Here is a 56,875-nt window from a genome sequence, read left to right on the forward strand (position 1 = left end):
TGACCAGCGCCGCCAGGTACAGCACCAGCGAGATCAGCCCGGGAATCAAACCGAGCCCGAGCGCCCGCCGATGCGCGCCCACCCACCGCTGCCCGCGCAGCAGATACCCGAACCCGTTCGCCAGATCACGCACCGCCCCAGCGTAATCGGCCCCCGCACCGCCGTCCGGCACCTGGCCGGTCAGCTCCCGCCTTCGCGGTTCGGCGCTGTCGAAGCCGGTTCGCACTGCGAACGGCAGGTGGTGCGGAGGTGGATGCGTCGCCCGGGCGCCCTCGCGAACGGCCCTGCCACAGGTGCGTCGTGCTCAGTGGGCCGCGCCCGGGCGGAGTGGGTTGCGCCGGGCTCGGGCGGAGTGGGTTGCGCTGGGCTCGGGCGGAGTGGGTCGCGCTGGGCTCGGGCGGAGTGGGTTGCGCCGGGTTCGGCTGGGATGTGTGGCTGAGCGGGGTGTGTGACTCAGCGGGATGTGCGGCGGTGGGTCGGTGGTGCGTGGAGATGCGGCGGGTCGGTCGGTGGGGCGGGGTCGGGGCGGTTGGGTTGCGAAGGGTTGTGTGGGTGCGATTGTTCACAGGAGGGGGCTCGGGGGTGGGGTGAGGTGGCGGGCCTAGAGTTGGGGCCGTGTCCGAATCCCGAACCACTGTGGGTCCACATTCCGATGGCGCGTCGGCGCGTGACGGGGAGGCCGGATTTCCGTTCTCGGCTGTGGTGGGCCAGGAGCGGCTGCAGCTCGGGCTGATCTTGTGTGCGGTGCACCCGGGGATCGGCGGCGTGCTGGTGCGGGGGGAGAAGGGCACCGCGAAGTCGACGGTGGTGCGGGCGTTGGCGGAGTTGTTGCCGCCGGTGGTGGACGAGCGGGGCGAGCGGCCCGCGCGGCTGGTGGAGCTGCCGGTCGGCGCCACCGAGGACCGGGTGGTCGGCTCGCTGGACCTGCAGCGGGTGCTGCGGGACGGTGAGCAGGCGTTCCGTCCCGGCCTGCTGGCCGCCGCGCACCACGGCGTGCTCTACGTCGACGAGGTGAACCTGCTGCACGACCACCTGGTGGACGTGCTGCTCGACGCCGCGGCCATGGGCCGGGTGCACATCGAGCGGGACGGGGTCTCGCACTCGCATCCGGCGCGCTTCGTGCTGGTCGGGACCATGAATCCGGAGGAGGGCGAGCTGCGGCCGCAGCTGCTCGACCGTTTCGGCCTGACCGTCGACGTGGCCGCCTCCCGCGATGTCGATGTGCGGATGGCGGTCGTGCGCCGCCGGTTGGACTACGAGGCCGATCCGGTGGCCTTCGCGACCCGCTACGCCGAGGCCGATCGCGCGGTGGCCGAACGCATCGTGGCCGCGCGCCGCCGCCTCGGCGCGGTGGCGCTGGACGATGTGGAACTGCGCCGGATCGCCGCGCTGTGTGCCTGCTTCGACGTCGACGGCATGCGCGCCGACCTGGTGGTGGCCCGCACCGCGACCGCGCACGCCGCGTGGCGCGGCGGCGACCGGGTGACGGCCGAGGATGTGCGCGTGGCGGCGGAACTGGCGCTGCCGCACCGCCGTCGGCGCGACCCGTTCGACGAGCCGGGTATCAGCGAGGAGCAGCTGGACGAGGCCATGCGGCAGGCCGAGGCGGAGGTTGCCCGTGCCGAGGCCGAATCCGGCGGCGGGGCAGGGGAATCGGATGCGTCGCAGGATTCTGAGGGCCGCGGTTCCGATGACACCAGCGGGCCGAACGACAATTCCGGCGAGGCGAGTGACGGTCCGCGTGAGCTGAACCACCCCGACGACTCGCGCAGCGGGCCCGGTGATTTGGGCAGTGGTCCGAGCGATCCGAACAGCGCCCCCGGTGACTCGAACGGCGGCCCGGTCGATTCGAGCGATGGCCCGAACGATTCGGGCGGCCCGAACGATCCGAACGGCGGCCCGGGCGATCCGGACAGCCCCGATGATCCCGACGGCGGACCCGATGGTCCGGACAACGGGCCCGACGGCCCGGACGGTGGCCCGGGCTCCGGGCGCGGGCAGTCCCGCCCCGGCAATGCCGGGACGCCGGTGAATTCGGCTGCGCGCCCGCCCCGCTGGGAGATCCCCGGCATCGGCGAGGGCGCTCCCGGCCGTCGCTCGCGCGCCCACACCAGGCACGGCCGGGTGGTGCGCGCCACGGCCGACCCGTCGGCGGGGCTGCACCTGCTGGGCACCGTCTTCGCCGCCGCTCCGCACCAGAACGCGCGCGGTCGCGTCGCCGGACCGCTGGCGCTGGAACCGGCGGACCTCCGTGGCGCGTATCGGGAAGGGCGCGAAGGCAATCTGGTGGTGTTCGTCGTGGACGCCTCCGGTTCGATGGCCGCCCGCGACCGCCTCGCCGCGGTGACCGGCGCGGTGGTGGCATTGCTGCGCGACGCCTACCAGCGTCGCGACAAGGTCGCCGTCATCACCATGCGCGGTACCGAGGCCGAGCTGGTGCTCCCGCCGACATCCTCGGTCGACATCGCGGTCCGCCGGCTGTCCGGCCTCCGCACCGGCGGGAAAACCCCACTGGCGCAAGGACTTCTGAAGGCGCGTGAGATCGTGCAGCGCGAGCGGGTGCGCGATCCGCGCCGCCGCGCCCTGCTGGTGCTGCTCACCGACGGCCGCGCCACCGGCGGCGTCGACCCGGTACCCCGTGCCCGCGCCGCGGCCCGCCGCCTCGCCGGTGACGGTGTGGCGGGAGTGGTGGTCGACTGCGAACGCGGCATGGTCCGGCTGGGGCTCGCCGCGGACCTGGCGCGCGAACTCCGCGCGACCTACCTGCGCTTGGCCGAGCTGACCGGCGACTCGGTGGCCGGTGCGGTGCAGGCGGCCAGGTCACACCACGCGGCCTGAACCCGGCCTGCGCGAACACATTTCGTCCGCATATGGCCGTTTCCGCCTTCCCGCATCGATGGGTGTCCGCTGAGGCCGGGGCGATGCTGTGGTCGACGGGCGGGCTGTTTCAGTTGATCCGCGCCTGCCCTGCCTGTCGTGGTCGAACGCAGTGAACCTGACCGACGGGCTGGACGGGCTGGTGGTCGGAGGCGAACTGCCGCTCGGCCGGACAGCCGCCCGGGTGGGGTCCGGCGGCAGGACGGCCCGGTCAGGCGGCGACGGTCGCGCAGTGTTCGGCGAGGGCGGACAGGACCTCGGAGCAGCTCGCGTCGACGGTGAGGGTGGCGAGGTCGTCGCCGCGGGTGTGGCCGCGATTGACGATGGCCACCGCGCGGCCCGTCTTCGCGGCGTGCCGGACGAACCGCAGCCCCGACATCACCGTCAGCGACGACCCGGCGACCAGCAGCACCTCGGCCTGATCCACCACCTCGAAAGCCGCCGCGACGCGGTCCTTGGGCACGTTCTCGCCGAAGTAGACGATGTCGGGCTTCAGCATTCCGCCGCAGTGCGCGCAGTCGACCATCCGGAAGCTGCCGGTGTCGACGACCACCGCATCCGCGTCGGGTGCGACCTCCAGACCGTCGAGCGTGGCGGCCTCGGCGAAGTCCGGGTTCGCGGCCTCCAGCCGGTCGGCCAGCGCCATCCGGGAGATCAGGGCGTCGCAGCGCAGGCACCGCACCCGCGCGTAGGTGCCGTGCAGATCCAGCACGCGGCGGCTGCCGGCCTTGGTGTGCAGCAGGTCGACGTTCTGGGTGATCAGGCCCGTGACGACGCCCGCGCGTTCCAGGCGGGCCAGAGCGCGGTGCCCGGGATTGGGCCGCGCGGCATCCATGCGCCGCCAGCCGACGTGGTTGCGGGCCCAGTAGCGCTGCCGGAACACCGGATCGCCCACGAACTGCTGGTAGGTCATCGGGGTGCGCGGCGGTGAGCCGGGACCGCGGTAGTCGGGAATGCCACTGTCGGTGGAGATCCCGGCACCGGTCAGCACGGCCGTGCGGCGGCCCGCGACCAGCTCCAGCAGGGCGTCGACGGGTGAGGGCAGATCCGGCATGCCCTCCAGCGTACGGGCGGGTCAGCGCGAGCGCGGTCGTCTCGATGTGGCACCGTGGAGCGGCAGCGCAGGTGCGAGAAGGAGCGAATTGATGCCCAAGGGTGTTCCGGAGACGATTCCCGACGACGGACTGACCACCCGGCAGCGGCGCAATCAGCCGGTTCTCGCGGTGCACACCGGGCCGGGCAAGGGCAAATCGACCGCGGCGTTCGGCATGGCGCTGCGGGCCTGGAACCAGGGCTTCGACGTCGCGGTGTTCCAGTTCGTCAAGAGCGCCAAATGGAAGGTGGGGGAGGAGGCGGCGTTCCGCGCCCTCGGCCGCCTGCACGAGGAGACCGGGACCGGCGGGGCGGTCGAATGGCACAAGATGGGCGAGGGCTGGTCGTGGGTGCGCAAGGCGGGGACCGAGCAGGACCACGCCGCCGCGGCCCTGGCCGGTTGGCGGGAGATCTCGCGACGCCTCGCCGCCGAGCAGCACCGGTTCTACGTGCTCGACGAGTTCACCTATCCGTTGAAGTGGGGCTGGGTCGACGTGGACGAGGTGGTCGAGACCCTGCGTACCCGGCCCGGCAACCAGCACGTGGTGATCACCGGCCGCGACGCCCCGCCCGCGCTGCTCGAGGCCGCGGATCTGGTGACCGAGATGAGCAAGGTCAAGCACCCGATGGATGCGGGGCGCAAGGGGCAGCGGGGCATCGAGTGGTGAGGTCGGTCCCACGGTCTCCCGGGCGCGGGGGATGTCGGTGAGCACTCCCGCGGTGGTGATCGCCGCGCCCGCCTCCGGGAGCGGGAAGACCACGCTCGCAACGGGTTTGATCGGTGCGCTGCGGCGCGCGGGGCATCGGGTGGCGCCGTTCAAGGTGGGGCCGGACTACATCGACCCCGGCTATCACGGGCTCGCCGCGGGACGGCCGGGGCGCAATCTGGATCCGGTGCTGGTCGGTGTGGACCGGGTGGTACCGCTGTACGAGCACGGCGCTCGCGACTGCGATATCGCGGTGGTCGAGGGCGTGATGGGCTTGTTCGACGGCCGCATCGACGACAACCGGGCGGCAGCCGTCGCGGAAGGGTCGACCGCGCAGGTGGCGGCGCTGCTCGGGGCCCCGGTGGTGCTGGTGGTGGACGCCCGTGGCCACAGCCAGAGTCTCGCCGCGCTGCTGCACGGATTCGCCACCTTCGACAGCGGGATACGGCTCGGCGGCGTCATTCTCAACCGCGTCGGCAGCGAACGGCACGAGGAGGTATTGCGCGCGGCCTGCGACCGGGTCGGCCTCCCGGTGCTGGGAGCACTGCCCCGCATGGCCGAATTATCGGTGCCTTCCAGGCATTTGGGCCTCATTCCCGCCGTCGAACATGGTTCCGCCGCTCGAACCGCAGTCGATGCGATGACCGAACTCGTCGCGGCGCACGTGGACCTGCCCACCCTGGCACGGCTCGCCGCAGTACGCGCTTGCGCCCCGGAATGGAACCCGGCCGCCGAGTTGCGCTCCGGGGTGAGCGGTGCGATCCGCTTGCCCGACAGCGATATTTCGGCCGAGAGCGATACGGCGGCCGAGACCGTGGTGGCGGGCAGCGCGTTCGCATCGCCGGTCATCGCGATGGCTGGGGGCGTGGCGTTCACATTCGGGTATGCCGAGCATCGGGAGTTGCTGGAGGCCGCCGGGGCGACGGTCGTGGTATTCGATCCGCTGCGTGACGAACTGCCCACCGGCACAGCGGGTTTGGTGCTTCCGGGCGGGTTTCCCGAGGAACATGCCGCTGCGCTGGCTGCCAATGAACCGTTGCTGACCGCGGTTGCCGCGGCGGCGCGACGTGGGATGCCGATCCACGCCGAGTGCGCCGGACTGTTGTATCTGACGCGTTCGCTCGACGGTCACCGCATGGCGGGAGTCGTCGACGCCACGGCGGAATTCGGCTCCCGCCTCACCCTCGGCTACCGCGACGCCGTGGCACTCGGCGATTCGCCGCTGTGGACCGCCGGTACCCGCGTCCGCGGCCACGAGTTCCATCGCACCCGTCTGGTGACCGCCGACATCGCCGCCCCCGCCTGGGCCTGGCGCGCGCCCCACGGCGAGACCGTCCGCGAGGGCGTCCTGACCGAGCGAGTCCACGCCTCCTACCTCCACACCCACCCGGCCGGAAACCCCCGAGCCACCACCCGGTTCGTCATCACAGCCGCCGACCACGCCGCCCGCCGAGCCGACGCGTGAACCACCCTCGGCCTGCCCCCGATCGGCCGCCACCGAACCGCGGAACGGACGAGGGAGTTGTCGTCGGGGTGGGGTTTCGGCCCGGCGCCGAGGCCGCGGTGATCGTTGCGGCGGTGCGGGAAGTGGTGGGAGGCAGGTGGTTACGATGTCTGGCGACCGTTGAGCGGCGGGCCGGGGAGCAAGGGCTGATCGGGGCGGCGGAGGAGCTCGGGGTGGAGATCGTGTCGTTCCCGGCGGAACGGCTGGCAGCCGTCCAGGTGCCGAATCCGTTGTGCCGCACGGCGACTGCGGTAGGCACACCCAGCGTGGCGGAGGCCGCGGCCCTGTGTGCGGCCGCCGACGGTGAGTTGCTCGTGCCGAAACGGGTGCTACGCGGTATCACGGTGGCGCTGGCTCGCTGAGTCGCGGGCTCAGTCCCGCAGTCGCCAGGATTCCAGGACGCGGTCGAGGGCCGGGCGGATAGCGGTGCGGGCGTCCATGCGGGGGACACCGTCCATGAGGAGACGGTCGTAGTCGGTGTCGCGGTGGCGGACGGAGGCGATGACGGCGAGGGTGATGGCCTCCGGGTCGAGGAGCTTGGCGGCGGCGCTGCGGCCCACGCGACCGCTGCCGCGGACCGCGGCGTGGGCGGCGATCTCGTCGGCGCGGTCGGCGGGGCAGCGGGGAAACAGGCGCACGATCTCCGCCGCCATCCGGGCCTGGAATTCGACGTCCTGCGCGGCGCGCCGGACCCGGTCGCGGTCGCGGCGTCGGGCCCGCAGGTCCTCGTCGGCCAGGCACTGCTCCTCGGCGCGGGCGAGCGCGGCCTCCTCGACCAGGATGCCCTGCCGCTCGTAGCGGCGGCGGCGCCTGTTGAAGCGCATCACGACCGCGGCCAGGGTGCTCTCCTTCTTGGCCCGCCGGCTCAGCGCCGCGTCCCCGGCGGGCAAGAACTCCAGGTGGTCGAGGTCGGCGCAGGTCAGGCAGAGCGAGCCGGCGGTGGACATGATCAGATGCGGTCCGGTTTCGCCGCATTCGACGCAGGTCCACTCCTCCTGCGCTTCGACCACCACCAGATCCGGCGCCTTGTTCTGCCGCCGGACCAACTGCTCGCGCCGGGCGGCGCTGAGATCGCCCGACAGCCAATGCATCCGGAACGCGGCGTCGTCGCCCTCGGTGAGGAACCGCAGCGGCTGCCGATCCCGGGTGCCCGACATGTACGCGGTCTCGCTGGCGGTCAGGCCCCGGTCGTGCGCCCAGTCGCGGAGGATGTCCACCGCGTCACCGAGCCGCCGCCCGTCCACGGCGGCGAGTTGCTCCAGCGAATCCGCCCGGCCCTGCCGCCACCGATCCACGTGACTCGAATGCACCCAGCCCACACCGGTGAACACATCGATCGCGGACACGTACTGCTGCCGGGCCAGCACCGCCTCCGCCGCCTCGACCACCCGCCGCCGCAGTTTCGACACGTCGGTGAACACTAGGGCTACGGCGCCACCGAGGTCCAGTCGGCGAAGCCGGTGGGGTCGTGGCGGCCCAGGCTGGCGTGTTCGAACAGACCCCAGCCCTCGGCTCCGTTGCAGCGCGCCTGGGCGACGTGGTCGATCACGCCCCACGGAACGCGCCCGGCGACGGCCGGATCGGTGAGGTCGTAGCTGTCGCTCGCCGACCAGTCCGCGCCCCGCCACTGGCCGTGCCCCCAGTCCGGGTCCCCGCCGTACCCGCAGCCGATGTGCAGCGCCATGAAGGTGCGCGGGGTGATCTCCACCTCGAGCGGTTTGCCGTCCGCCGCGGTCAGTTCCAGCCGCGCGGCGACCGGAATCCTTGTCCCCGAGCGATATTCGATGTGCACCCGCGGCCAGCCGAGCTGCTCGACCCGGCCGTCCGGCCAGACCCGGGTGGCGTCGTTGAGGGTGCGGAAGCCGTCGGGGTTCTCCTGCACGATCACCACGATCGCGAAGTCGTCGAACCGCAGCGGCACGTACAGCCACCAGAAGCCGCCCGCCCCTTCGGCATTGGCGCGTCCGGCCGGTTCCGCCTCGCCGACGGGCCGGATCCCCCACGAGCGGTCCCGCGTCCCGGTCCACACCCGCGGGTCGACGGCGATGTCCGTGCCGTCCACGCACAGCGTTCCCGCCCACGAACCGACCTGCGCGAACCGCGACGCGTCGATGATCGGGCGAGCCCCCGCGAGGATCAGGTGCGGTTGCTCCTGCACGGCGGGAAACGCGCCGGTCCAGGTGAGGTCGAAGCCCAGATCGTCGTGCTCGCAGACGATTCGCAGCCGCCGCAGCGGTTCCAGCACCTCGATGCGGTACCCGCCGACGCGCTGCTCCAGGCTCCGTTCGGACAGCGCGTCGGAGAACCGCACCGTGCGCTGCGTATCGCCCCGGCGCACGGCGGCGTAGGCGTCGACCACCCCCAGGTTCGGGTACACGCCGAAGCCCGTCACCAGCAATGTTCCACCGTCACGGTCGTGGGCGTTGAAGTAGCTGCGGTCGTAGAAGTTCCGGTCGCTGCTCGCCACCCGGGCCAGCGACAGCGGAGTCTGGTGGATGGGGTATTCGTCCAGTGGTACCGGCGCGGACATGCTCGCTCCTGTTCGAGATCGGTCAATCCCAGTCGTAGGTGCCGGCGAGCAGGGCCTCCAGGCTCGGCCGGTGCATGACGTAGTCGTCGCGGTCGTCGGTGTCGGTGTCCTCGCCGAAATGGATCATCCGGCGCTTGATGCGGGCCATCACGATCCCGTGCCGCAGCGCGGCGTAGATCACGTACCAGTCCAGATCGCGCACGGTGTGGCCGGTGCGCTGCTCGTAGTGGCGCACCACGTCGTCGCGGCGCAGGTAGTCGGGCAGGCCGGGCTGATCGAAGCGGACGGCGAGATCCTGGAAGAAGCGGTGGATGAAGATGATCCAGGCGATATCGATCTCGCGCGGCCCGAGCGCGGCCATCTCCCAGTCGAGGACGGCGACCGGGTCGAAGTCGCGGTAGATGATATTGCCCGGCCGGGCGTCGCCCCAGTTGAGCACGTCCGGACCCGGATCGGCGGGCCAGTGCGCCTCCAGCCAGTCGAAGGTCCGCTCCAGCAGCGGAATTCGGTATCCGTCGTCGGCCAGCGCCCACCGATACCAGGCGCGCTGTGCGTCGACGTGGCGGCGCAGTGCCGAACCCGGCCCGTCCAGCACGGGAAACTTCGCGGCCGGGTCGGGGATGGCGTGGATCCGGGCGATGATGTCGACGGTGTTGCGGGTCAGCCGCAGCCGTTGCTCGGGCGTCGCGTCGAACAACCAGCCGACGAACACGTACGGCGGGTTGTCCTCGGGGATTCGCCCGTCGACCCGACGCATCACGAAGAACGGCGCGCCGAGCACCGAGTCGTCGGGCTCGAGCCAGCATAGCGGCGGCACCGGCACATCGCTGTGCTCGGCCACGCCGGACATGACCGCGTACTGGGTGGCGAGATCGTAGGTCTCGAAGACCGGGAACGACCCCTCCTCGGGCGCCATGCGCACCACGTACGAACCGCTTGCGGCCCGGCCGTCCACCTCCCATTCCGCGTCGAACAGCACCGATGAACTCGACATGCCACCCGCCTGCGGACGAGACGCGCCGGTGATCCGCGGCGGGGAGTCGCAGCCCAGCCGCGCGCCCAGCCACTCGGTGAGGCGGCCGGTCAGGTCGTCGAGGTCGCGGGCGCTGGTGGTCAGCTGCCGTCGTCGGCCGGGGTCGGATTCGGGCTCGGCCGCCATGGCGCGTCCTCCTGGCATGCGAAAACCATTGGGTGCCAACGTGTTCCGCGCAGCTCCGAGTGAGCGGCGACGGGCGTGGTGGATGAAATGTAACGCGTTCTACCTCGCCGTGGGCCGGAATCCGGCGACGAGATTCACCGCGTCCGGTCACCGGGACGGCCGATTGCCGCACCGGCGTCCTCGTACCCGGGTATCGGGCCGCATCCGCTCCTCACCCGGAGGTCGGTCCGGCATGTCGATCCTGCGGGGGACGCGCTACCCGGGATTGCGCACGTAACCTCCCTTGATGTCGGCGGATCGGCCGAACGGCGTACACCGGGGTCCGGGTACGAATCGGGGTCCTCCCCGAGGTCCGCGGCGCCCCGCGGTCCGTAGGTTCGACGGGCGAGGTTTTTCCGGAAAGGGGACGAGCGTGGGCGCAATCGCGACAGCGGCGGAACCGGTGGCGGCGCAATCGGAGGCCGAGGACCGACCGCACCGCGGCTGGCATCCGGCGACGCGGATCGCGTTCCGGTTCACCTTCCTGTACTTCGGACTGTTCTGCCTGGTCTATCCGCAGCCGGTGTACGAATTCGTGGGCTGGTTCGGCACCTGGCTGCCGGACGAGGCGGTGCTGTGGCAGGTGCGCGTGCTGGAGCCCGCGCTGACCTGGGTGGGCCGCACGGTCTTCGGCGCCGACGTGCGCCTGCACTTCAACGGCAGCGGCGATCAGGGCATCTTCTGGGTGCTGCTGTTCTGCCTGCTGGTGATCGCGGTGGCGGGCACGCTGATCTGGACGCTGCTGGATCGCCGCGCGGAGTACCGGCGGCTGTCGGGCTGGTTCCTGCTGTTCCTGCGGTTGTGCGTGGCCGGGCAGATGGTGAACTACGGTCTGGCCAAGGTGATTCCGACCCAGATGCCGGCGCCGGCGCTGACGACGCTGCTGGAGCCGTACGGCAATCAGCCACCCTTCGCGGTGCTGTGGAACCAGGTCGGGGTGTCGCCGGTGTACGAGATCCTGCTCGGCTCGGCGGAACTGCTGGCGGGGCTGCTGCTGTTCCTCCCGCGCACCGCGGTGCTCGGCACGATGCTGACGCTGGTCAGCATGGCGCAGGTGTTTCTGCTGAACATGACCTTCGGGGTGCCGGTGAAGATCCTGTCCGGGCATCTGCTGCTGATGAGCCTGGTCCTGCTGGCCCCGGAGGCGCGCCGGTTGACCGAGGCGCTGGTGCTGAACCGCGCGACCGGCCCGTCCGCCGCGCCGTATCCGTTCCGGACGGTCCGGTCCCGGCGGATCGCCGCGGGCATCCAAATTGCGCTCGGGATCTGGGTGACAGCCTCGGTCGCGCACTTCAGCTGGGGGTACTGGCAGGACAGCGGCCCGGACCGGCCGAAGCCGGCGCTCTACGGCATCTGGTCGGTGTCGGAGTTCACCCGGGACGGGCAGCCGGTGCCGCCACTGCTCACCGACGAGAACCGTTGGCGCACCGTGGTGGTCGACTATCCCGGCATGATCAGCTACCAGCGCATGGACGGCACCATGGTGACCGTCCCCGGAAATGTCGACGCCGCGACGCGACGCATGGAACTCACCGGCGGACCACAGCAACCGGCCGCGCTCACCTTCGAACAGCCCGCCCCCGACCGGGCCGTACTGACCGGCGAGCTGGGCGGACACCCGGTGACCATCGCACTGCAGCGCGTCGACCCCGACGCTTTCCCGTTGCGCAGCACGAAGTTCCAGTGGGTGCAGGACGCGCCCGCCGAGTGAGGATCAGCGGGCCGCCGCGCCGACCTGATTGGCCCAGTTGGGATTCGGCTGATAGAACTCGCCGGATCCCGGAGTGAAGGCGCCGAGCGCGTAGGCATCGCCCCGCAGCTGCGCCACCAGCCAGGCCGTGGGATATCCGAGATAGCCGAAGACGCCGGTGGTGCACGGCGTCGAGGCCGAGGCGCAGTCCGGCTGGCCCTGGACATCGTTGTGGTTGGCGCGCACCAGCGTTCCCCACGCCTTGGTCACCGAGGCGGGCACGGCGTCGTAGTAGGCGCGGTTGGACTGCAAACCCGCCGGTTGCCACGGTGGCTGGTGCGACGGCGAGATCAGCGCGTCGTCGGCGCCGTTGACGAACAACACCGAACCGCCGCCGAGCCTGCGGGTGTCGGCACACCGGGCAGCGTCCTTGCAGAACGCCTGCGCCGGAAGTTCCAGCGGGACAGCGGTTCTGATCAGCCCACCGGAGTCCGCCAGGGCGTTGAGCACGCCGGTCGCCCCCTGCGAGTGGCCGATCGCGCCGACCGCGCCGGTATCGAGCCGGTCGTGGAAGACGCTGGCCGGATCGGCCGCGGCATCGATCAGATACCTTGCTGCGCTGATGATCTCGGCCCCGGACCCGGTATTGCGGTTCTGCGTGGCGACCACCACGAAACCCCAGGACGCCAGGTGCTCGAGCAGGTGTGTGTACTGGCGGGGCACGGCGTTGGTGCCGTCACCCCAGGTGATGATCGGATGCCGTATCCCGGCCGCGCCCAGGTTCGCCGGGTACCAGACGTCGAAGGCGGCGCCGGTGGCGTCGCAGCAGCCGAAACCGGGCTGCGCGGTGACCGGCCACGGGCCGCGCTGGGAGAACACCGTCTCCACCACCCCGACCGGCCGATAGGGCGGATCGGCGTGCGCGACCGGCGCCGCGGCCAGCACCGACGCGGACAGGGCCACCAGGATCCGGAAGACGCCTCGTCGCATAACCGGAGCATAGAAGCAGACCGCCCGGACCGCGCGCGACCCGCGGAATAGGCGCGCGCCGTGCAGGGTTCGTTCCGAAGGTGACAGCCGAACTTTCCGACGAACTGAAGAAGCACCTCGACAACGAGAAGGTGTTCGCCACGATGGCCACGATCGGCCGCGACGGTCAGCCGCACCTCACCGTCAACTGGATCGAACGTGACGGCGACGAACTGCTGTACTCCACCACGGTGTCGCGGCAGCAGTACAAGAATCTCGCCCGCGACCCCCGGATCACCGTCCTGATCAACCCGCCCGAGACGCCGTACCTGTACGCGCAGATCCGCGGCACGGTCACCATCACGCCGGACCCGGCGCGCGAGATGCCGGACCGGTTGTCGCTGAAGTACACGGGCAAGCCGTACGCCGAGTTCAACCCGGCCTCCGCGACGGACGCCGACCGCGTGATCGTGCGCATCACCCCGACCAAGGTGCTCGGCCGCTTCTGAACCGCACCGCGGCGCACCGGCCGCGGTGAGCCGTGTGACGGTTGCGTGGGCGATTGCCGGACTCATCGGCGCAGGCCGTAGGCTCGAACCTTGTGCCGAACACGCCAGCCGACCCGCATGCAGGAGACCCGAACTACTTGGTCGGGCTCGATCTCGCCGGCCGCCGCGTCGTCGTGGTGGGCGGCGGGACCGTCGCCCAGCGCCGGCTCGGGCTGCTGATCGCGTCCGGGGCCGACGTGCACGTGATCAGCCGCGCCGTCACCCCGGCCGTGGAGGGCATGGCGGCCTCCGGGCAACTGACCCTGCAACTGCGCGACTACGCCGACGGCGATCTCGAGGGCGCCTGGTACGCCATCGCCTGCACCGACGAGCCGGAGACCAACGCCGCGATCGTCGCCGAGGCCACCGGCCGCCGCGTCTTCTGCGTGCGCGCCGACAACGCCCGGCTCGGCACCGCGGTCACCCCGGCCACCGCCCGCTACGACGGCATGACCCTCGGCGTGCTGGCGGGCGGGCAGCACCGACGCTCGGCCGCCGTGCGGACGGCCCTGCTGGAGGCGTTGCAGTCGGGGGTGGTGTCCGACGAGGCCGCGCCACCCGCGCCCGGTGTCGCGCTGATCGGCGGCGGCCCGGGCGACCCGGACCTGATCACGGTGCGCGGGCGGCGGCTGCTGGCGCAGGCGAATCTCGTTGTGGCAGACCGGCTCGCGCCCCCGGAACTGCTCGCCGAACTCGGACCCGACGTCGAGGTGGTCGACGCCGCGAAGATCCCGTACGGGCGCGCGATGGCGCAGGAGGCCATCAACACCACCCTCGTAGCGGGCGCGAAGTCCGGCAAGTTCGTGGTGCGGCTCAAGGGCGGCGACCCGTACGTGTTCGGCCGCGGCTACGAGGAACTGGAAGCCTGCGTGGCGGCCGGGGTGCCGGTCACCGTGGTCCCCGGTGTCACGAGCGCGATCTCCGTGCCCGCGCTGGCCGGGATCCCGGTCACCCATCGCGGCGTCACCCATGAGTTCGTGGTGGTCAGCGGGCACATCGCGCCGGATCATCCGGATTCGCTGGTGGATTGGCCCGCGCTGGCGCGACTGCGCGGAACTCTCGTGCTGCTGATGGCGGTGGAGCGCATCGAGCAGTTCGCCGACGCGCTGCTGGCGGGCGGCCGTCCCGCCGACACCCCGGTCACCGTCGTGCAGGAGGGCAGCCTGCGCACCCAGCGCGTCCTGCGCGCCGACCTCGCCAGCGCCGCCGAACGGGTTCGCGCCGAAGGCATTCGCCCGCCCGCCATCATCGTGATCGGACCGACGGCGGGCTTCACGGCCGCGGTTCCGGACGAGGCCGCGGCATCGTCGTGACGTCCTACTGGTCAGTAGGGGTGCGTGCGGTGGGCGCGCGCACGGGGCGGGGTAGGCCGTCGAGTATCCGTTACAGTGACTCACTGTGCTCGATAACCCCGCCTCGACGACGAGATATCCGGTGACGACGCGGGCCTTCGGGTTGCCGATTCTGGTACTCAGCGGTCTGAACCTGATGGTGATCCTGGACGGCACCATCGTCATCCTGGCGCTACCGCGGCTCCAGGAGCAGATGGGCCTGTCGAGCGGCGGCAGCGCCTGGACGGTGACCGCCTACGGCCTGACCTTCGCGGGCCTGATGCTGCTCGGCGGGCGGCTCGGCGATCTGTTCGGCCGCAAACGGGTGCTGGTGATCGGCGTCGTGATCTTCACGCTGGCGTCGCTGGCGTGCGGGCTGGCACAGGACGAGGTCATGCTGATCGTGTCCCGCGCGGTGCAGGGTCTCGGCGGCGCGATCGCCGCTCCCTCCGCGATGGCGCTGGTGGTCAGCACGTACGCGCCCGGACCGGTGCGCAACCAGGCGATCGCGATCTTCGGGTCCATGCAGGCGATCGGGTCGGTCGGCGGCCTGGTGATCGGCGGCGCGCTCACCCAGCTGGATTGGCGCCTGGTGTTCTTGATCAATGTGCCGATCGGTGTGCTCATCGTGGTCGGCGCGCTGTTCGTGCTGCGGGATACCACCCATCACCGCCTGGCACTGGACGTTCCGGGTTCGGTGCTGGGCACGGCGGCGTGTGTCGCGGTCGTGTTCGGCGCGACGGAAGGTCCCGCGCTGGGGTGGGACAGCCCGGTGATTCTCGGGTCCCTGCTCGGTGGTGTGCTGCTGCTGGTGGCCTTCGTCCTGGTCGAGCGGACCGCGGAGAATCCGGTGCTGCCGCTGTCGCTGTTCCGCGATCGCGATCGCGCGGCCACCTTCCTGGCGCTGCTGCTCGGCTCGGGCGTGCTGGCCGGGATGACCTACTTCGTTGCGCAGTTCCTGCAGAACGTCATCGGGTACAGCCCGCTGGTCGCCGGTCTGGCGTCGATCCCGTTCACCCTCGGCGCGGGCGTGGGAACGGCGGTGGCGTCCAAGGCGGCCATGGCCGTTCGGCCGCGCTGGCTGCTGCTGATCTCGGCGATCGTGCTCGCGGCGGCCGGTGTGTACGGGGCGACCCTGGACGGCGGCGTGGAGTACGCGCCGACCTTGCTGATCCTGTTGCTGGGCGCCGGATTCGGTGTCGGTCTCGTGATCGTCGTCGCGCCGCTGTGCCTGCTGGTCGGCGTGCCCACGACGGAGGTGGGCCCGCTGACGGCCATCGGGCAGATGATCTTCAATCTGGGCACGCCGCTGGCCATCGGCGTGCTCAGTCCGATCGCCGCCTCGCGCACACTGTCGCTGGGCGGGCGGACCGGCCGGGCCGCGAATATGACCGATGCCCAGATCTCGGCGCTGAGCAGCGGCTATACCCTCGTGCTCCTCGTGTGCGGCATCGGTGCGGCGCTGGTCGGCCTGATCGCGCTGACCCTGCGCTACACGCCCCAGCAGCTCGCCCAGGCGCAGCACGCGCAGGAGGAAGCGCAGCAGGCCGGGCCGTAGCTTGAGCTATTTCGCCCGCACCCAGGCTTCGCGGCGAGGTGCCGTCACGCCGTGCCGGGGCCGATCGGTCCCGTGTGGCGATCGGCCAGCGCCAGCGCGTCGTCGAGAATCGACAGGCCCTCCTTGGCCTCCGCCTCGCTGATGGTGCACGGCGGGACCACGTGCAGCCGGTTGAAGTTGACGAACAGCAGCAGTCCGGCGGCGCGGCAGGCGGCCACCACCTCGGTCATGGCCGGGCTGGTACCGCCGTAGGGTGCCAAAGGTTCGCGAGTGTCGCGGTCCCGCACCAGTTCCAGCGCCCAGAAGACGCCCAGCCCTCGGACCTCGCCGACGCTCGGATGCCGCGCGGCGAGTTCGCGCAGACCCGGACCGAGCACCTGCTCCCCGATCCGGGCCGCGTTGTCGACGATGCCCTCCTCGGCCATGGCGGTGATGGTCGCGACCGCGGCGGCCGTCGCCAGCGGATGCCCCGAGTAGGTCAGCCCGCCCGGATAGGCGCGGTCGTCGAAGGTGGCGGCGATGCGCGGGCTCAGCGCCACCCCGCCCAGCGGCACGTACCCGGAGTTCACGCCCTTGGCGAAGGTCAGCAGGTCGGGGACGACGCCGAAGTGGTCGAGGGCGAACCACCGCCCGGTGCGGCCGAACCCGGACATCACCTCATCGGCGACGAAGACGATCCCGTGCCGGTTGCACAGCTCGCGCACCCCGGCCAGGTAACCGGGCGGCGGCACCATGATTCCCGCTGTGCCCGGGACGGATTCGAGGACCACGGCCGCGATGGTGTCAGGCCCCTCCATGGCGATGGTCTGCTCGAGATGGGCCAGCGCCCGCTGCGATTCCTCGGCCTCGTCGCGGGCGTAGAACTGCGACCGGTACAGGAACGGGCCGAAGAAGCGCACCACCGCGCTGCTGCCGCGATCGTTGGGCCAGCGTCGCGGGTCACCGGTGAGATTGACCGCGGTCTCGGTGCCGCCGTGATAGGAACGGTAGCGCGACAACACCTTCGGGCGTCCGGTGTGCAGGCGGGCCATTCGCACGGCGTGCTCGACGGCGTCCGCGCCGCCATTGGTGAAGAAGACACGGTCCAGCTCGCCGGGGGTGCGTTCGGCGATCAGCCGGGCGGCCTCGGAGCGGGCGGCGTTGGCGTGGTGCGGTGCGACCGTGCACAGTTTGGCGGCCTGTTCCCGCACGGCCGCGACGACTTTCGGGTGCTGGTGGCCGATGTTGGTGTTCACCAGCTGCGAGGAGAAGTCCAGCAGCCGGTTGCCGTCGCCGTCCCACACGTAACTGCCCTGCGCGGCGGTGATCGTCATCGGCGACAACATCCGCTGCGCCGACCACGAGTGGAACACGTGGCGGCGGTCCAGTTCGTAGGCGCGGTTCGCCTCGGCGCGGGCGGCGTCGACGCTCAGGCCGTTGGGCAGTGTCATACCGTGCCTCCGTCAATCATTCTGGGGGAAACCGAGATTCAGGCCGCCGTGGCTGGGGTCGAGCCAGCGGGTGGTGACCGCCTTGGTACGGGTGTAGAAGTGCACGCCGTCGCTGCCGTGCGCGTGCGAATCGCCGAACAGCGACGACTTCCAGCCGCCGAAACTGTAGTACGCCATGGGAACCGGGATCGGCACGTTGATGCCGACCATGCCCACCTCCACCTCGGTGTGGAAGCGCCGCGCCGCGCCACCGTCGTTGGTGAAGATGGCGGTGCCGTTGCCGTAGGGATTGGCGTTGATCAGCGCCAGCGCCTCCTCGTAGCTGGTGGTTCGCACGATCGAGAGCACCGGGCCGAAGATCTCGTCGGTGTACACGCTCATCTCGGGACGCACATGGTCGAGAATCGTCGGGCCGAGCCAGAATCCGTCTGCCGCGCCGTCCGGTTCGACGCCGCGCCCGTCGAGCACCACGCGCGCGCCCTCGGCTTCGCCCTTCGCCACGTATCCCACGACCCGGTCGCGGTGCTCCCGGGTGACCAGCGGGCCCATATCGGTGCCGCGCGTGCCGTCGCCGGTGCGGATGGTGCGGGCGCGCTCGGTGATTCGCGATACCAGGGCGTCGGCGACCTCGCCCACGGCCACCACCACGCTGATCGCCATGCAGCGCTCGCCCGCGGAGCCGAAACCGGCGTTGACGGCGGCGTCCGCGGCGAGATCCAGGTCGGCGTCCGGCAGCACGACCATGTGGTTCTTCGCGCCACCCAGAGCCTGCACCCGCTTACCGGCGGCGGTGCCGCGCTCGTAGACGTACCGGGCGACAGGGGTGGAACCGACGAACGACACCGCCTTGATGTCCGGGTCGTCCAGCAGTCCGTCGACGGCCGCTTTGGCGCCCTGCACCACGTTGAACACGCCGTCCGGCAGCCCGGCCTCGGTCCACAGCCGCGCCAGCCACAGCGACGCCGACGGATCCTTCTCACTCGGCTTGAGCACCACCGTGTTTCCCGCCGCGATCGCGACCGGGAAGAACCACATCGGCACCATGGCGGGAAAGTTGAACGGCGAGATGATCGCCACCGGCCCCAGCGGCTGCCGGATGGAGAAGATGTCCACCTTGGTCGAGGCGTTCTCGGTGAACCCGCCTTTGAGCAGATGCGGTATGCCGCAGGCGAACTCGACCACCTCGAGCCCGCGAGTGACCTCTCCCAGCGCGTCCGGGGTGACCTTCCCGTGCTCGGCGGTGATCAGGGCGGCCAGTTTCTCGCGGCGTTCGCTGAGCAACTCGCGGAAGCGGAACAGGATCTGCGTGCGCCGGCTCAGCGAGGTGTCCCGCCAGCCCGGGAACGCCGCTGCCGCGGCCGCCACCGCCACGCGCACATCGGCGGTATCGGCGAGGGCGACCTGTCCGGTGACGACACCGGTGGCCGGATTCGTCACCGGCGCTGTCGCTGGGCCGGTGCCCTCGAACGGTTTGCCGTCGATCCAGTGGGCGATGGTCCGCATGACGCTCCTCGATTTCTGCCCTCGCACCGTACGGCCTTCCCCTGCCCTGGTGTCCTCGACAACATCCTTCCGGTCCGGACAACGAATACCGGGCCGACGATATGTCGCCCTTCGAGCCGAATGTTTTACGATTCGTCGATGCTTCCGACTGTCGCCGACATTCTCGACATGCCTGTCGTGCGGGCCGGGCGGCCCGAGGTGGTCGGCGGGGGCGCTGCGCTGCATCGGCCGGTGCGGTGGGTGCATGTCAGCGAGCTTGCGGAAGTGGCGGAGCTGTTGGCCGGACGTGAGCTGGTGCTCACTACCGGCCGGCCACTGGCCGAGGGCCCGGATGCCTCGGTCGCGTACCTGGAAACGCTTGCGGCGGTGGGTGTTTCGGGGCTGGTGGTCGAGCTCGGCGGCACCGTGGCGGAGTTGGCGCCGCCGATCGCCGCCACCGCCGACCGGCTGGGGTTGCCGGTGATCGCACTGCATCGGGTCACCCGGTTCGTGGCGGTGACCGAGGCGGTGCACCGGGTGATCGTGGCCGACCAGTACGCCGAACTGGAGTTCGCGCACTCGGTGCACGAGACCTTCACCGCGCTGAGTGTGCGGCGCGCGTCGCTGGCGGAGATCGTGCACACCGCCGCCGAACTGCTGGACGCCTCGGTGGTCCTGGAGGATCTGGCGCATCGGGTACTGGCCTCGAGTGCCCGGCACGGCACCACCGCGGCGCTGCTCGACGACTGGGAAGCCACCTCGCGACTGCTCACCGAGGACTGGACCGTCGTCCCCGTCGGCCCGCACCCGCAGCGCTGGGGCCGCCTGATCCTGCGCTCCCGGCACACCTCGCCCACGCGGGCCTGCCTGGTCCTCGAGCGCGCCGCGCAAACGCTCGCCCTGCATCGGATGATCGAGCGGGACCGCTTCGGGCCGCACCGGCAGGCGCAGACGGGGCTCCTCGAGGATCTGGTCAGCGGGCGACTCGGTGACGAACGCGAGGCGGTGGCACGCGCGGCGGCGCTCGGGCTGGCCCGCCGCGCCCGCTACGTTCCGGTCGCCGTTCACGTTGCGGCGCTCGCCGAACCGGATCCCGTCGCCCGGCAGCGGCGCGGCGCGGCGCTGCTCGACGCGGTCGGGCACGGGCTCGGCCTGGCCAAGGCGACCGCGCTGGCGACCGCCGACGACCAGCAGGTGACCCTCGTCCTGGCCGTCGGGCGCACCGCCGACCTCGACGCTCGGCTGGCCGATGTGTGCACCGCGGTGACCACCGAGGTTCGTCGCGTCGAGGGTGTGCAGCGGGTGGCCGCCGGGGTCGGCGCCGACTCCGAGTCGCTTCTGGACACCGCGCGCGAACTGGCCCACGCCGGCCATGTGGCCGAGGTGGCGCTGTCGCTGCGTCCGGCCGCACCGCGTGCGTTCTACCGTGCCGGGGACGTCCGGCTGCGCGGGCTGCTGTCGCTGCTGCGCCACGAGCCCGGCGTGCAGAACTTCGCCGAGACCGAACTGGGTGCCCTGCTCCGGCACGACCTCCGCCACGGCGGCGAGCTCACCGCGCTGCTACGACAGTTCCTCGACTTGGCCGGCAACAAGACCGAACTGGCCCGCCGCGCGAACATCAGCCGCCCCACCCTCTACGACCGCCTGGCCCGCATCGAGCGCATCCTCGGCGTGAACCTCGACGACGGCGAGACCCGCACCTCCCTCCACGCCGCTCTCCTCATCCGTGACCTGATCACCCACCCCGGCGACGACCGAGCCATTGTCGCCCCGGCGTAATTCCAGGTGATGTCAGCCGAACAGGTCGAGGAGGTGGGTCTTGCCGAACATGGTGGCCGCGTCGCGGGCGGACGGGGTGCCCGCGTCGGGATCGGCGCCCGCGGCGAGCAGGGCGCGCAGGATGTCGTCCTCGCCCTTGAAAACCGCGCCCGCGGCGGGGGTTTGGCCCTTGTCGTTGGGCCGGTTGGGGTCGGCGCCGTGGTCGAGCAGGGCCGATACCGCCTCGAGGTGGCCGTGGTAGGCGGCGAGCATGAGCAGGGTGTCGCCGCGGTCGTTGGTGAGGTTCGCCGGGACTCCGGCTTCCAGGTAGGCGGTCAGGGTCGCGGCGTCGCCGCTTCTGGCGAGGTCGAATACCTTCGTCGCCAGTTCGATCAGCTCCGGGTCCACGCCTTCGCTCTCCATCGGGCCACTTCTACCACCGCGAATTCGACGCGCCAACTCCGGGACGCCCCGACCAAGCGCTTGCTACGCTCACTCGATGATCCCCACGATCGTCTGGGGCACGGGCAATGTCGGCCGTGCCGCCGTGCGGGCGGTGACCGCCCATCCGGCCCTCGAGCTGTGCGGTGTGCTGGTCCACGATCCCGGCAAGGCCGGGCGGGACGCCGGTGAGCTCGCGGGCCTCGACCGCCCGCTCGGCGTCGCCGCCACTGTCGACATCGAGGCGACGCTGGCGGCCCGGCCGCGCGCGGTGGTCTACGCCGCCTCCGGCGACATCCGCCCCGACGACGCCCTCGCCGACATCGTCCGGGCCCTCCGCGCGGGCGCGGTCGTCGTGACTCCCGCGCTGTACGCGTTCTACGACCACCGCAGCGCCCCGCCGGAGGCACGCGAGCGGGTGCTGGCCGCGATCGCGGACGGCGGGGGCTCGCTGTTCGTCTCCGGCGTCGACCCGGGCTGGGGCAACGATGTGCTGCCGTTGCTGATCGCGGGGCTGGGCAGCGAGGTCGAGAGCATTCGCTGCCAGGAGATCTTCGACTACACCACCTACGACCAGCCCGACTCGGTCCGCTACCTGGTCGGCATGGGCCAGCCGATGGACTACCAGCCGCCGATGCTGGCGCCGGGCGTGCCGACCATGGTGTGGGGCGGGCAGATTCGCCTGCTCGCCCGCGCGCTGGGCGCCGAGCTCGACGAGATCCGCGAGACCCTGGACCGCCGCCCGCTCGACACGACGGTGCACACCGAGCGCATGGGCGCGTTCGAGGCGGGCACCCAGGGTGCGGTGCGGTTCGAGGTGCAGGGCCTCGTCGGCGGCGCGCCGCGGCTGATCATCGAGCACGTCACCCGCATCCACCCGGCCTGCGCGCCCGACTGGCCCACACCGCCGACCGGTGACGGCGCCCACCGGGTGATCGTCGAGGGCCGTCCGCGCATCGAGGTGACCGTCGAGGCCACCGACGAGGACGGCAACCGCTCGGCCGGCGGCAATGCCACCGCGGTCGGCCGCCTGGTCGGCGCGATCGATTGGCTGGCCGCCGCCGAACCCGGACTGTACGACGCGCTCGACGTGCCGCTGCGCCCGGCGGCGGGGCTGCTCGGAAGGAGACACCCGTGATCATCGATGTGCCCGAGGGCCGCGACCCCATCGAGTACGTGTGGGGTGAGCTGGTACCCGGAATCGGTCCGGCCGCTTCGAAATTCGCGCTCGCGGTCTATTCGCACAGCACACTGGGGCTGCGCGAGTTCGAGGCCGCCCGGTTGCGCATCGCGCAGCTCAACGGCTGCCTGTTCTGCCAGGACTGGCGCACCGAGCGCGACGGCGTGAAGGTCGAACCGGAGTTCGCCGACGCGGTGACCGACTGGCGCACAACGGATCTGTTCGACGAGCGCACCCGGCTCGCCGCCGAGTACGCCGAGCGCTACGCCCTGGACCACCACAATCTCGATGACGAGTTCTGGTCGCGCATGCTGGCCGAGTACACCCAGCGCGAGGCCGTGGAACTCACCATGTGCCTGGGCTCGTGGCTCGGCTTCGGCCGCCTCAATCACGTGTTCGGCCTGGACGCGGTGTGCGTGCTGCCGAGCCACCGCGACAGCGGTCAGTTGTAGGACTCCGCGATGCCGTCGAGCAGGTGCTCGAGGGTGTTGTAGGCCGGGGTGTCGACCACGTCCACCACATTGCTCGCCACCGGAACCCGGTGGTCGGCAACGACTTTCGCGAACTGAGCGCCGTCGTTGGGCCGGAACCCGTGCTCGGCGGCCAGGCGCTGCAAGTCGGGATCGGTCGAGAGCAGCCGGCCGATGCGGTCACCGTCGGACGTCAGTGGAACCAGGGTGTGCCGGGACAGCACCGTCGGCGACGGGTACAGCAGGGTCATGTCCGGCTGCAACCGGCCCTGCACCCCCGCCTCGACGAACTGCGCCTCGTAACTCCACACCATCGGCGTGGGACCCATTCCGGCGGAGAGGTATTCGGCGAACGGGCCCTCGCTGGAACTGTCGGTGAAGCCCTGCCGGGTGAACAGCCGCGACACCTTGGAAACCACGAATTCCTCGGCGGTGCGACCGCGCACGATCGAGTTGTCGTTGGCGACGTAGGCCGCCGCGGCCAGATACATCGCCGCCGAATTGGAGGTGCGCGGGTCGGTGGTGGAGATGAGCAGGCTCTTGCGCACCGGGTATTCGGTATTGCCCGGCAACTGATCCCACTGCGTGCCGCGCTGGGTGAGATCCAGGTAGCGGTTCATGTCGAAGGTGGGCACCGGGCCGGGCCGCACGACGCCGGCGCGGGTCAGCAGGTCCGCGATCGGCCGGAAGGTCGCGATCGTCATGGGCGAGGAGAACGGGGTGTACTGGGCGGTGGTATTGCGCTGGCGCAGAATGCGTTCCGCCGCGGGCACGCTCGACGGGAAGGCGAAGTCGTAGTTGCCGAGATCGACCGTGGTGGCGATCTGGCGGGACCCGGCCCGGTCCACCTCGACGCGCAGGCCGTGGCGGGCCAGCACATCCACGACCTGCGGGTCGGTGAAGAACGCCGCCTTCTCCGACCCCACCACACCGCTGACCGTCGTCAGCGACGCGGTGGCGGCGACCGGCGAGTCGGTGGACGAACCACCCAGCCCGACCGCGGCCGCGACGGCCACCACGACCGCCAGCGCCGCGACCGGAAGCGCCAGTCGCCGCCCGGCCCACGGTGGCGGCAGCAGTGACCGCACGCCGGAACTGCCGGTGGCGGCAGGCTCGACCGGCTGTGAAAGGTCTCCGGCCGCAGCGTTTTCCGCCGGAACATCCGGCGGGCCGTCCAGATCGCGCCGGGCCAGTCGTTCCACCAGAATCGGCACGAAATCCCGCACCGAGGTGCCCTCGAATCGGCTTCTGGCCGCGCCCACCGCGCTTTCCACCCGCTCCTGGGAATGGTTGCCGGTATAGGTTTCGACTAGACGATTCGTCAGCTCGCGCAGCGCTTTCTCTTCACGGGCGGCCTTGTCATCGGGGGCGGAACGGACACCCACGCCAAGCTCCTCGGCATCGCAGCGAAATGTGTGTGCGCGGTTCGCGCGGGACCGACCTTACGTGACGGCTGCGGACATTCCCAAGCGCGACAATACCTTCCGTACGATCGGAGCGGGAACGTCCGAGCACCAGTGCATTTCGTCATCTGTTATTCGAATTCACGCTGCGCGCAGTTCTTTCCGAATTCGATGAATCGACACCCGAAATTAACTCAGGTGAGTACGAGAAGCTCGGCGGACGACGCGATTTCCACGCGCAGCCCCGCCTTCTCGGCGACCCGGGCCAGGCCCCGGATGTCGCTGGGTTCACCGCGTCCGCATACCAGCGCCCGCGCCAGCAGGCCCTTGTGATGTTTGTTGAAATGGCTGACCACCGCGCGCGTGCCGTCCGGCCGCTCGGTGAGCACGGTCGCGGTGACGGCGCCGGGGATGCGGCCCAGCTGCTGATAGGTGCCCGAGCGCAGGTCCACCACCAGCTGCCCGGTGGTCTCCGCGCGCAGCGCCGGGCCCAGCACCGGCTTCCACAGCGACGAAAGTGTCGGCAGCCCAGGAAGTTTCGAGCCGCCCGACAAGCGATACGCGGGAATCGGGTCACCGGCGCGGACCACACCGAACAGCGCCGACCCGATCGCCAGCCGGGCCTGCGCCTTCGCCCGCTGCGCCTTGGTGAACGACCGGGCGTCGAGCGCGTCGTAGAGGACCCCGGTGTAGCGTTCCAGCGCCGGGCGGGTGGGGGAGGTGCGCAGCGCGGCGTTGCGGGCGATCTCCGATTCGGCGCCCTTGCCCAGCGCCAGCGCCTTGCGGGCGGCCGCGGGATCCGCCGACAGTTCCACCAATTCGGTGACCAGCTTGTCCCGCACCGCGGTGAGCTGCGGCAACGACAGCGCGTCGAGGTCCAGCGGGCCGAGCGCACCACCGTCGGACTTGGTTTCGGAGGGAGGCAGGATCACCAGCACGAGCGGAAACGGTACCGGCTACGCTGTGCATCCGTGATCACCCGTCTCTCCCACCTGTTCCTGCGCACCCTGCGCGACGATCCCGCCGACGCCGAGGTGCCCAGCCACAAGTTGCTGGTCCGCGCCGGGTACGTCCGTCGCGTCGCGCCGGGCGTCTACTCCTGGCTGCCGCTGGGCCTGAAGGTGCTACGCAAGGTCGAGAACGTGGTGCGCGAGGAGATGAACGCCATCGGCGCCCAGGAGATCTCGCTGCCGGCGCTGCTGCCGCGCGAGCCCTACGAGACGACCAACCGGTGGACCGAGTACGGCGACGGCCTGTTCCGGCTGCGGGACCGCAAGCAGGCCGACTACCTGCTCGGCCCCACCCACGAGGAGCTGTTCGCGCTCACCGTGAAGGGTGAGTACAACTCGTACAAGGATCTGCCCGTCACGCTCTATCAGATTCAGACCAAGTACCGCGACGAGGAGCGGCCGCGCGCCGGCATTCTGCGCGGGCGCGAGTTCGTCATGAAGGACTCCTACTCCTTCGATCTGGACGAGGCCGGACTGGCGGCCAGCTACCAGGCGCACCGCGACGCCTATCGGCGCATCTTCGAGCGGCTCGGGGTCGACTACGTGATCGTCGCGGCGACGTCGGGCGCCATGGGCGGCAGCGCGTCGGAGGAGTTCCTGGCCGCCAGCGAGGTCGGCGAGGACACCTACGTCGTGTGCCGCGAATCCGGGTACGCCGCCAATGTCGAGGCCGTGGTCACACCCGCGCCGCCGGAGATCCCGATCGCGGGGCAGCCCGCGGCCGAAGTGCACGACACCCCCGGCACGCCCACCATCGCCACGCTCGTCGACTGGGCGAACTCCGCGGGTATCGGCGAGCGGCTGGGCCGCCCGGTGACCGCCGCCGACACCCTCAAGAACGTGATGGTGAAGCTGCGCCACCCCGACGGCAAGACCGAGATCCTCGGTGTCGGCGTCCCGGGCGATCGCGAGGTCGACGCCAAGCGCCTCGGCGCCGCGCTCGAGCCTGCCGAGGTGGAACTGCTCGGCGAGGCGGACTTCGCGGCCAACCCGTTCCTGGTCAAGGGCTACATCGGCCCGAAGGCGCTGCGGGCCAACGGGATTCGCTATCTAGTCGACCCGCGGGTGGTGTCCGGAACCTCGTGGATCACCGGCGCCGACGCGCCCGGTAAGCATGTGGTGGGCCTGGTCGCCGGGCGCGATTTCACGCCCGACGGGACCATCGAGGCCGCCGAGGTGCGCGACGGCGATCCGTCACCGGACGGGCAGGGCGTGCTGCGCGCCGCGCGCGGCATCGAGATCGGCCACATCTTCCAGCTCGGCTACAAGTACACCGACGCGTTCGAGGTCGATGTGCTGGGCGAGAACGGCAAGCCGGTGCGTCTGGTCATGGGCTCCTACGGCATCGGCGTCTCGCGCATGGTCGCGGTGCTCGCCGAACAGTTGCACGACGAGAAGGGCCTGCGCTGGCCGCGCGAGGTAGCGCCGTTCCAGGTGCACGTCGTCATCGCCAACAAGGACGAGGGCGCCCGCGCCGGCGCCGAACAGGTCGCCGCCGAACTCGACGCCGCCGGACTGGAAGTCCTCCTCGACGACCGCACCGCCTCCCCGGGCGTGAAGTTCAAGGACGCCGAACTTCTCGGCATGCCCCTGGTCCTGGTCGTCGGCCGCGGCTGGGCCGACGGCAAGGTCGAACTCCGCGACCGCCTCGCCGGAACCAGCGCCGAAGTCCCCGCCGCCGACGCCGTCCCAGCGGTCCTGGCCTTGGCCCGCGCCTGACTCCCGCCCCGTGCCCAGCCGGGCCACTGGTCGCCCGCCATGCCTGGTCGTGTCGCCTGCGATGTCCGGTGGCGCCTCCTGTCATGTCTGGCTGAGTTGCCCGTGGTGTCTCGTGGGTTGCCGGTCATGTCTGGCTGAGTTGCCCGTGGTGTCTCGTGGGTTGCCGGTCATGTCTGGCTGAGATGTCCGTGGTGTCTCGTGGGTTGCCTGTCATGCCTGGTCGGGTTGCCGGTGTTGCCTGGCTGGGTTGTCCGTTGTGTCGGCTGGGTTGCCGGGTCGTGTTGCGCTGCGCCGTTTTTCGGCTGGGCCGGTCGCCGTTCGGATCGCCTGCTTCAGGGCTTGCCGGGGAAGGGGATCGTCGGCGGGTTCGTGCCCAGGATGGCTTGCCAGGTGGTGAGGCGGAGGGCGCATTCGGTGAGGGCGTCGGCGCCGGTGCGGCGGATGTCGGGGGAGGTGGCGCGTTCCACGACCGAACGCCAGGCGACGGCGGTTTCGGATTCCACCGTGACCGCCAGCTTCGCTGCGGGGATCGGGTCGTTCACGGTGAACGGCGGCGGGTAGGCCGCGGCGGGCGCCGGAACATTCGCGCCGAGCGACTTCAAGATGTCCGCGGTCGCGTCGCGGCGCGCACGATGGGCCGCGGTGAACTCGGCGACCACCTGATTGCGCTCCGCCGCGGCGTAGGCCGCGATCACCCCGTAGGCATATACCGCCGCGTACTCGGCGCTCAACGCATCGGTGAGCGCCTGCTGGTCCTGACCACTCATGCCGCGTCCTCCGTGATTACGCCGCCCTGCCGCCTCCGGCCCTGGCCGCTACTGCCGACTCCTGTGGTGAGATTGCGCCGACCCGTCCGGTCCGGACAGTTCATGCGAGCAGCACCCCCGTGTGCGTGGCGCAGCAGGCGCTGATGGACGCCAGCAGCCCGGCGCGGTAGCCGGACTGGCTCACCGCGAGGTCGGCGGCCGAGCGCTGGGATCGGGTCAGCTGCTCGCGCAGGGCCGCCACGGTGGGGGGTGGGACCGGCGCGGGCGGCGGAGTCACCGCCGGGCTGGCGGACTTCGGTTTGGTGCCGTCGCCGTAGACCCCGATCGCCCGGTCGATCTCGGCGCGCAGCGCGTCGGCGTGCTCGGTGCGCTGGGTGGCGATCACCGTCAGCGCGGCCGTGCGTTCGGGCGCCACGGCCACCGCCGCCTGTGCCCACACCGCGTCGGTGCGAGCCGACTGTTCTTGTGCCACAAGCACATCCGGCTGCAGCGGGGCGTCCTCGGTGCAGGCCGCGGCACCGAGCGCCGCCGTGGCGAGCGCGCCGCCGCCCGCCATCCGCAACATCGAACGACGGTTCAACGCAAGGGGGTTCATCGCTGAGGTGTGGGTGCTCGGCACGCGTACATCGTGCCAGTCATTGTCGCGACCGAATTGCCGAGGGCCGCCGACACGCCCCGGGCGGTCGGCACGCCACGGATACCTGCGCGAAACCCGAGCGGGTTGGCTGGTCCTTTACACTCTTGCAGCGCGTTACGCTGGAACTGCGGCGGAGAATTTCGCCGCCGATGCGCGCTGACCATGCTCGACCAGGACCTATACCGACAACTCCACCGCGACACAACTGAACCAGGAGCCGCTCCACATGCCGATGCCGACCGAGGAAAGGGTGCGCCAGCTCGTAGCTGGACCCGTCGAGCGCCGAGGATTCGACCTCGAGGGCGTGTCGATCGCGGCCACCGGTCAGGCGCGGGTGACGGTGACCGTGGACGGCGACGAGGCCATCGACCTGGACACCGTCGCGGAATTGAGTGCGGAGATCTCCGAGCTGCTCGACACGGCCGGCGATTTCGGTGAGACCCCGTATCTGCTGGAGGTCACCACGCCCGGTGTCGATCGTCCGCTCACCGCCCCCCGGCACTGGCGTCGCGCCCGCGGCCGCAAGGTGCGGGTGACCATGCGCCCCGGCGTGCCCGGCCCGGAGAACGAGCACAGATTCGACGCGCGGGTGGGCGCGTCCACCGATTCCGAGGTGGCGCTGGTACTCGGCGGAAAGCGAAAACCGCACCGCGTCACCGTGCCGCTCGCGGATATCGCCGAGGCCGTCGTCCAGGTGGAATTCTCCGCCCCCGGCGCGGCGGAGCTGGAATTGGCGGGAGGAGTGGTGCCGGGCCGTCCCGAGCCGGGCATCCGGACAGAAGATCAGGGAGCACTCCACTCAGTAGCGTCGACCGAAGGGATCGTGGAATGAACATCGAAATCGAAGCCCTGCGAGCGATCGTCGCCGACAAGGGGATCTCGATGGAGACGGTGATCTCCGCGATCGAGTCCGCGCTGCTGACCGCCTACCGGCACACCGAGGGCCATCAGCCCAACGCCCGCATCGACATCAATCAGAAGACCGGTGTGGTGCGCGTGCTGGCCCGCGAGGTCGACGCCGACGGCAACACCATCTCCGAATGGGACGACACCCCAGAGGGTTTCGGCCGCATCGCCGCCACCACCGCCCGGCAGGTGGTGCTGCAACGGCTGCGCGACGCCGAGAACGAGAAGTCGTTCGGCGAGTTCTCCACCCACGAGGGCGACATCGTCGGCGGCGTCGTGCAGCGCGACGCCCGCATGAACGCCCGCGGCACCATCGTGGTGCGCATCGGCAGCGAGGCGAACGGGGCGGAGGGCCTGATCCCGCCCGCCGAGCAGGTTCCCGGCGAGACCTACGAGCACGGCGACCGCATCAAGTGCTACGTCTACGCCGTCTCGCGCGGCCCCCGCGGCCCGCAGATCAATCTGTCGCGCTCGCACCCGAACCTGGTGCGGCGGTTGTTCGCCCTCGAGGTGCCCGAGATCGCCGACGGTTCGGTGGAGATCGTCGCGGTGGCCCGCGAGGCCGGGCACCGGTCCAAGATCGCCGTGCGCACCAACGTCCCCGGCGTCAACGCCAAGGGCGCCTGCATCGGCCCGATGGGCCAGCGCGTGCGCAACGTGATGAGCGAGTTGGCGGGGGAGAAGATCGACATCATCGACTACGCCGACGACCCGGCCACCTTCGTCGGGAATGCGCTGAGCCCGTCGAAGGTTGTCTCCGTGTCGATCGTGGACCCGGAGGCCCGCGCGGCGCGCGTCGTGGTCCCGGACTTCCAGCTCTCGCTGGCGATCGGCAAGGAGGGCCAGAACGCCCGCCTGGCGGCCCGCCTCACCGGCTGGCGCATCGATATTCGCAGCGACGCCGCACCCGATGTGACCGGATCGGTCCGGACGGAGGCGCCGCACAGCTGAGACGCGGCGCCGGGGGCCCGAACGGCCCGCCAGCAGCCGCGACGGCGGAGCGGGATGACAGGTTGGTAACTAACCAGAGGGCTGGATGCGGGGTTCCGGACATGGCAGCGGTAGAGTGGACGCAGGCTCAGCACGAGTCTCCGGTTTCCACGCGCACCGCGCGGACCGAGGTTCCATCCTCGGGTCCCGTTCGGACGTGCGTGGGCTGCCGGAAGCGCGAGCTGGCCGCCGATCTGTTGCGGGTCGTGGCGCTGTCGTCCGAGGAGGGCGGTGTTGCGGTCGTTCCCGATCCGCGGCACAGACTTCCCGGACGGGGTGCCTGGTTGCACCCCGCTTCGGCTTGTCTGAGCGCAGCAGTTCGGCGCCGAGCGTTCGGCAGAGCGCTAAGAGTGTCCGGAAAACTGGATATCTCAGCCCTGGAGCACTACGTGGAGAACAGGCACGAGCACTCATGAGCACACCGTGAAGTACCAACGATGATCGGCCATCGAAGATAATCGGAGGTCGTGCGGGCTTCCGTCCCCGGACGGAGTGTCACGCTCGACCTCTCAGTGAGGAGAGCAGTGGCAGGCAAGGCCCGCGTGCACGAGTTGGCAAAAGAACTCGGTGTCACGAGCAAAGAACTACTCGCAACGCTCAAGGAGCAGGGCGAGTTCGTGAAGTCGGCGTCGTCGACGGTGGAGGCACCCGTCGCGCGTCGGCTGCGGGAGTCGTTCTCGTCGAAGTCCGCTCCGGCGAACGGCAGTGCGAAGTCGGGCGCGAGGCCCGGCCCCGGTCAGGCCGCGCGCTCGGGCGGCAAGCCCGCGCCCGGCGCCCCCGGTCCGCGTCCCGGACCGCGTAACAACGCGCCCGGCCCGGCGCAGCAGTCGGCCCCGGCCGCGCAGCCGTCCGCTCCGGCGGCTCGTGCCGAGGCTCCGGCCGCCCAGTCGGCCCCGGCCCAGGATGTCCGGCCCGGCCCGGCGGTGAAGCCCGGCCCGGCTCCGGCACCCGGCCCCAAGCCCGGCGCCGCGCGTCCGGCCGCGCCGGCGCCCGCCGCCGCGCAGTCGGCTCCGGCACCCACGCCGCAGCAGCCGCGTCCGGCCCCGGGCGGTGGCCCGCGGCCCGGCCAGCCGAAGAGCGGCGCCCCGGCTCAGCCGGGTCAGCGTTCCGGTCCCAAGCCCGGCCCGAAGACCCCGCGCGTCGGCAACAACCCGTTCACCTCCGCGCCCGAGCGGCCCGCGCCGCGTCCGGCTCCGGGTGGTGGCCCGCGTCCGGGTCCGTCGCAGGGCGGGCCCCGGCCGACGCCGGGCAACGCGCCGCGTCCGGCGCCGCAGGGCGGTCAGCGGCCGTCCGGCCCGCGGCCGAGCCCGGGCTCGATGCCCCCGCGCCCGAACCCGGGTGCGATGCCCCAGCGTGCCGCGCGTCCCGGCCCGGCCGGTGGCGGCCGTCCGGGTGGCGGTCGTCCCGGTGGCGGCGGCGCCGGTGGCGGTCGTCCCGGTGGTGGCGGCGGCGGCAACTATCGCGGTGGCGGCGGTGGTGCCGGTGCCGGTGCGGGTGCTCCCGCGGCCGGTGGCGGCGGCTTCCGGGGTCGTCCCGGTGGCGGCGGTCGTCCGGGTGGTCCCGGTGGCCGCGGCGGTGCGGCCGGTGCGTTCGGCCGTCCCGGCGGCGCGCCCCGCAAGGGCCGCAAGTCGAAGCGGCAGAAGCGGCAAGAGTACGACTCGATGCAGGCCCCGTCGGTCGGCGGCGTGCGGCTGCCTCGCGGCAACGGCGAGATCATCCGTCTCGCCCGCGGCGCCTCGCTGTCCGACTTCGCCGAGAAGATCAACGCCAACCCGGCCTCGCTGGTGCAGGTGCTGTTCAACCTCGGTGAGATGGTCACCGCGACCCAGTCGGTCAACGACGAGATCTTCGAGCTGCTCGGCGGCGAGATGAACTACGTCGTGCACGTGGTCTCGCCCGAGGACGAGGACCGCGAGCTGCTGGAGAGCTTCGACCTCACCTACGGCGAGGACGAGGGCAACGACGCCGACCTGCAGGTCCGGCCGCCGGTGGTGACCGTCATGGGTCACGTCGACCACGGTAAGACCCGACTGCTGGACACCATCCGCAAGACCAACGTCCGCGAGGGCGAGGCCGGCGGCATCACCCAGCACATCGGCGCGTACCAGGTGCTCACGAACGTGAACGACGAGGACCGCCTGATCACCTTCATCGACACCCCGGGTCACGAGGCGTTCACCGCCATGCGTGCCCGCGGTGCGAAGTCGACCGATATCGCGATCCTGGTGGTCGCCGCCGACGACGGCGTGATGCCGCAGACGGTGGAGGCCATCAATCACGCGCAGGCCGCGGACGTGCCGATCGTGGTGGCGGTCAACAAGATCGACAAGGAAGGCGCGAACCCGGAGAAGGTCCGCCAGCAGCTGACCGAGTACAACCTGGTGGCCGAGGAGTACGGCGGCGAGACGATGTTCGTCAACATCTCCGCCAGGCAGGGCACCAATATCGAGTCGCTGCTGGAAGCCGTGGTCCTGACCGCCGACGCGGCGCTGGATCTGCGGGCCAACCCGGACATGGACGCGCAGGGTGTCGCCATCGAGGCGCACCTGGACCGCGGCCGCGGCCCGGTGGCCACGGTGCTGGTGCAGCGCGGCACGCTGCGGGTCGGCGACTCGATCGTGGCGGGCGACGCCTACGGTCGGGTGCGCCGCATGGTCGACGAGCACGGCGAGGACGTCAACGAGGCGCTGCCGTCGCGGCCCGTCGAGGTCGTCGGCTTCACCTCGGTACCCGGCGCGGGTGACAACTTCATGGTCGTCGAGGAAGATCGCATCGCCCGGCAGATCGCCGACCGGCGCAACGCGCGCAAGCGCAACGCGCTGGCCGCCCGCAGCCGTAAGCGGATCAGCCTGGAAGATCTGGATGCCGCGCTGAAGGAGACCTCGGAGCTCAACCTGATCCTCAAGGGCGACAACTCCGGTACGGTCGAGGCGCTCGAGGAAGCCCTCATGGGCATCGAGATCGACGACGAGGTGCGCCTGCGGGTGATCAACCGGGGCGTCGGTGGCGTCACGGAAACCGACATCAACCTGGCGTCGGCCTCCAACGCGATCATCATCGGGTTCAACGTGCGCGCGGAGGGCAAGGCCACCGAGCTGGCCAACCGCGAGGGCGTCGACATCCGGTACTACTCGGTGATCTACCAGGCCATCGACGAGATCGAGAAGGCCCTCAAAGGCATGCTCAAGCCGATCTACGAGGAGGTCGAGCTGGGTCGCGCCGAGATCCGCGCGATCTTCCGTTCCTCGAAGTTCGGCAACATCGCCGGTTGCATGGTCACCTCCGGGCTGGTCAAGCGCAACGCCAAGGCGCGCCTGCTGCGCGACAACGTGGTGATCGCCGACACGACGATCCAGTCGCTGCGTCGCGAGAAGGACGACGTCATGGAGGCCCGCGAGGGCTTCGAATGCGGTATGACCTTGAGCTACAACGACATCAAGGAAGGCGACATCGTCGAGGCCTACGAGCTTCGCGAGAAGCCGCGGGACTGAGTGCCGAAAGCCGCGCCGGGCGAAGCCACTTCGCCCGGCGCGGTCGTCCGTCGTAGCAGATGTCGTAGTAGATGAGGTGAGCCGTTGTTCGTCGGGGCGCTGGAGTTCGACATCCTGCTCGGCGACGTGCATTCGCTGAAACAGAAGCGTTCCGTCATTCGTCCCCTGCTCGCCGAGCTGCAACGGTTCGGGGTGTGCGCGGCCGAAGGCGGGGAACACGATCGATATCGGCGCACGCTGCTGGGCGTGGCCATGGTGAGTTCGGCGATGGGCCATCTCACAGAGGTCCTGGACCGGTGTGAACGCCACGTCGCGGCCCGTCCGGAGTTACAGTTGCTGGCAGTGCGCCGCCGGATCTTCGGACCCGAAGACTGAGTCAACACAAAGAGGAGGGTCGGCCATGGTGGACCAAGCCAGGGCACGCCGGCTCGCGAAGCGGATCGTCAATATCGTCGGTACCGCGATCGAGTACGAGATCAAGGACCCGCGGCTGCGTTTCGTCACCGTCACCGACGCCAAGGTGACCGGTGACCTGCGGGAAGCCACCGTGTACTACACGGTGATGGGCGAAACGATCGACGCGGAACCGGACTTCGCCGGCGCGGCGGCCGGACTGGAGAAGGCCAAGGGCGTGCTGCGTTCCAAGGTCGGCGCCGCGACCGGCATCAAGTTCACGCCGTCGCTGGCGTTCGTCCTGGACACCGTCCCGGATGCCGCGCGGCAGATGGAGGAGTTGTTGGCGCGCGCCCGCGCGGCCGACGAGCAGGTCGCGCAGGTGGCGTCCAACGCGACCTACGCCGGCGACGCCGATCCGTACAAGAGCGACGAGGAAGACTGACCGCCGGCGAGGTGGTCGAGGCTGAAGCGATGACAGCAGTAACGCCGGCGGCGGATCTGGCCGCGGCCGTCGAGGTCCTGGACGCCGCACGATCGGTCACGGTGCTGTGTCATGTGCAACCCGACGCCGACACCGTCGGCAGCGGGCTCGCCCTGGCACAGGTGCTGCATCGGCGCGGGGTGCCGGTGTGGGTGTCGTTCGCCGAACCCGCCGAGTTGCCCGCCTCGATGCGGTCGCTGCCGGGCATCGAGTTCCTGGTGCCGCCCGCGCAGGTGCCGCTCGAGGTGGATCTGCTGGTGGCCGTGGACTGCGGCAGTGTCGGGCGGCTCGGCGCGCTGGCCGACCGGATCCCCGGCGCCGCAACGACTCTCGTGCTCGACCATCACCGGTCCAATACGCGCTTCGGCACGGTGAACGTGATAGACGCGACGGCCGAGTCGACCACGAGCCTGCTGGCGCGGGTCTTCGACGCCTGGGGTGAGCCGATCGACGACGCGGTGGCGTACTGCCTGTTCGCGGGTCTGGTGACCGATACCGGGTGCTTCCGGTGGGCCGGGCCGACCACCCATCGGCTTGCCGAACGTTTGCTGAAGACCGGCATCGATGGGGCCGGTATCACTCGCACACTGATGGACACCCATCCGTTCGGCTGGCTGCCGATGTTGTCGCGGGTGCTGGGCTCGGCGCATCTCGAGCCCGCGGCCGCGGGCGGGGCCGGGCTGGTGTACGCGTTCGTCCTCCGTGACGATATCGAGGACCTGCGTTCGGAGGAGGTGGAGAGCGTCATCGACGTCGTCCGCACCACCTCCGAGGCGGCTGTCGCCGCCGTCTTCAAGGAGTCGCGCACCGCGCCCGGCGTGTGGACGGTCTCGCTACGCTCCCGCGACACCGGCGTCGGCCTGGACGACGGCGTCGACGTGGCACAGGTGGCCACCAAGCTCGGCGGCGGCGGGCACCGTTACGCCGCCGGATACACCACCACCGGCACCCCGGACGACCTGGTCGCCTGCCTGCTGGCAGCCCTCGCCACCTGAGTCACCTTCTCCCGCAGGGCATTCGGCCGAGCGCCGTGGGTGTATGCCCGGTCCGCCACCGCCGGGCTGCCCGACCGGCAGCTGTCGGCGCACTCGCGCTTCATCGGCTGCAAAGCTCGGTCGGCCTCTCGGTCGTCCCATGATGTCGGTGGGGTGTGCGAGGGTGGTGCTCGGCGGGACGACATTCGGGAGGTTGGCGTGCGCGGCAATGGGCCGGAGGACCGTGGGGCTGGGCGGCCATGACCGCGCGGCAGGGGAGTGAGCCGGTCGAGGCGATGGCCGAGGATCCGTCCGAGGCGGGGCCGCGGCGGATTCTCGGGATCGCGGTGCCGACATTGGGCGTGCTCGTCGCGGAACCGATCTATCTGCTGTGGGATATGGCGGTGGTCGGGCGGCTGGGGGCGCTCGCGCTGGCCGGGCTGGCGGTGGGCGGGCTGATCCTGGGGCAGGTCAGCACGCAGCTGACATTTCTGACCTACGGCACCACCGCGCGATCCGCCCGGCGGTTCGGAGCGGGGGATCGGCGGGGCGCGGTCGAGGAGGGCGTACAGGCCAGCTGGACGGCGATCGGGATCGGTGTGCTGATTCTCGTTGTGCTGCAAGCGTTCGCGGGGCCGGTCACCGAGCTGATCGCGGGCGGGCACGACATCGCCGACGCGGCGCTGGGGTGGCTGCGGATCGCGCTGTTCGGGGTGCCGCTGATCCTGCTCACCATGGCCGGCAACGGCTGGCTGCGCGGCGTGCAGCAGACCAGGCGGCCGCTGGCGTATGTGATCGCGGGACTCGTCGTATCGGCCGTGCTGTGCCCGCTGCTGGTGCACGGGCTGCTCGGGGCGCCGCGGCTGGGGTTGGAGGGTTCGGCCGTCGCCAATGTGATCGGGCAGGTCGTGGCGGCCGCGATGTTCCTGGGCGCGCTCGGGCGGCGTTGCCTGCTGCCGCCGGGCCACCCCGACCGGATCTCGCCCGCGCCGCGCCCGGCGATCATGCGGGCGCAATTGGTGCTCGGCCGCGACCTGATCGTCCGCAGCCTGGCCTTCCAGGCGTGCTTCGTCTCGGCGGGTGCGGTGGCGTCGCGGTTCGGGGCGGCCTCGGTGGCGGCCCATCAACTGGTGCTGCAGCTGTGGAACTTCATCGCGCTCACTCTGGATTCACTCGCCATCGCGGCCCAGACGTTGACGGGCGCGGCGCTCGGAGCGGGGAACGCGCGCGGGGCGCAGCGGCTCGCCGGACGGATCACCATCTGGTCCACGCTGTTCGCGGTCGCGCTGGCGGTGTGCTTCGCCGCCGGATTCGAGGTGGTGCCGCGGCTGTTCACCAGCGATCCGGCGGTGCTCGACCGGACGCATGTCGTCTGGTGGTTCTTCGTGGCCCTCATTCCCGTGGTCGGTGTGGTGTTCGCGCTCGACGGCGTGCTGCTCGGCGCGGGCGATGCCGCCTACCTGCGCAACACCACCATGGGCGCGGCCCTGGTCGGCTTCCTGCCGGTCATCTGGCTGTCGCTGGCCTTCGACTGGGGTATCGCCGGGATCTGGAGCGGTCTGGCCGCCTTCATCGTGCTGCGGCTGGTGGCGGTGAGCGTGCGGGCCTGGTCGGGCCGCTGGGCTCGGGTCGGCGCGGAGATTCCGGGCGAGGCGGGGTAGTCCTCTCGTAACGCCACAACCGGCCCCGGCGGGATCGGGATCGCCGGGCATGGGAATGTGGAACGGACCGTCGCGGTTGCCGCATGCAGGCGCGGCAGGAGAGTAGGAGGTGGGTGCCGGGTGAATCCGAAGCTGATGGCCGTGAGCGATATCCATGTCGGGCACCAGGGCAACAAGCCCGTCGTCGAGGAGATCAGGGCCGATTCACCCGAGGACTGGCTGATCGTCGCGGGCGACGTGGCGGAGAAGACCGACGACATCCGCTGGGCCCTCGACCTGCTGCGCAAGCGTTTCGCGAAAGTGATCTGGGTGCCGGGCAACCACGAATTGTGGACCACCACAAAGGATCCCGTGCAGATGCACGGCGCCGCCCGATACGACTACCTGGTGTCGCTGTGCCGGGATCTGGACGTGCTGACGCCGGAGGATCCGTTCCCGGTGTGGGAGGGCGCGGGCGCCGAACAGTACGGCGGCGCCGTGACGCTGGCGCCGCTGTTCGTGCTCTACGACTACTCGTGGCGGCCCGCCGGTACGACCACCAAGGCCGAGGCGATGGCGCTGGCCCGCGACCGCAATGTCGTCGCCACCGACGAATTCCTGCTCTCACCCGACCCGTACGTGACCCGCGACGCCTGGTGTCACGCTCGCGTGCAGTACACCCGCCGCCGCCTCGACGACCTGGGCACCGACACCCCCGTGGTGCTGATCAATCACTTCCCGCTCAACCGCGAGCCCACCCGGATGCTGTTCTATCCCGAGTTCTCGCTGTGGTGCGGCACGGAACTGACCGCGGATTGGCACGTCCGCTACAACGTGGTCTGCTCCGTCTACGGCCACCTGCACATTCCGCGCACCACCTTCTACGACGGCGTCCGCCACGAGGAGGTCTCGCTGGGCTATCCGCGCGAGTGGCAGCGCCGCGGGCTGCCCGACAAACTGCTGCGCCAGATCCTGCCCGCCCCGGAGTACGGGCCGGACGACCTGAACGAGTGGGGCGGCCACTTCAAGATCACCCCAGCCATGCAGGCCGCGGCGGCGGAAATGCGCCGCGTCGCGGATCGGCGCCGCGGCCTGGCCTGAGCCGGGGTGCCGGTGGTGCCGACCCCTCGACTCACCCGGGAGCCGGTCCGCGTCCTCGGCTAATCTCGTGAGGTCGTGAATGTCGAGTCAGGAGGCGGTCATCGAGGAGCGGGCGAGCATCATCGGCAGGATTCTTCCCGATGGGGTGGCCGCGGCCGAACTGGTCCGGTATCCGGAGGAATTGAAGCCGCATCCCGGTGAGGAGCATCTGATCGCGAAGTCGGTGGAGAAGCGGCGCCGCGACTTCATCGGCGCGCGGTACTGCGCGCGGCAGGCCCTGGCCCAGCTGGGTGAGCCGCAGGTGGCGATCGGCAAGGGGGAGCGCGGCATGCCGCTGTTCCCGACCGGCGTGGTCGGCAGCCTCACCCACTGCGACGGCTATCGGGCCGCGGCTCTGGCGCATCGGCTGCGCTGGCGGTCGGTGGGCATCGACGCCGAGCCGCACGACACCCTGCCCGAGGGCGTGCTGGACTCGGTGAGCCTGCAGCCCGAGCGGGATTGGCTCAAAGGCGCGATCCCGGCCACCGGCCTGCACCTGGACCGGCTGCTGTTCTGCGCCAAGGAGGCCACCTACAAGGCGTGGTTCCCACTGACACTGCGGTGGCTCGGTTTCGAGGACGCCCACATCACCTTCACCATCGACGACACGGGCAGCGCGGGCACCTTCCACAGCAAGCTGCTGGTGCCCGGCCAGACCAATGACGGTGGCGCGCCGCTGATCTCGTTCGACGGACGCTGGCTGATCGCCGACGGGCTGATCCTGACCGCGATCGCGGCGGGCTGATGAGCGATCAGCGCACCCCGCTGGTGAACGCGCTCGGCGGCCTGCTGATCGTCGACAAGGACGGCGGCATGACCAGTCACGACGTGGTGGCGCGCTGCCGGAAACTGCTGCGCACCCGCAAGATCGGGCACGCGGGCACCCTCGACCCGATGGCGACCGGCGTGCTCGTGCTCGGGGTGGAGCGGGCGACCAAGATGCTGGGCCTGCTCAGCCTCACCACCAAGTCCTACGCCGCGACCATCCGGCTCGGGCAGTCGACGGTCACCGACGACGCCGAGGGCGAGACCGTCGCCACCACGCCCGCCGGGCATCTCAGCGACGCCGAGATAGCCTCCGGCACAGCCGAACTGACCGGTGACATCCAGCAGGTGCCCGCCACGGTGAGCGCGATCAAGGTCGACGGTGAGCGTGCCTATGCCCGCGCCCGGGCGGGTGAGCAGGTGCGACTGGCCGCCCGCCCGGTCACCGTGAGCCGCTTCGACGTCCTGGTGCGCCGCGATATCGACACCGGCGCGACGACGTTCGTGGATCTGGAGGTCGAGGTCGACTGCTCGTCGGGTACCTACATCCGTGCCCTGGCCCGCGATCTCGGCGCGGCACTCGGCGTCGGCGGCCACCTCACCGCCCTGCGCCGCACCCGCGTCGGCCCCTTCACCCTCGACCACGCCCGCACCCTGGCCCGGCTGGCCGACGACCCCGCCTTGAGCCTGGACCTCGATTCCGCTGCGCGCCTGGCCTTCCCGTCCCGCACCATCACCGCCGACGAGGAAGTCGCGCTGCGCGACGGCCGCTGGCTGGACCCGATCGGCATCACGGGCACCCACGCGGCCCTCACCGAGGACGGCCGCGCCATCGCCCTGCTCGAGGAGAAGGGCAAACGCTGCTCCCCGGTCTTCGTCATCCGCCCCCGCGGTCTGATCGACTGAGCCCGCATCGCACCGTCTTTCGCGTTCCCCTCGGCCCCGTCGGTGGCGGGCCAGGGCTACGTGGCTGTCTCCTGCGCCGTGGGCGTGGCCGCGGCGAAGGAAATCCGCAGGCGCTCCACCGCGTCGTGCATGTGGTCGACGAGAAGTTTGCGGGCGCGGGCGGGGGCGCCGGAGCCGATGGCCTCGCGCAGGTCGGTGTGTTCCTGGATCTGCTCGAGCACGTCGGGATAGGTGGTTTCCAAGGCGCCCAGGCACATTCGGGTCTCGATGAACAGGGTGCGGGCCGCGTGTGCCAGGCGGGGGCTGTCGGCGCTGGCGACCAGGGCCTCGTGGAAGGCCTGGTCGGCGTCGGAGACACCGGCGGCGTCACCGCGCTCGGCGCAGGCGCGCATGGCCAGGACGCTGGGTTCGAGTGCGGCGTAGGCGATCTCGCGGCGGCCCTCGAAGATCAGCTCCAGCGCGCCGCCCTCGATGGCGGTGCGGGCGCGGTACACGTCGAGCACGTCGTCGAGGGTCAGTTCGATGACGAAGATGCCCCGGTGCCGGATGCTGTGCAGCAGGCCCTCCGACACCAGCCGCTGCATCGCCTCGCGCACCGGGCCGCGGGACACGTCGAACTGCGTGGCGAGATCGGCCTCGACCAGTTGCGCGCCGGGTGCGAGCGTGCCGCGCATGATCGCCACCCGGAGCCGGTCGGCGATCATCTCCGCCGTGGACTGCCGGTTCACCGGCTCGAATTCAATGACCGACATGAATGAGCCTTTCCGAGAACAGCTTACCGAGTTGCGGTGCGACCGGTTCGCTCCCCGGCGAATATCCCGCGAGCCGGATACCCTCCCAGATCGTCACCTGGTTGGCGGTCAGCACCGGTTTGCCGAGCGTGGCCTCCAGCTCCGGCAGCACCGCCACGGTGTGCATGGCGGTGTCGGGGATCAGCAGCGCCTGCGCGCGTGGATGATCGTTGGCCACAGCGAGTTTCACGACCTGTTCGGCCTCCAGGGTGCCCACCTCGGCGGCGGTGTCGATGCCCGCGCTGGACATGGATACCACGTCGATGCCCTCCGCGCCCAGAAAATCGACGAACAGGCGGGCGACGTCGTCGGGGTAGCTGGCGCACACCGCGACCGACGAGATGTCCAGTGCGCGTGCGGCATTGACGAAGGCGAAGCTGGTACTCGACGCGGGCGCCCCGGCCGCCTCGCGCAACCCGCGCACCTGCTCCCGCGCGCCTCGCGGCCCGTAGACGAAGCTCCCCGAGGTGCAGGCCCACACCACCGCGTCCGGCCGCGCCGGCGCCAGCAGCTCCGCCCCCGCGCGCAGCCGCTCCGGGCTGCCCAGGTCGAGCAGTTCGGGCACCGCGTGCAGATCCGTGCCGTAGATGTGCACGACGCGCAGGTCCGCGCCCAGCATCTCGGCGGCCCGGGGGTAGTCGTCCTCGGCGGCGTGGTCGGGGTAGATGAAGCCGATGGTGGGTGTCTGCATGGTGATTCCCCTAGAAGACGTCCTGGAGCCACTTGCCGGGCCCCATCATGGGCAGTTTCATGCGGCCCAGGCATGCCCACATGGTGAGCTGATTGGCGGTGAGCACCGGTTTGCCGAGAGCCTGTTCGAGTGGTTCCACGAGGTCGTAGGTGGGCAGGTTGGTACAGCTGACGAAGATCGCCTCGGCCGCCGGGTCGTCGGCGTTGATGATGCGCTCGGCGATGGTGCGGTAGCTGACCTTCCAGATGCCGCCACCGAGCCCGAGATGATCGGAGCGGACGACCTCGCAACCGGCCTCGCCGAGGAACTCGTGCAGCTTGCGGGTGAGGATCTCGTCGTACGGGGTGATGACCGAGATCCGGGTGAGTTCCAGCTTGCGGATCGCCTCGATCAGCGCGCCGGAGGTGGTGACCGCGTCCCGGGCGCCGGCCGCGCAGATGGTGTCGCGCAGCGACTGCTCGTATTCCAGGCCCTTGATGAAACTGCCCGAAGTACACAGGTAGGCAATGACTTCCGGCTCGACGTGCAGCACGTTGCGGGTGGCCGCGGTGAGGTGCGCCGCGTTCGACACCAGCTCGGCCATCGCCACCGACACCGGCACCGGCTCGTAGGGCGTGCGCGCCAGGTGCAGGCTCACCTCGAGCGGCGCCCACCGCCACAGCTCCCGCTCGAGCGCGAGATCGAACGGTGCGATGATGCCGATACCTCGCTGCGCGACCGGGCCGTCGATGTCGGGAAAATTGAGTTCCACTACGAGGGCCCCTCTCGCGTTCAGCTGGGTATTCCTCCGCACACGATCGGATTGTTGACAATCATACGATGTCTTTCTAGCCTGTCAATGTGGTTGAGGGCCAAATAGTCACCGTTCTTCACGATGGCACCAGGCCCGATGCGGGACTCATGCGTCCGGTGTCCGAGCGGGCCACGGTCCGCTACACCGACTCCGACGGTCTCGCCGGTGCGCTGCATGGTGCCGACGTGTTGTTCGTATACGACTTCACCAGTACAGCCGTCCCCGGGGCCTGGCCGTCGGCGGACCGGCTGCGCTGGGTGCACGTCGGCGCCACGGGGGTCGACTCGGTGATGTTCGACGGGCTGATCGGCAGCGACGTCGTCGTCACCAACACCCGCGGCATCTTCGACGTGCCGATCGCCGAATACGTGCTCGCGCAGATCCTCAACTTCGCCAAGGACCTGCCCGAGTCGTGGCGGCTGCAGCAGCGGCACGACTGGCGTCACCGGGAATCCGAGCGATTGTCCGGCGCCACCGTACTCGTCGTCGGCACCGGGTCCATCGGCCGGGCCATCGCCCGCATGCTGCGCTGCGTCGGCATGGACGTGCGAGGTCTGGGGCGGCGCGCCTACTCCGACGACCCCGACTTCGGCAGCGTCGGCACCGATCTGCACGCCGAACTGCCCGCGGCGGACTACGTCGTCGCCGTCGCGCCGCTCACTCCGCAGACCCGGCACATGTTCGACGCGCGGGCGTTCGCCGCGATGAAGCCGCACGCTCGTTTCATCAACGTCGGTCGTGGGGAACTAGTAGTGACAGACGATCTCGTCGCCGCGCTGCGCAACGGCAGCATCGCGGGCGCGGCGCTCGATGTCGTCGATCCCGAGCCGCTGCCTGTGGGGCACGCGCTGTGGGATCTGCCCAACGTCCAACTCACCCCCCACAACTCCGGTGATGTCCTCGGATGGCGCCGCGACATCGTGACCGCGTTCGCCGAGAACTTCCGGAAGTGGATCGACGGCCGGCCGCTGGAGAATGTGGTCGACAAAAGGCTGGGATACGTCCCCAGCTGAAAGGGAGTCAGCCATGGCCCACCCCGATATCGATATCCCCACCGAGCCGGCCGCGATGACAGCGGTCGAGCTGATCACCGCCTACTCTGCGGGTGCCCTGTCACCGGTGGAGGCGACCGAGGCGGTACTCGGCGCGATCGCCGAGCGCGACGGCGAGCTGAACGCCTTCTGCCTGATCGATGCCGAGCGAGCCCTCATGCAGGCCAAGGAGTCCGAGGCGCGCTGGCACTCCGGGCACGTGCAGGGGTTGCTGGACGGGGTGCCGATCTCGATCAAGGACATCTTCCTCACCGAGGGGTGGCCCACCCGCCGCGGCTCCACCTCCATCGAGCCCGATGTGCCGTGGCCGCTCGACAGTCCGGTCACCGCCCGGCTGCGCGAGGACGGCATGGTGTTCCTGGGCAAGACGACCACCCCGGAACTGGCCTGGAAGGCCACCACCGACAGCCCGCTGACCGGTATCACCCGCAACCCGGCCGACCCGTCGAAGACGTGCGGTGGTTCCTCAGGGGGTAGTGCCGCGGCGGTGGCAGCCGGGATGGGCCCGGTGTCGGTGGGCACCGATGGCGGTGGGAGCGTACGTATTCCGGCGTCGTTCTGCGGCATTGTCGGATTCAAGCCGACGCACGGGCGGATTCCGCTGTACCCGGCCAGCCCGTTCGGGCCGCTGGCGCACGCCGGGCCGATGACCCGCACGGTCGAGGACGCGGCCCTGCTGATGGACATCCTCTCGCTGCCGGACCCGCGCGACCCCACGGCGCTGGCGCCCACGCTGTCGACCTTCCGCGGCGAGCTGCAGCGCGATGTGCGCGGGGCGACGGCCGCCTATTCGGAGACGCTCGGCTACGTCGACGTCGACCCGGAGGTGGCGGCGGTGGTGGGCGAGGCGGTGCGGCAGCTGGAGGCGGCCGGATTGCATGTGACGCAAGCGGATCCGGGCTTCAGCGATCCGCTGGCGGCGTTCGAGGACCTGTGGGCCGCGGGCGCGGCGACGATGCTGTCGAAGTTCTCGGCGGGCAGCCGCGAGCGCGTGGACCCGGGCCTGGGCGAGGTCTGGGATCGGGGCGCGCGGCTGGACGCGGTGGCCTATCTCGACGCCCGCGCGGTGGCGGCCGAGGTCGGCATCGTGATGGGCGCCTTCCACACCGCCTACGACGTGCTGATCACCCCGACCGTGCCGATCCCGGCATTCGAGGCGGGCCACGACGTGCCGCCCGGCAGCGGCCTGCGCAGCTGGCCGCAGTGGACCCCCTTCACCTACCCCTTCAACATGACCCAGCAACCCGCCATCAGCATCCCCGTGGGCACCACGAAGGCGGGCCTGCCGGTCGGCCTCCAGATCGTGGGCCCCCGCCACTCCGACGACCTGGTCCTGGCGCTGGCCCGTTTCGCCGAGGTGGTGCTGGGCTAGCGTGGATCAGTGCGTGAGCCAGATGGCTTCCGCCGCCGGGCTGCCCAGGTCCAGGGTGTGGTCGCCGATGCGGATGGCGATGGTACCGGCGAAGTCGCGGCGCTCCACCACCGTGATCGGGGTGTCCAGGGCGATGCCGACCGAGTCGAAGTAGCGGAGCATGGCCGGGTCGAAGTCGGAAATCCTTGCGACGCGGCCGGATTCGCCGGCCTGGAAGTGGCTGAGCTGGCGGGCGAGCGGGGTGGGCACCGCGCCGTCGGCCGACGGGATCGGATCGCCGTGCGGATCGCGGTCGGGGTGGCCCAGTTTGGCGTCGATGCGGGCCATCAGCGTCTCGGTGACGGCGTGCTCGAGCACCTCGGCCTCGTCGTGCACCTCGTCCCAGCCGTAGCCGAGTTCGTTGACCAGGAACGTCTCCAGCAGGCGGTGCCTGCGCACCATCGCCACGGCCGCCCGGCGGCCCTCCTCGGTGAGGGTGATCGACCCGTACCGGGCGTGCTCGACCAGGCCCTGATCGGCGAGTTTGCGCACGGCCTCCGACACCGTCGACGCCGAGACGCCGATGCGTTCGGCGAGCAGCTTCGTCGACACCTTCTCCTGCGACCATTCCTGCGCGGTCCAGATCACCTTCAGGTAGTCCTGGGCGACGGAGGACAGCACCGGCGCCAGGTTGGCCTCGGCACCGGCCCGGCGATCGGCCGGTTGCGCCACGCCGGCGTGCGATTCCTGTGTCGCGGAGGGATCGGCCAGCTCGCGGCGGGTGGCGATGTCTCGTTTTCCGGGCACGTTTCCGAGCTTAGCCGGGGGAACGACGGGACCGGGGCAGGCAGCGGCCGGGACCGGCCGCGAACGCGCGCGCCACGTCGCTGTGAGCAAGCGCACCGCCGGATGCCGCCCGTGGCCCGGCTTGCGTAGGCTGCCGGGTGTGCAGAGATGGCGAAGTCTCGAGGACATGCCCCCGGACTGGGGCCGATGCGTGCTCACGATCGGAGTGTTCGACGGTGTGCATCGCGGGCACGCCCAGCTGATCAGCCGTGCCGTCAAATCCGCCGCCGTGCGCGGTGTGCCCTCGGTTCTGATGACCTTCGACCCGCACCCGATGGAGGTGGTGCGTCCCGGTTCGCATCCCGCGCAGTTGTCCACGCTGACCCGGCGGGCGGATCTGGTCGAGGAACTCGGTATCGACGTCTTCCTCGTCATGCCGTTCACCCAGGATTTCATGAAGCTGACCCCGGCGCGCTACGTGCACGACCTGCTGGTCGAGAAGCTGCACGTGACGGAGGTCGTGATCGGCGACAACTTCACCTTCGGCAAGAAGGCCGCCGGCACCGTCCAGACGATGCGCGAACTGGGCGGCCGCTTCGGGTTCGAGGTGGACGGGGTGCGGCTGGTCGGCGAGCACGCGGTCACGTTCTCCTCCACCTATATTCGCGCCTGCGTCGACGCCGGGGACATGGCCGCGGCCGCCGACGCGCTGGGCCGCCCGCACCGGGTCGAGGGCGTCGTCGTGCACGGCGACGGGCGCGGCCGCGAACTGGGCTTCCCGACCGCCAACGTGGCGCCACCGATGCACGCGGCGATCCCCGCCGACGGCGTGTACGCGGGCTGGTTCACCGTGCTCAGTCCCGGCAAGACGGTCGGCACCACGCTGCCCGGCAAACGCGCGATGGCCGCCATCTCGGTCGGCACCAACCCGACCTTCTCCGGCCGCACCCGCACCGTCGAGGCCTACGTGCTCGACACCGATGTCGACCTGTACGGCCAGCACGTCGCGGTGGATTTCGTCGACCACGTCCGCGGCCAGAGCAAATTCGGTTCCGTGGCCGACCTGGTCGCCGCGATCGGCCGCGACGTGGACAAGACCCGCGAGATCCTCGCCGCCGCCGACGGGGAGTAAGAGCCGGTTCCTTCCGCCGCCCACCGGTCCGGTAGGCTGGCATGTCGGGTTTGCTGCGGTCCGCGGCGGCGCCCGCCCGGGGGCTTCCCGGTACTTCGAGCGCGGACTGGAACAACAGGAGTGAATTCGTGGCGCTGACCACCGAGCAGAAGAAGGCGATCCTCGCCGACTACGGGGTGCACGAGAAGGACACCGGTTCGCCGGAGGCGCAGATCGCGCTGCTGACCAAGCGCATCTCCGACATCACCGAGCACCTCAAGAAGCACAAGCACGATCACCACACCCGCCACGGTCTGATGCAGCTCATCGGCCGTCGCAAGCGCCTGTCGAAGTACCTGCAGGACAAGGACATCGAGCGCTACCGTGCCCTGATCGAGCGGCTCGGACTGCGTCGCTGAGGGTCGCGACACACGTTCTGCACAGGCAGTTCGCAAGGCAGCCGACGGGGAGGCTTAGAATCTCCCCGTCGGCTTGTCGTGTGTGGGGGCCACTCGGCCACCGGCACGACGACGACACAGCCGTACGCACCCGTCGCGTGGCGTCGGTCTTCGGTAGTGGCTTTTCGGCACGACAGCCCGGAGAGCTTCGATCGATGACCGCCTCCGCGTCGCCGCTTCCAAGGGGAATCGACCGGGTGTGCGCGCACGATGCGCGCCCGAGCCGGGTACGGCTGACGACAGCTGGATCGCGCATACCCTGCGCTGGATCCGGCGAGACGAGAGGTTGAGAAAAGAAATATGTCGGACACTGTGACCAGCTCCGCCGTCGAGGTCGAACCCGGTGTGTTCGAATCGGTGGCCCTGATCGACAACGGCAGCTACGGCACCCGCACCGTCCGGTTCGAGACCGGGCGGCTGGCCAAGCAGGCCGCCGGATCCGTCGTCGCCTATCTCGACGACGAGACCATGCTGCTGTCGGCCACCTCGGCCGGCAAACAGCCCAAGGACCAGTTCGATTTCTTCCCGCTGACGGTCGACGTCGAGGAGCGGATGTATGCCGCGGGCCGCATCCCGGGCTCGTTCTTCCGCCGTGAGGGCCGCCCGTCCACCGACGCGATCCTCACCTGCCGCCTGATCGACCGCCCGCTGCGCCCGTCGTTCGTCGACGGCCTGCGCAACGAGATCCAGGTCGTCGTGACGGTCATGAGCCTGGACCCGAAGGACCTGTACGACGTCGTCGCGATCAACGCGGCCTCGGCGTCCACCCAGATCGCGGGCCTGCCCTTCTCGGGTCCGGTCGGCGGCGTGCGCGTCGCGCTGATCGAGGGGCAGTGGGTCGCCTTCCCGACCGTCGAGCAGCTCGAGGGCGCGGTCTTCGACATGGTCGTGGCCGGCCGTGTGGTCGAGTCCGGCGATGTCGCGATCATGATGGTCGAGGCCGAGGCCACCGAGAACGTGATCAGCCTGGTCGAGGGTGGCGCGCAGGCGCCGACCGAGGCCGTGGTCGCCGAGGGTCTCGAGGCCGCCAAGCCGTTCATCGCCCGCCTGTGCCGGGCGCAGCAGGACCTGGCCCGGCTGGCCGCCAAGCCGACCGAGGACTTCCCGCTGTTCCCGCCCTACGAGCCGGACGTCTACACCGCCGTCGAGGGCACCGCGAAGAACCCGCTCAGCGAGGCGCTGTCCATCGCGGGCAAGCAGGAGCGCGAGGAGAAGATCGACGAGATCAAGCTCTCGGTGCTGTCGAGCCTGGCCGAGGACTTCGCGGGCCGGGAGAAGGAGATCGGCGCGGCGTTCCGCTCGGTCACCAAAAAGCTTGTGCGCCAGCGCATCCTGTCCGACGGCTTCCGTATCGACGGCCGTGGCCTGGCCGACATCCGGGCGCTCTCGGCCGAGGTGGCCGTGGTGCCGCGGGCGCACGGTTCGGCGCTGTTCGAGCGTGGCGAGACCCAGATCCTGGGCGTCACCACCCTCGACATGGTGAAGATGGCGCAGCAGGTCGACTCGCTCGGCCCGGAGACCTCCAAGCGCTACATGCACCACTACAACTTCCCGCCGTATTCGACCGGTGAGACCGGCCGCGTCGGCTCCCCGAAGCGGCGCGAGATCGGCCACGGCGCGCTCGCCGAGCGTGCGCTGGTGCCGGTGCTGCCCTCGCAGGAGGAGTTCCCGTACGCCATCCGGCAGGTGTCGGAGGCGTTGAGCTCCAACGGTTCCACCTCGATGGGTTCGGTCTGCGCCTCGACGCTGGCGCTGCTGAACGCCGGTGTGCCGCTGAAGGCTCCGGTGGCCGGTATCGCGATGGGCCTGGTGTCCGACGCGGTGCGCAACGACCAGGGCGAGGAGGAGACCCGCTACGTCGCGCTGACCGACATCCTCGGCGCCGAGGACGCCTTCGGCGACATGGACTTCAAGGTTGCCGGCACCCGCGAGTTCGTCACCGCGCTGCAGCTGGACACCAAGCTGGACGGCATCCCGTCCAAGGTGCTGGCCGGTGCGCTGAGCCAGGCCCGCGACGCGCGCCTGACCATCCTGGACGTGATGGCCGAGGCCATCGCCACCCCGGACGAGATGAGCCCGTACGCGCCGCGCGTCACCGCGATCAAGATCCCGGTCGACAAGATCGGCGAGGTGATCGGTCCCAAGGGCAAGGTCATCAACCAGATCACCGAGGACACCGGCGCCAACATCTCCATCGAGGACGACGGCACCGTGTTCGTCGGCGCCACCGACGGCCCGTCGGCGCAGGCGGCGATCGATCAGATCAACGCGATCGCCAACCCGCAGATGCCGAAGGTGGGCGAGCGGTTCCTGGGCACGGTCGTCAAGACCACCGCCTTCGGCGCGTTCGTCTCGCTGCTGCCGGGGCGCGACGGCTTGGTGCACATCTCGAAGCTGGGCAACGGCAAGCGGGTCGCGAAGGTCGAGGACGTGGTGAACGTCGGCGACAAGATTCGCGTCGAGATCGCCGACATCGACAACCGAGGCAAGATCTCCCTGGTTCCGGTGGACGAGGAAGAGTCGGCGGACGCGGTCGTCAGCGACAACACTGCTGCGGTCGAGGCCGGTGCCGAGTAATCATTTCGGTGTGACGAAGAAGAAGTCGGCTTCCCCCTTGCTCGTCACCGAGCAGGGGGGTTCTTCGCTCCGACTCGCTCCCACGGACGCCCCGCTCGCCGATACCGGCGTGCGGCGGACCGTGCTGCCCGGCGGGCTGCGCGTGGTGACCGAACATGTGCCGGGCGTGCGGTCGGCCTCCGTCGGGGTCTGGGTCGGCGTGGGATCGCGCGACGAGGGGCCCACGGTGGCCGGCGCCGCGCATTTCCTGGAGCACCTGCTGTTCAAGCAGACCCCGACCCGGTCGGCGCTGGACATCGCGCAGGCCATGGACGCGGTCGGCGGCGAACTGAACGCGTTCACCGCCAAGGAACAGACCTGCTACTACGCGCACGTGCTGGACGAGGACCTGCCGCTGGCGGTGGATCTGGTGTCGGACGTGGTGCTCAACGGGCTGTGCAAGCCCGAAGACGTGGCGGTCGAGCGGCAGGTGGTGCTCGAGGAGATCTCGATGCGCGACGACGACCCGGAGGACATGGTCGGCGACGCGTTCCTCACCGCGCTGTTCGGCGACCACCCGGTGGGACGGCCGGTCATCGGCACGGTCGAATCGATCGAGGGCATGACCGCGGCGCAGTTGCGCGGCTTCCATCTGCGCCGGTACCGGCCGGACCGGATGGTGGTCGCGGTCGCGGGCAATGTGGAGCACGAGCACACGGTCGAGCTGATCCGGCGCGCGTTCGCCGGGCGGCTCGATCCGGCGCGCGAACCGGCGCCCCGGCGCGAGGGCCACTTCCGGCCCCGCACCCCGCCCCAGCTGCACCGGATCTACCGCGACAGCGAGCAGGCGCACCTGGTGTTCGGGGTGCGGGCGTTCGGGCGGCACGAGGGACACAAGCGCTGGCCGCTGTCGGTGCTGAACACGGTGCTCGGCGGCGGGCTCAGTTCGCGGCTGTTCCAGCGCATCCGGGAGGAGCGCGGCCTGGCGTACTCGGTGTACTCCAGCGTGGACACCTTCGCCGACACGGGCGCGTTCTCCGTGTATTTGGGCTGCCAGCCCGAAAACCTGGGTCAGGTGGCGGGTTTGGCGCGCGAGGTGCTGGAGGAGGCCGCCGACACCGGCATCACCGACGCCGAATGCGCCCGCGCGAAGGGCTCGCTGCGCGGCGGTCTGGTGCTCGGACTCGAAGATTCCGGTTCCCGCATGAACCGCATCGGCCGCAGCGAACTCAGCTACGGCAACCACCGCAGCGTGTCGGATACCCTCGCCCGCATCGACGCGGTCACCACCGCCGAGGTCTCGGCCGTGGCCCGCACCCTGCTGTCGCGCCCGTTCGCGGTCTCGGTGGCGGGGCCGTACCGCCGCACCCGCGATCTCCCCTCCGCCGTGCGGAACCTGGTGCGCGGCTGAGGGTTACGGGGTGTCCGGCCACGCGGGCGCTCAGGCAGGGTGACCGTCGGCCGGTGTTCGACCCGGCGTGGTAACGGCGGTCTCGTGCACCGAGCGCCAGCTGTAGAGTTGACCGTCGGTGCGCAGGACCGCGGTGACGCGGCGCTTGGAAGTGATACCGGCGTAATGGTTTTCGGCCGCGAAGCGCACCACGACGAGATTGGTGGCGCGGGCGATCTCGGCGACCTCGGAGATCGCGATCTCCAGGCCGGGCTGGGCGTTGCGGGCCGACCATACCCCGGCCAGCAGCGCGTCGCGGTCGATGGCGTCGCCGGTGGTGACCACCGAGGTGAAGCCGTCGTCGAGAGCGTTGGCGAAGCGGTCGAACACCTTGGGCGGGGCGTCGGAGCCCAGCCATTCAGCGAGGTCGGAGTGCAGATCCACGACCACGTCGGCGAGTTCGGCGAGCGGTGACATCTAGCGCTCGGACTCTGCCCGGTTGGCCGCGCCCACGATCGCGTCGAGCAGGCCGGGCAGTTCCCGCTCCACCTCCTCGGTGCGCAGCCGGGCGTAGGTCTGGCCGTCCTCCACGATCTTCTCGGTGAGACCGGCCTGGCGCAGCGTCTTCAGGTGGTGGGTCGCGGTCGACTTGTTGATCGTGTCGTAGAGCCGGCCGCAACGAACCGCGGTGCCGGCGTTGGCAAGTCGGCGCACCATCTCGAGACGCACCGGATCGTGCAGTGCGTCGAGCACGGTCTGCACCGTCGCGACCGGAAATGCCTCGACGACGCGTCTGGTCTCCGTCATGATCTTCCTCACGGACGGTTTGATGGGAATCGAACGGCGGTTACGGTTGTTGAGTTCGATCGCAATCAAACTTACCTGATGGAGAGGGAGCGATGGCAGCGACTGTGGCTGTTCCTCCGGTCGAGCGGGCGACGCAACCCTGGGCCTACGCATTGATTCTGGTCGCCAGCGGCGTCGCGCTCGGAGTGTCCGGCGCACCCGCGCCGCTGTACGGCCTGTACCAGAAGGAGTGGCATTTCACCCCGTTGACCACAACGATCGTGTTCGCCGTCTACGCGATCGCCGCGCTGGGCGCGGTGCTGGTCTCCGGCAAGATCTCCGACGTGGTGGGCCGCAAGCCGGTGCTGCTGGGCGCCATCGCCACCATGGTCGTCGGGCTTGCGGTGTTCCTGCTGGCCGACAATGTCGCGATGTTGCTGGTGGCGCGAGCGCTGCACGGGATCGCGGTCGGGGCGACGGTGGTGTCCGGTGCGGCTGCGCTGCTGGATCTGCGGCCCCAGCACGGCGCGCGGTCCGGGCAGCTGACCGGTGTGGCGTTCAATGTCGGTATGGCCGTGGCGATTCTGGGTTCGGCCCTGCTGGCGCAGTACGTCCCGCATCCGCTGCGCACGCCGTATGTGGTGATCACCGTGCTCTGCCTGCTGATCGGGGTCGGCGTGGTGGCGATGCGCGAGACCCACACCAAGCGGGTTTCCGGACCGATTCGGATCGCGAGACCGGCTGTGCCGCAGGAGATCCGGGCCGACTTCTGGTTCTCGGCGCTGGGTGTGATGGCGGCCTGGTCGGTGCTGGGCGTGCTGCTGTCGCTGTATCCGTCGCTGGCGGCGGAGCAGACCGGTGTGCACAACCTGGTGTTCGGCGGGGCGGTCGTCGCCTCGACCGCGACCGCGGGTGCGCTGGCGCAGTTGTTCGCGACGCGGATCCCGGCGCGGCGCGCGGCCATCGGCGGTGACACCGGCATGGCTCTGGCCCTGTTGCTGACCATTCCGGCGCTGGCCACGCACAACTGGGCGGTCGTTTTGGTGGCCGGGGTGTTGCTGGGCGGTACTTTCGGGCTCGGGTTCGGCGGCTCGCTGCGGCATCTGTCCAATGTTGTGCCGCAGCACAAGCGGGGGGAGACGATGTCGGCGTACTACCTGCTGGCCTATTCGGCGATGGCGTTGCCGACCATCGTGGCCGGGTGGGCGGCGACGACCTGGGGAATGGGGACGGTGTTCCCCTGGTTCGTGGGTGTGGTCGCGGCGGCGTGCCTGGTGGCGGCGGCAATCGGGCTGCGCGGGAACCGGGCGGCCGCGCGCCGGGCGGTGGCCTGAAACGTTAGGCGGCATAACGGAAATCGTCGCTCACTCTGCGGTGGGCGGCGATTTCCGGCTACCATGCGGCTATGGCTCGGCGGGGGAGATTAGGTCAACGGTTGGTGCGGCGGATGCGGCGTTCGGCTCTGCTGTTGTCGGTGGTGACGGCGGTGCTCGGCGGGCTGGCGATTTCCGGCGCGGCGTGGTGGGCGCTGTGGCTGCTGCTCGGCGCGAAGACGGAGACGCCGAATCAGGTGGACCTCACCAAGATCGCCCTGTCGGTGACGGCCGGCGTCGGCGGCGCGGTGGCATTGGTGGTCGCGTACCGGCGGCAGCGCGACAACGAGCGCGGGCGCTTCGCGGAACTGTTCGGCGCGGCGGCCAAGCAGCTCGGGGATCCGGATGTGGCCGTGCGGATCGCCGGGGTGTACGCCATGGCCGGTGTCGCGGACGAGTTCAGCGCGCGGGGGCGGCGCCAGCAGTGCATCGATGTGCTGTGCGGATATCTGCGATTACCTTACGACCCGCGCGACGGCGCGAATCATCTCGTGTCGCGGAAGGAAACGGCCGCCGGGGCCGACAGTGACACCGGCCCGCAGATCGAGCGGAGTTTCCAGATCCGGCAGAACGACAGCGAGGTACGCCGGACGATCGTCGCGGTGATCGTGGCCCATCTGCGGCCCTCGGCCGAAATACCGTGGTGCGCCTACAATTTCAATTTCGACGACGCCGTGCTGGAAGACGTGGATTTCCGGTACGCGACCTTCGCGGGTAAGCACACTCATTTCCGCGGCGCGTATTTCACCGGCGCGCGGTCGGCGAACTTCGAGAATGTCGAGTTTCGCGGTAAGCATGTCACGTTCCATGGGGCCACCTTCGCCGACACGGTGTCGTTCGCGGGCGCGCGATTCGTCGGCGCCGACCGCGAGGACAACGGAACCGGCCGCGCCGGGGCAAGCTTCTCCCGTGCCACGTTCCGGGCTCGGGTGTCCTTCGAGGGGGCTGAATTCGGTGGTCCGCGCGTTCGGTTCACCGGCGCGACCTTCTCCGGCGAGGAGACCGTTTTCTCCGGCGCCCGATTCGGCTCCGACGCGGTGATTTTCGACGGCGCTACCTTCGATGGAGCGCGCGTCCGGCTCGACGGCGCCATTTTCGACGGGGCGCAGGTCTCGTTCGCGGGCACCCGCTTCTATGCCGCCCGCACCTCCTTCGACGGCGCCCGGCTCGGCGGCAGACCCCGCTGGCGGCGCGCCGGGACCGAGCTGGTCGACTTCCGTCGCGCCGAATTCCACGGCAGCGTATCGTTCGCCGACGCCCGTTTCTCCGGCGCGACCACGGATTTCTCCGGCGGCGACTTCTTCGGTGAGATCTCCTACCGCAGAACAGGTTTCACCGCCCACACCACGCGGTTCGACGAGCCCAAGGCATGGGTGGGCGTCACCGTGGACTGGGACGACGACCTCACCCGACGGCCCACCCACCTCTCACCGCTACCCTGGCCGCCCGTTCCGGCCGACCCGCCGCCGATCCGGACGGATTAGGAACTCCGTGCGATCCGAGGCGGTGTGTCCGGGTCCAGCTCGGCGGTCGTCGCCTGGTCGGTTCGCCGCATGCCTCGGCACGTGTCGTCGGCGCCGCATCGGCGGCCGCTCGACCGGTTCGCCTGCTCAGGTGGCAGAACCGCCCGCCCGGGTTGCTGTCCACGGGAGGTGGAGCCGGGCGGGCGAGGACGCGAGTGACGGGGGTGGGGCGTGGTTGACTGGGCGGTATGTCGGTCGAAGGGAAGTCGCGGGGTGTGCGGGGGCGGATCATGTGGCGGGTGATGCCCCGGTTGCTGCGCCCGGTCGGCGGTGTGCGGGCGGCACACGCGGAGGCGGTGGCGGGGAAGCGAATTCTGCTCACGGGCGCCTCCGCCGGGGTGGGCCGGGCCGCGGCGCTGCGGCTGGCGGAGGCCGGGGGCGAGGTGATTCTGGTGGCCCGGCGCGGTGACGAGCTGGAGCGGCTCGGTGACGAGATCGCGGCGGTCGGGGGCAAGGCCGAGCGCCGGGTCTGCGATATGGCCGACAGCGACCGGGTCGACGAACTGGTGCAGTGGGTGACCGGCACCTACGGCGCGGTGGATGTGCTGATCAACAATGCCGCCCGCTCGATCCGGCGACCGCTCGAGGAGTCCTTCGACCGGATGCACGACTTCCGGCGCACCATGGCGGTCAACTACTTCGGAGCCGTCCAGCTCACCCTCGGGCTGCTGCCCGCCATGGTGGAACGCGGCGCGGGGCACGTGATCAACGTCGGCACCTGGACCGTCGCCGCCGACACCTCCCCGCGCTTGGCCGCCTACCACGCGTCCAAGGCGGCGCTCGCGGGCTTCGGCCGCTGCGCGGACGGCGAATTGTCGGCCCGCGGAATAGCTTTCACCTCCATCCACTACCCGCTCGTGCACACCGCCATGAGCGCCCCCACCGAGCGCTACCGCCGCATGCCCGGCCTCACCCCCGAACAGGCCGCCGAATGGCTGGTCCACGCGATCGCCACCCGCCCCGTCCGCATGGTCCCCCACTACGCCGCAGCCCTCCGCGCGGTCGGCCTGCTCGCGCCCCGCACGGTAGACCGCTGGTTGATGCGCTGGGCGTGACCAGGCGTTACCGCCCGCCGATCGCATCTGCCGCGTTGTGCGTGGTTAGTGCTTGCGGCCGACGGTGATCACGTCGGGGACCAGCCAGCGGGGTAGGGGCCGGTCGATTCTGCGTTGGTTCGAGACGTCGAAACCCGCCTGGCGCAGGAGGTTTCGCATCTCGGCGGGGGACGGTGCGTGGTAGGGGCTGAAGGTGGTGCGGGTGAGTTGGCGGACGGGGCTCGCGAGGTGTCCGGCCGGATTCACCGTGGAGACCGCCACCAAGCCGTCCGGCACCAGCACCCGGGCGAACTCGTCGAGTGCGGCGGGCTGGTCGAAGAAATGGAACGCGCTGGTGGTGACCACCGCGTCGAGCGACTCGTCGCCGAACGGGAGACGCTCGGCCGGGGCCTGTAACCACGTCACCCGCGGGGAACGGGTGCGGGCCTGGGCCAGCATGCCGGGAGACGCGTCGACGCCGAACACCTGCTCCGGCTCCAACTCGCGCTGGATCCGGGTGGTGAGAATGCCGGTGCCGCAACCGATGTCGGCGATCCGGCGGCACCCCGCCGCCCGCAGCTCGGCGAGCACCTGATCCTGCGGCGGCCGGTACACGACATGCTGGAGCAGCGGGCTGTCGTAACCGCGCGCGATCCGGCCGAACGAGCCGGTGATCAGCCGGTTGAGATTGCGGGTCGGGGAGGTCGTCTTCATGAATTCGCCTCATCGGTGGTCGGCGCGTGCTCGAGAGAAATACCTGCGGCGATTATGGCACCGGTGGCACCGGTCCGCGCACGCCCGGTACCCGCGCACACCCGGCCCGGCGGTGTGCGTGCTGCGTGTGGGTCCCTGGTCTGGCGGTGTGCGTGCTGGGCGTGGGTGCCTGGACCGGCGCCGTGCCTGCTGCGTGTGGGTACTCCGGTCTGGCGCCGTGCCTGCTGCGGGGTGGGCGCCTGGCCCGGCGGCGTGCGTGCTGCGTGTGGGGGTGCCTGGTTTGGCGGTGTGCGTGCTGGGTGTGGGTGCCTGGTTTGGCGGTGTGCCTGCTGCGTATGGGTACTCCGGTCTGGCGGCGTGTCTGCTGCCCGCGCGGTAGCGTCGGGTCCATGAGGATTCGCGGTGCTGTCCTGGAACGAATCGGTGATCGGTCGCCGTACGCCGAGTCGAAGCCCCTCGTCGTGGACGAACTGGAC

The 56,875-nt window shown here is 70.5% G+C and carries 53 protein-coding genes (2 of these 53 running past the window's edge); 33 read left to right on the top strand and 20 right to left on the bottom strand.

The features are described from left to right. Positions 1 to 133, bottom strand: the start of a protein-coding gene (locus tag NWFMUON74_RS11045; protein WP_187687724.1) for an EI24 domain-containing protein. 656 nt of this gene lie to the left of the window's left edge; the window shows 133 of its 789 coding nt (coding positions 1-133); it begins with the start codon at positions 131 to 133; the stop codon falls past the left edge of the window. Positions 134 to 636: 503 nt separating this feature from the next. On the opposite strand from NWFMUON74_RS11045, the gene NWFMUON74_RS11050 reads away from it, so the two are divergent. Beyond that, entirely contained in the window at positions 637 to 2,838 is a 2,202-nt protein-coding gene (locus tag NWFMUON74_RS11050) for a magnesium chelatase subunit D family protein (RefSeq protein WP_187689073.1), read from the top strand. Positions 2,839 to 3,088: 250 nt separating this feature from the next. Here NWFMUON74_RS11050 and NWFMUON74_RS11055 read toward each other — a convergent pair whose 3' ends face one another. After that, positions 3,089 to 3,931, bottom strand: a complete 843-nt coding sequence (locus NWFMUON74_RS11055; RefSeq protein WP_187687725.1) for an NAD-dependent protein deacetylase — start codon at positions 3,929 to 3,931, stop codon at positions 3,089 to 3,091. 91 nt (positions 3,932 to 4,022) lie between these two features. Here NWFMUON74_RS11055 and cobO point away from each other — a divergent pair, with 91 nt between their 5' ends. The 3 genes from cobO to NWFMUON74_RS11070 all read left to right on the top strand — a co-directional run bounded on the left by cobO (position 4,023) and on the right by NWFMUON74_RS11070 (position 6,542). Further along, positions 4,023 to 4,637, top strand: a complete 615-nt coding sequence (gene cobO, locus NWFMUON74_RS11060; RefSeq protein ID WP_187687726.1) for a cob(I)yrinic acid a,c-diamide adenosyltransferase — start codon at positions 4,023 to 4,025, stop codon at positions 4,635 to 4,637. Between the two features lie 31 nt (positions 4,638 to 4,668). Further along, a complete protein-coding gene (locus tag NWFMUON74_RS11065) occupies positions 4,669 to 6,141 on the top strand; it encodes a cobyrinic acid a,c-diamide synthase CobB (RefSeq protein WP_187687727.1) in 1,473 nt (490 codons plus the stop codon). A gap of 68 nt (positions 6,142 to 6,209) precedes the next feature. Continuing rightward, complete coding sequence (locus tag NWFMUON74_RS11070) at positions 6,210 to 6,542, top strand: cobalamin biosynthesis protein (RefSeq protein ID WP_232110956.1); 333 nt, start codon at positions 6,210 to 6,212, stop codon at positions 6,540 to 6,542. A gap of 9 nt (positions 6,543 to 6,551) precedes the next feature. On the opposite strand, the gene NWFMUON74_RS11075 is transcribed toward NWFMUON74_RS11070, so the two are convergent. The 3 genes from NWFMUON74_RS11075 to NWFMUON74_RS11085 are packed head-to-tail and all read right to left on the bottom strand — an operon-like array spanning position 6,552 to position 9,887. After that, the gene (locus tag NWFMUON74_RS11075; protein ID WP_232110957.1) at positions 6,552 to 7,589 is read right to left on the bottom strand and encodes a DUF2293 domain-containing protein; all 1,038 of its coding nucleotides are present in this window, start codon (positions 7,587 to 7,589) and stop codon (positions 6,552 to 6,554) included. 17 nt (positions 7,590 to 7,606) lie between these two features. Continuing rightward, entirely contained in the window at positions 7,607 to 8,710 is a 1,104-nt protein-coding gene (locus NWFMUON74_RS11080) for an Rv3169 family protein (protein ID WP_187687729.1), read from the bottom strand. Positions 8,711 to 8,732: 22 nt separating this feature from the next. After that, the gene (locus tag NWFMUON74_RS11085; protein ID WP_232110958.1) at positions 8,733 to 9,887 is read right to left on the bottom strand and encodes a phosphotransferase family protein; all 1,155 of its coding nucleotides are present in this window, start codon (positions 9,885 to 9,887) and stop codon (positions 8,733 to 8,735) included. Positions 9,888 to 10,281: 394 nt separating this feature from the next. Between NWFMUON74_RS11085 and NWFMUON74_RS11090 the strand changes: the two genes are divergently transcribed. Beyond that, on the top strand, positions 10,282 to 11,619 hold the full coding sequence (locus NWFMUON74_RS11090; protein ID WP_232110959.1) for a DoxX family protein: 1,338 nt from the start codon (positions 10,282 to 10,284) through the stop codon (positions 11,617 to 11,619). A 3-nt stretch (positions 11,620 to 11,622) separates the two neighbouring features. On the opposite strand, the gene NWFMUON74_RS11095 is transcribed toward NWFMUON74_RS11090, so the two are convergent. Continuing rightward, a complete protein-coding gene (locus NWFMUON74_RS11095) occupies positions 11,623 to 12,588 on the bottom strand; it encodes a poly(ethylene terephthalate) hydrolase family protein (protein ID WP_187687730.1) in 966 nt (321 codons plus the stop codon). 80 nt (positions 12,589 to 12,668) lie between these two features. Between NWFMUON74_RS11095 and NWFMUON74_RS11100 the strand changes: the two genes are divergently transcribed. From NWFMUON74_RS11100 to NWFMUON74_RS11110, 3 genes are all read left to right on the top strand, one after another. Then, on the top strand, positions 12,669 to 13,076 hold the full coding sequence (locus tag NWFMUON74_RS11100; RefSeq protein ID WP_187687731.1) for a PPOX class F420-dependent oxidoreductase: 408 nt from the start codon (positions 12,669 to 12,671) through the stop codon (positions 13,074 to 13,076). 92 nt (positions 13,077 to 13,168) lie between these two features. After that, a complete protein-coding gene (gene cobA / locus NWFMUON74_RS11105; RefSeq protein WP_187687732.1) occupies positions 13,169 to 14,428 on the top strand; it encodes a uroporphyrinogen-III C-methyltransferase in 1,260 nt (419 codons plus the stop codon). An 85-nt stretch (positions 14,429 to 14,513) separates the two neighbouring features. Next, positions 14,514 to 16,004, top strand: a complete 1,491-nt coding sequence (locus NWFMUON74_RS11110; RefSeq protein ID WP_232110960.1) for an MFS transporter — start codon at positions 14,514 to 14,516, stop codon at positions 16,002 to 16,004. Positions 16,005 to 16,048: 44 nt separating this feature from the next. On the opposite strand, the gene NWFMUON74_RS11115 is transcribed toward NWFMUON74_RS11110, so the two are convergent. After that, positions 16,049 to 17,434, bottom strand: a complete 1,386-nt coding sequence (locus NWFMUON74_RS11115) for an aspartate aminotransferase family protein (RefSeq protein ID WP_187687733.1) — start codon at positions 17,432 to 17,434, stop codon at positions 16,049 to 16,051. A 12-nt stretch (positions 17,435 to 17,446) separates the two neighbouring features. After that, a complete protein-coding gene (locus NWFMUON74_RS11120) occupies positions 17,447 to 18,937 on the bottom strand; it encodes a CoA-acylating methylmalonate-semialdehyde dehydrogenase (RefSeq protein ID WP_187687734.1) in 1,491 nt (496 codons plus the stop codon). Positions 18,938 to 19,075: 138 nt separating this feature from the next. Between NWFMUON74_RS11120 and NWFMUON74_RS11125 the strand changes: the two genes are divergently transcribed. Then, positions 19,076 to 20,695 (top strand): PucR family transcriptional regulator, encoded by a 1,620-nt coding sequence (locus NWFMUON74_RS11125; RefSeq protein ID WP_187687735.1) that lies wholly within the window; start codon positions 19,076 to 19,078, stop codon positions 20,693 to 20,695. Positions 20,696 to 20,707: 12 nt separating this feature from the next. Here the strand turns inward: NWFMUON74_RS11125 and NWFMUON74_RS11130 are convergent, their stop codons facing one another. Beyond that, positions 20,708 to 21,097, bottom strand: coding sequence for an ankyrin repeat domain-containing protein (locus NWFMUON74_RS11130; RefSeq protein ID WP_187687736.1), 390 nt, complete (start codon positions 21,095 to 21,097; stop codon positions 20,708 to 20,710). A gap of 76 nt (positions 21,098 to 21,173) precedes the next feature. Between NWFMUON74_RS11130 and NWFMUON74_RS11135 the strand changes: the two genes are divergently transcribed. Beyond that, positions 21,174 to 22,253 carry an NAD(P)H-dependent amine dehydrogenase family protein gene (locus tag NWFMUON74_RS11135; protein WP_187687737.1) on the top strand — a complete coding sequence of 360 codons (1,080 nt, stop codon included), beginning with the start codon at positions 21,174 to 21,176 and terminating at the stop codon, positions 22,251 to 22,253. Next, positions 22,250 to 22,747: a carboxymuconolactone decarboxylase family protein gene (locus NWFMUON74_RS11140; protein ID WP_187687738.1), complete on the top strand. Its 498-nt coding sequence runs from the start codon at positions 22,250 to 22,252 to the stop codon at positions 22,745 to 22,747. Before NWFMUON74_RS11135 ends, NWFMUON74_RS11140 begins: the two co-directional genes overlap by 4 nt. On the opposite strand, the gene NWFMUON74_RS11145 is transcribed toward NWFMUON74_RS11140, so the two are convergent. Both NWFMUON74_RS11145 and yaaA read right to left on the bottom strand, forming a co-directional pair. After that, positions 22,738 to 24,150 carry a three-helix bundle dimerization domain-containing protein gene (locus NWFMUON74_RS11145; RefSeq protein ID WP_232110961.1) on the bottom strand — a complete coding sequence of 471 codons (1,413 nt, stop codon included), beginning with the start codon at positions 24,148 to 24,150 and terminating at the stop codon, positions 22,738 to 22,740. The genes NWFMUON74_RS11140 and NWFMUON74_RS11145 overlap by 10 nt on opposite strands. 212 nt (positions 24,151 to 24,362) lie before the next feature. Next, entirely contained in the window at positions 24,363 to 25,106 is a 744-nt protein-coding gene (gene yaaA, locus NWFMUON74_RS11150) for a peroxide stress protein YaaA (RefSeq protein WP_187687739.1), read from the bottom strand. Positions 25,107 to 25,139: 33 nt separating this feature from the next. Here yaaA and NWFMUON74_RS11155 point away from each other — a divergent pair, with 33 nt between their 5' ends. Further along, positions 25,140 to 26,897 (top strand): proline--tRNA ligase, encoded by a 1,758-nt coding sequence (locus NWFMUON74_RS11155; protein ID WP_187687740.1) that lies wholly within the window; start codon positions 25,140 to 25,142, stop codon positions 26,895 to 26,897. Between the two features lie 332 nt (positions 26,898 to 27,229). Here the strand turns inward: NWFMUON74_RS11155 and NWFMUON74_RS11160 are convergent, their stop codons facing one another. Continuing rightward, complete coding sequence (locus NWFMUON74_RS11160) at positions 27,230 to 27,664, bottom strand: ferritin-like domain-containing protein (protein ID WP_187687741.1); 435 nt, start codon at positions 27,662 to 27,664, stop codon at positions 27,230 to 27,232. 100 nt (positions 27,665 to 27,764) lie between these two features. Further along, positions 27,765 to 28,283, bottom strand: coding sequence for a hypothetical protein (locus tag NWFMUON74_RS11165; RefSeq protein ID WP_232110962.1), 519 nt, complete (start codon positions 28,281 to 28,283; stop codon positions 27,765 to 27,767). Positions 28,284 to 28,527: 244 nt separating this feature from the next. On the opposite strand from NWFMUON74_RS11165, the gene rimP reads away from it, so the two are divergent. The 11 genes from rimP (at position 28,528) to truB (ending at position 39,990) form a co-directional block, all read left to right on the top strand. After that, positions 28,528 to 29,133: a ribosome maturation factor RimP gene (gene rimP, locus NWFMUON74_RS11170; protein ID WP_187687742.1), complete on the top strand. Its 606-nt coding sequence runs from the start codon at positions 28,528 to 28,530 to the stop codon at positions 29,131 to 29,133. Then, positions 29,130 to 30,158: a transcription termination factor NusA gene (nusA, locus tag NWFMUON74_RS11175; protein ID WP_187687743.1), complete on the top strand. Its 1,029-nt coding sequence runs from the start codon at positions 29,130 to 29,132 to the stop codon at positions 30,156 to 30,158. The genes rimP and nusA overlap by 4 nt, the downstream gene beginning before the upstream one ends. Positions 30,159 to 30,259: 101 nt before the next feature. After that, the gene (locus NWFMUON74_RS11180) at positions 30,260 to 30,613 is read left to right on the top strand and encodes a YlxR family protein (protein WP_187687744.1); all 354 of its coding nucleotides are present in this window, start codon (positions 30,260 to 30,262) and stop codon (positions 30,611 to 30,613) included. A gap of 108 nt (positions 30,614 to 30,721) precedes the next feature. Continuing rightward, positions 30,722 to 33,688 (top strand): translation initiation factor IF-2, encoded by a 2,967-nt coding sequence (gene infB / locus NWFMUON74_RS11185; protein ID WP_187687745.1) that lies wholly within the window; start codon positions 30,722 to 30,724, stop codon positions 33,686 to 33,688. 84 nt (positions 33,689 to 33,772) lie between these two features. Further along, entirely contained in the window at positions 33,773 to 34,063 is a 291-nt protein-coding gene (locus NWFMUON74_RS11190; RefSeq protein WP_187687746.1) for a DUF503 domain-containing protein, read from the top strand. A gap of 25 nt (positions 34,064 to 34,088) precedes the next feature. Beyond that, the gene (gene rbfA / locus NWFMUON74_RS11195; RefSeq protein ID WP_187687747.1) at positions 34,089 to 34,526 is read left to right on the top strand and encodes a 30S ribosome-binding factor RbfA; all 438 of its coding nucleotides are present in this window, start codon (positions 34,089 to 34,091) and stop codon (positions 34,524 to 34,526) included. A gap of 29 nt (positions 34,527 to 34,555) precedes the next feature. Beyond that, complete coding sequence (locus NWFMUON74_RS11200) at positions 34,556 to 35,560, top strand: DHH family phosphoesterase (protein WP_187687748.1); 1,005 nt, start codon at positions 34,556 to 34,558, stop codon at positions 35,558 to 35,560. A 275-nt stretch (positions 35,561 to 35,835) separates the two neighbouring features. Next, entirely contained in the window at positions 35,836 to 37,200 is a 1,365-nt protein-coding gene (locus NWFMUON74_RS11205; protein ID WP_187689080.1) for an MATE family efflux transporter, read from the top strand. 120 nt (positions 37,201 to 37,320) lie between these two features. After that, a complete protein-coding gene (locus NWFMUON74_RS11210) occupies positions 37,321 to 38,280 on the top strand; it encodes a metallophosphoesterase family protein (protein ID WP_187687749.1) in 960 nt (319 codons plus the stop codon). Positions 38,281 to 38,398: 118 nt separating this feature from the next. Continuing rightward, on the top strand, positions 38,399 to 39,064 hold the full coding sequence (gene npt / locus NWFMUON74_RS11215; protein WP_269475348.1) for a 4'-phosphopantetheinyl transferase Npt: 666 nt from the start codon (positions 38,399 to 38,401) through the stop codon (positions 39,062 to 39,064). Further along, positions 39,064 to 39,990, top strand: coding sequence for a tRNA pseudouridine(55) synthase TruB (gene truB, locus NWFMUON74_RS11220; protein WP_187687751.1), 927 nt, complete (start codon positions 39,064 to 39,066; stop codon positions 39,988 to 39,990). Before npt ends, truB begins: the two co-directional genes overlap by 1 nt. A gap of 56 nt (positions 39,991 to 40,046) precedes the next feature. On the opposite strand, the gene NWFMUON74_RS11225 is transcribed toward truB, so the two are convergent. The 3 genes from NWFMUON74_RS11225 to NWFMUON74_RS11235 are packed head-to-tail and all read right to left on the bottom strand — an operon-like array spanning position 40,047 to position 42,223. Continuing rightward, on the bottom strand, positions 40,047 to 40,742 hold the full coding sequence (locus NWFMUON74_RS11225) for a GntR family transcriptional regulator (RefSeq protein ID WP_187687752.1): 696 nt from the start codon (positions 40,740 to 40,742) through the stop codon (positions 40,047 to 40,049). After that, the gene (locus NWFMUON74_RS11230; protein ID WP_187689081.1) at positions 40,729 to 41,478 is read right to left on the bottom strand and encodes a maleate cis-trans isomerase family protein; all 750 of its coding nucleotides are present in this window, start codon (positions 41,476 to 41,478) and stop codon (positions 40,729 to 40,731) included. The genes NWFMUON74_RS11225 and NWFMUON74_RS11230 overlap by 14 nt, the downstream gene beginning before the upstream one ends. A 4-nt stretch (positions 41,479 to 41,482) precedes the next feature. Next, positions 41,483 to 42,223: a maleate cis-trans isomerase family protein gene (locus NWFMUON74_RS11235; RefSeq protein ID WP_187687753.1), complete on the bottom strand. Its 741-nt coding sequence runs from the start codon at positions 42,221 to 42,223 to the stop codon at positions 41,483 to 41,485. Between the two features lie 149 nt (positions 42,224 to 42,372). Between NWFMUON74_RS11235 and NWFMUON74_RS11240 the strand changes: the two genes are divergently transcribed. Together NWFMUON74_RS11240 and NWFMUON74_RS11245 are read left to right on the top strand one after the other, a co-directional pair. Next, positions 42,373 to 43,278, top strand: a complete 906-nt coding sequence (locus tag NWFMUON74_RS11240) for a D-2-hydroxyacid dehydrogenase (RefSeq protein ID WP_187687754.1) — start codon at positions 42,373 to 42,375, stop codon at positions 43,276 to 43,278. A 28-nt stretch (positions 43,279 to 43,306) separates the two neighbouring features. Beyond that, entirely contained in the window at positions 43,307 to 44,689 is a 1,383-nt protein-coding gene (locus NWFMUON74_RS11245) for an amidase (protein WP_197987050.1), read from the top strand. 6 nt (positions 44,690 to 44,695) lie between these two features. Here the strand turns inward: NWFMUON74_RS11245 and NWFMUON74_RS11250 are convergent, their stop codons facing one another. Next, entirely contained in the window at positions 44,696 to 45,358 is a 663-nt protein-coding gene (locus NWFMUON74_RS11250; protein WP_232111147.1) for a metal-dependent transcriptional regulator, read from the bottom strand. 256 nt (positions 45,359 to 45,614) lie between these two features. Here NWFMUON74_RS11250 and NWFMUON74_RS11255 point away from each other — a divergent pair, with 256 nt between their 5' ends. From NWFMUON74_RS11255 to NWFMUON74_RS11270, 4 genes are all read left to right on the top strand, one after another. Continuing rightward, positions 45,615 to 46,586 carry a bifunctional riboflavin kinase/FAD synthetase gene (locus tag NWFMUON74_RS11255; RefSeq protein ID WP_187687756.1) on the top strand — a complete coding sequence of 324 codons (972 nt, stop codon included), beginning with the start codon at positions 45,615 to 45,617 and terminating at the stop codon, positions 46,584 to 46,586. Positions 46,587 to 46,714: 128 nt separating this feature from the next. Then, complete coding sequence (gene rpsO / locus NWFMUON74_RS11260) at positions 46,715 to 46,984, top strand: 30S ribosomal protein S15 (protein WP_187687757.1); 270 nt, start codon at positions 46,715 to 46,717, stop codon at positions 46,982 to 46,984. 339 nt (positions 46,985 to 47,323) lie between these two features. Next, a complete protein-coding gene (locus NWFMUON74_RS11265) occupies positions 47,324 to 49,600 on the top strand; it encodes a polyribonucleotide nucleotidyltransferase (RefSeq protein ID WP_187687758.1) in 2,277 nt (758 codons plus the stop codon). A gap of 109 nt (positions 49,601 to 49,709) precedes the next feature. After that, on the top strand, positions 49,710 to 50,990 hold the full coding sequence (locus tag NWFMUON74_RS11270; RefSeq protein ID WP_232111148.1) for a M16 family metallopeptidase: 1,281 nt from the start codon (positions 49,710 to 49,712) through the stop codon (positions 50,988 to 50,990). Between the two features lie 30 nt (positions 50,991 to 51,020). Here the strand turns inward: NWFMUON74_RS11270 and NWFMUON74_RS11275 are convergent, their stop codons facing one another. After that, positions 51,021 to 51,446 carry a hypothetical protein gene (locus NWFMUON74_RS11275; protein WP_187687760.1) on the bottom strand — a complete coding sequence of 142 codons (426 nt, stop codon included), beginning with the start codon at positions 51,444 to 51,446 and terminating at the stop codon, positions 51,021 to 51,023. Next, positions 51,447 to 51,776, bottom strand: coding sequence for an ArsR/SmtB family transcription factor (locus NWFMUON74_RS11280; RefSeq protein WP_187687761.1), 330 nt, complete (start codon positions 51,774 to 51,776; stop codon positions 51,447 to 51,449). Positions 51,777 to 51,868: 92 nt separating this feature from the next. Here NWFMUON74_RS11280 and NWFMUON74_RS11285 point away from each other — a divergent pair, with 92 nt between their 5' ends. From NWFMUON74_RS11285 to NWFMUON74_RS11295, 3 genes are all read left to right on the top strand, one after another. Then, a complete protein-coding gene (locus tag NWFMUON74_RS11285; protein ID WP_187687762.1) occupies positions 51,869 to 53,089 on the top strand; it encodes an MFS transporter in 1,221 nt (406 codons plus the stop codon). A 113-nt stretch (positions 53,090 to 53,202) separates the two neighbouring features. Next, complete coding sequence (locus tag NWFMUON74_RS11290; protein WP_232110963.1) at positions 53,203 to 54,612, top strand: pentapeptide repeat-containing protein; 1,410 nt, start codon at positions 53,203 to 53,205, stop codon at positions 54,610 to 54,612. Between the two features lie 227 nt (positions 54,613 to 54,839). Further along, the gene (locus tag NWFMUON74_RS11295) at positions 54,840 to 55,706 is read left to right on the top strand and encodes an SDR family NAD(P)-dependent oxidoreductase (RefSeq protein ID WP_232110964.1); all 867 of its coding nucleotides are present in this window, start codon (positions 54,840 to 54,842) and stop codon (positions 55,704 to 55,706) included. A 45-nt stretch (positions 55,707 to 55,751) separates the two neighbouring features. Here NWFMUON74_RS11295 and NWFMUON74_RS11300 read toward each other — a convergent pair whose 3' ends face one another. Beyond that, positions 55,752 to 56,399 (bottom strand): class I SAM-dependent methyltransferase, encoded by a 648-nt coding sequence (locus NWFMUON74_RS11300; protein WP_187687764.1) that lies wholly within the window; start codon positions 56,397 to 56,399, stop codon positions 55,752 to 55,754. A gap of 389 nt (positions 56,400 to 56,788) precedes the next feature. On the opposite strand from NWFMUON74_RS11300, the gene NWFMUON74_RS11305 reads away from it, so the two are divergent. Further along, positions 56,789 to 56,875 carry the start of an alcohol dehydrogenase catalytic domain-containing protein gene (locus tag NWFMUON74_RS11305; RefSeq protein ID WP_187687765.1) on the top strand. The gene runs 1,026 nt beyond the window's last position, so the window shows 87 of its 1,113 coding nt (coding positions 1-87); it begins with the start codon at positions 56,789 to 56,791; its stop codon lies off the right edge, out of view.

The organism is Nocardia wallacei (assembly GCF_014466955.1).
GTDB lineage: Bacteria > Actinomycetota > Actinomycetes > Mycobacteriales > Mycobacteriaceae > Nocardia > Nocardia wallacei.

Coding starts and splice junctions, on each gene's coding strand:
- NWFMUON74_RS11055 (WP_187687725.1), bottom strand. CDS start 3,931: ATGCCGGATCTGCCCTCACCCGTCGACGCCCTGCTGGAGCTGGTCGCG.
- cobO (WP_187687726.1), top strand. CDS start 4,023: ATGCCCAAGGGTGTTCCGGAGACGATTCCCGACGACGGACTGACCACC.
- NWFMUON74_RS11065 (WP_187687727.1), top strand. CDS start 4,669: ATGTCGGTGAGCACTCCCGCGGTGGTGATCGCCGCGCCCGCCTCCGGG.
- NWFMUON74_RS11080 (WP_187687729.1), bottom strand. CDS start 8,710: ATGTCCGCGCCGGTACCACTGGACGAATACCCCATCCACCAGACTCCG.
- NWFMUON74_RS11085 (WP_232110958.1), bottom strand. CDS start 9,887: ATGCCAGGAGGACGCGCCATGGCGGCCGAGCCCGAATCCGACCCCGGC.
- NWFMUON74_RS11095 (WP_187687730.1), bottom strand. CDS start 12,588: ATGCGACGAGGCGTCTTCCGGATCCTGGTGGCCCTGTCCGCGTCGGTG.
- NWFMUON74_RS11115 (WP_187687733.1), bottom strand. CDS start 17,434: ATGACACTGCCCAACGGCCTGAGCGTCGACGCCGCCCGCGCCGAGGCG.
- NWFMUON74_RS11120 (WP_187687734.1), bottom strand. CDS start 18,937: ATGCGGACCATCGCCCACTGGATCGACGGCAAACCGTTCGAGGGCACC.
- NWFMUON74_RS11125 (WP_187687735.1), top strand. CDS start 19,076: ATGCTTCCGACTGTCGCCGACATTCTCGACATGCCTGTCGTGCGGGCC.
- NWFMUON74_RS11130 (WP_187687736.1), bottom strand. CDS start 21,097: ATGGAGAGCGAAGGCGTGGACCCGGAGCTGATCGAACTGGCGACGAAG.
- NWFMUON74_RS11135 (WP_187687737.1), top strand. CDS start 21,174: ATGATCCCCACGATCGTCTGGGGCACGGGCAATGTCGGCCGTGCCGCC.
- NWFMUON74_RS11160 (WP_187687741.1), bottom strand. CDS start 27,664: ATGAGTGGTCAGGACCAGCAGGCGCTCACCGATGCGTTGAGCGCCGAG.
- rimP (WP_187687742.1), top strand. CDS start 28,528: ATGCCGATGCCGACCGAGGAAAGGGTGCGCCAGCTCGTAGCTGGACCC.
- nusA (WP_187687743.1), top strand. CDS start 29,130: ATGAACATCGAAATCGAAGCCCTGCGAGCGATCGTCGCCGACAAGGGG.
- NWFMUON74_RS11180 (WP_187687744.1), top strand. CDS start 30,260: ATGGCAGCGGTAGAGTGGACGCAGGCTCAGCACGAGTCTCCGGTTTCC.
- rbfA (WP_187687747.1), top strand. CDS start 34,089: ATGGTGGACCAAGCCAGGGCACGCCGGCTCGCGAAGCGGATCGTCAAT.
- NWFMUON74_RS11200 (WP_187687748.1), top strand. CDS start 34,556: ATGACAGCAGTAACGCCGGCGGCGGATCTGGCCGCGGCCGTCGAGGTC.
- NWFMUON74_RS11205 (WP_187689080.1), top strand. CDS start 35,836: ATGGCCGAGGATCCGTCCGAGGCGGGGCCGCGGCGGATTCTCGGGATC.
- truB (WP_187687751.1), top strand. CDS start 39,064: ATGAGCGATCAGCGCACCCCGCTGGTGAACGCGCTCGGCGGCCTGCTG.
- NWFMUON74_RS11225 (WP_187687752.1), bottom strand. CDS start 40,742: ATGTCGGTCATTGAATTCGAGCCGGTGAACCGGCAGTCCACGGCGGAG.
- NWFMUON74_RS11240 (WP_187687754.1), top strand. CDS start 42,373: ATGCGTCCGGTGTCCGAGCGGGCCACGGTCCGCTACACCGACTCCGAC.
- NWFMUON74_RS11265 (WP_187687758.1), top strand. CDS start 47,324: ATGTCGGACACTGTGACCAGCTCCGCCGTCGAGGTCGAACCCGGTGTG.
- NWFMUON74_RS11275 (WP_187687760.1), bottom strand. CDS start 51,446: ATGTCACCGCTCGCCGAACTCGCCGACGTGGTCGTGGATCTGCACTCC.
- NWFMUON74_RS11280 (WP_187687761.1), bottom strand. CDS start 51,776: ATGACGGAGACCAGACGCGTCGTCGAGGCATTTCCGGTCGCGACGGTG.
- NWFMUON74_RS11285 (WP_187687762.1), top strand. CDS start 51,869: ATGGCAGCGACTGTGGCTGTTCCTCCGGTCGAGCGGGCGACGCAACCC.
- NWFMUON74_RS11290 (WP_232110963.1), top strand. CDS start 53,203: ATGCGGCGTTCGGCTCTGCTGTTGTCGGTGGTGACGGCGGTGCTCGGC.
- NWFMUON74_RS11295 (WP_232110964.1), top strand. CDS start 54,840: ATGTCGGTCGAAGGGAAGTCGCGGGGTGTGCGGGGGCGGATCATGTGG.
- NWFMUON74_RS11300 (WP_187687764.1), bottom strand. CDS start 56,399: ATGAAGACGACCTCCCCGACCCGCAATCTCAACCGGCTGATCACCGGC.